This window comes from Aeromicrobium terrae (assembly GCF_008039565.1).
GTDB lineage: Bacteria > Actinomycetota > Actinomycetes > Propionibacteriales > Nocardioidaceae > Aeromicrobium > Aeromicrobium terrae.
Genome location: NZ_VDUX01000001.1, coordinates 392,022 through 447,330, shown reverse-complemented (window position 1 = coordinate 447,330; position 55,309 = coordinate 392,022). Strand labels below are relative to the sequence as shown.

Genomic DNA, 55,309 nt, shown 5'->3' with positions numbered 1-55,309 from the left:
CGCCTCGTGTGCGATGCCCGTGGTCGGGTTGGCGAAGGCGGCTCGCAGGCCGTCGAGGGTGTTGTGGCCGTACTCGGGCCCGGCACCGATGTTGGCGTCCTGCCCCTCCACGTCGGTGATGACCACGGCGCTGCCCGCGAGCAGGAACGGCAGCACGAGGCCGGTTTCGAACGTGGCGATCGCGCCACCGGGCAGCTTCATCGATCCGGCGATGACGCTGGACGGCTGGTCGGCGGGGTCCGACGAGTCGTAGAACGACTGGTACGCCACCACACGGCGCGAGGCGGCGCCGAGGAGTGGCCGGACCACCGTGGTGACACCGAGGGTGGCCTGTCCTCGCGCGCCGGTCGTGCGGAAGAGCAGCTGCGTGGTGCGGACGGGCAGCGGGATGCCGGCCAGGTGGTACGGCAGGTGCCGGGTCCGCAGGACCGTGCCGGGCTCGATGCTCTCCAGCGGGGCGCTGCCGGTGTACCGGTAGAACGGGTCGGTCGACGGGTCGCCGAGCGTCGAGGCCCCGGCCGGCTGCACCGCTGTCAGGGCCGCAGCGACGCCGATGACGAGCGCCAGGATCCGGTGGACGAGGGAGGTCTTCACGGCGGCTCGCCTTCGATGGTCGGGAGTGACGTCAGTCGGACGCGATCTTGGACCGCAGGATCTTGCCCGTGGCGTTGCGAGGGAAGTCTGGCACGACCACGACCTGTCGGGGCACCTTGTACTTCTCCAGCCGGCCGCGGACGTGGTCGCGCAGGGCCTGCTCCCCCGGGTCGTCGCAGCCCTCGGCGAGCGTGACGTAGGCGCGCAGCACCTGGCCGAACTCCTCGTCCCTGACGCCCAGCACGACGGCCTCGTCGACGTCTGGGTGCTCGGCGATCACCTGCTCGACCTCGAGCGGGAAGACGTTCTCCCCGCCGGAGACCACCATGTCGTCGTCGCGCCCGTCGACGTACAGCCGCCCCTTGGCGTCAAGGTGGCCCATGTCACCGGTGTTGACGTGCCCGTCGACGACTTCCTTGGCCTCCGGGGTGTCCGCGCCGTCCTCGGTGTAGCCCTCGAACATCAGCCCGCCGCGCATGAAGATCGTGCCCCGCTCCCCCACGTCGCAGCGGGACCGGTCGTCCCGCAGGATCCGCACCGAGATGCCGATGCCCGGCCGCCCGAGGGTGGAGGGCTCGTCGAGGAGGTCCTGCGGCGAGGCCATCGAGACGATGCCGGTCTCGGTGGAGCCGTAGAGGTTGACCAGCACCGGTCCGAAGACCTCCATGACCTCCCGAACCGTGCCCGGCGAGATCGGCGACGCGCCGGTGAGGGCCACCCGGATCGACGAGAGGTCGACGTCGGACCGCTCCTTGCGCGCTGCGAGGAGGCGCTGGAACATCACGGGGACGCCGGTGAGCACAGTCGCTCGATGCTCGGCGATGTCGTCGAGGGTCTGGTCGGCGTCGAACCGTCGGTGGCATACCACGGTGCCGTTGACCGCGAGGGTGCTGAGCAGCAGCGCGAAGCCGAGCGCGTGGAAGAACAGCGGCGGGATCACCGCCACGTCGCCCTCACGCAGTCGCAGCACGCCCATGCCCGTCGCCACGCTCTCGGCGACGGCGACCGGGTTCACGCTGCGGGAGACGCCCTTGGCGAGGCCCGTGGTGCCCGAGGTGAGAAGGGTCAGCTTGCCCGTGCGGTGGTTGGCCGGTGCGGGTCGCCCGTCGTGCTCGGCGAGCTCGTCGAGGGTGGTGGCGTTCGTCGCGCCGTCGTGCCACGCGACGACGCGCTGCCCGTCGAAACCGCTGGAGTCGACGATGGCGGCGTACTCCTCGTCGTGCACGAGGACGTCCGGGCGATGGCGTCCGAGGATCCGAGCGAGCTGCGCCTCGGTGACCTCGCTGTTGAGGAGCACCACCTCGGCGCCGAGCCGCGACCCGACGGCCATCGCCTCGAGAAAGCCGCGGTGGTTGCGGCAGAGGATCGCGACGCTGTCCGGCGCGTCGGCGTCCTGCACGAGGGCGCCGGCGACCGCCTCCATCCGGCAGTCGAGCTCGCGGTACGTGACGCTCCCCCGGTCGTCGACCAGCACGGGCCGGCCGGAATGCTTCGCGGCGCCGATGGCGACGGCCGCGGCGGGCGTCAGACCGGTGCGCCAGAGCCCGGAGAGCAGCTTCGCGCCCGTGACCGGCCCGACGGGCCGGAGCAGACCGGATCCGACGGTGGCCGTGGCGGCGTCACGCCAGCGGGCGAGGTCGAGTCGATGCGCCATGAGCGAGATTCTGCCCGAGACCGGCCTGGCCGGCCTGCCTAGGCTGGAGGTGGTCATGAGCGAGAAGAGACGACGCCACCGCGCCGGCGAGGACCAGAAGGCCCGGGACCGGCGGATGGAGCACCAGGCCCGCTGGGTCGACCTGGAGGTCCAGCGGGCGATCGAGCGCGGCGACTTCGACGACCTTCCCGGCGCCGGCAAGCCGATCCCTGACCTCGACACCACGCACGACCCGGACTGGTGGATCAAGCGGCTGATCGACCGCGAGCAGATCACCGGCGTGCTGCCCCCGGCGCTGGCCCTGCGCGGTGAGGACGCCCGGCTCGACGACGTGCTCGACGGTCAGCGCGACGAGCGCCGGGTCCGCGAGATCGTCGAGGACTTCAACGCCCGGGTGGTGGAGGCGCGTCGGCAGCTCCTCGGCGGGCCGCCGGTGATCACTCCGACCCGGGACGTCGATGCCGAGGTGGCGGCGTGGAGGGAGCGCCGGAGCCGCCGGCGGACCTAGACGGTCTGGGGTGATCCGCGGGTGGCGTCGAGCTTGCCGGCGTGGATGAGGGCGTGGCACTTGCGGCATCGGCCGTCGAGGTCGTCGAGGTCGTCGAGGTCGGTGTTGCCACCGTGGGTCCACCAGACCTGGTGATGGTTGTGCGCGATGGGGTGATGACAGCCGGGTGAGGCGCATCTGGCGTTCTGCCGGTGCCGGATCGCCTTGGCCTGCTTCAGTGTGGCGAGCCGTTCGGAACGGCCGACGTCCAACACTTCGGTGTTGCGGCCGATGGTCTTGACCAGGATGGGGGTGATCTCGGCTCCGCAGAGCAGGTGGCTGAGGAGCTGGGGCCCGATCGGACCGAATCCCTCGAGGTGCGCCGGCTTCAGGTCGAGATCCAAGGCCTTCTGGGCGGACTCGTCGGCGATGGCCTTCAGCGTGTCGGCTTCGACGGTGACGAACAGGTGAGGGCGGATGCCGTTGTCGGCGGGGAGTCCGTTCTCCAGGACCGAGCGGCACAGGTCGGTGAAGGCGTCCATCCGTCGTTCGGCGAGGGTGCGGTCGTCGTCGGCGTCTCGCGAGATCGAGAGGCTGTTCATGATCGTCTTGAACAGGACACCGGTCTCGATGTCGAGGAACCCGGTCGGGACGAACCCTTCGCCGCAGCGCTTGAGGCGGATGTCGTGCTTCTCCATGCCGTCGAGCCAGGCCTTGTCGAGGTCGTCACCGTGCAGCACGTCGCGGATGTTGCGGACCTTCTCGAACAGCTCACCGGGTGCGACGGTCTTTGCGACGTCGAGCAGCGGCCCTTCGAGCTGACGAGTCTCGTCGTGGCCGACGTGCTTGAGGGCGAAGGTGAACGCGTTGACGTGCTCGAACGACAGCTCACCGGTACGCGCTGCTTCACCCACGGACGGCAGGTCACGGAACGTTCTCGCGGCGCGGACCAGCTGACGGGTCCGGCCGGCGTCCTGGTGCAGCTCGCGCCGGCCCCAGGTGGCGATGGACGAGGCACCGTCGTCCTCGTGGGCCTCGGTCTCGTCGATCTCGGCCAGCACCACCGACAGCTCGGTGGTCAGGACGTCGATCGCGGCCTTGAGCGCCTTCGCGGTCTCGGTGTCGGGCGTGGTGACTGACCGCAGCGCCTGCGCTGCGTCGCGCAACGTGGTGATGGTGGTCTCGTCCTCCCCGAACATGCTTCCAACCTATCAGAACATGCGTTCGAGACCCATCGTTTTCCACTGATATTCCAGTCAAATGTTGAACTCGAGCTATCGCAAGACACCGACACTTGCCCAGCCCAATCGTCGGGCCGTGGACATCTCGGCCGTCCACACGACAGTGCGCACGTCGCGGCATGAGCGGGCGTTCCTGCTGCGAGATTTGCTCCCGCGAGCACCACCCCGTCGTCGCACGCTGGTGGTCTACGGAGCAAATCTCGGGGCCAGGACTCATCGGCATGAGAGGACGCATCGGGCGGTGGCGATTCGACCGAATACGGGCTCACACGGTTGACCATCCACCGCTCCGCGGTGAACGGTCCGACCGGCCAGGCAGACTGGCCCCATGACGACGATCGCGGCCACCCGCACCGTGCGGCTGGACGTCCCGATCGACGTCGGGCTCACCTGGTCCGCGCTGCGGCACGGCCGAGGCGACCCCACCTACCGTCACGTCGCCGGGAGCATCTGGCGCACGAGCCGCATGGCCACCGGGCCCGTCACCGTGCAGGTCACGCAGGAGGCCGACCGCGTCGTCCGGGCCGAGGCCTGGGGCGCCGGTGCCGATGAGCTGCTGGACGGCCTGCCTGCCGCTCTGGGCACCAAGGACGACGTCACCGGCTTCAGCACGGCCCATCCGGCCATCGCCGACGCGGTCCGCCGGTTCCCGGGCCTGCGGATCCCGCGCACCGGCCGGGTGATGGAGTCGCTGATCCCCGCGGTGCTCGAGCAGCGCGTCGTCGGGCTCGACGCGCAAGCCTCCTGGCGCCGTCTGGTCCAGAAGCACGGCGAGCCGGCACCCGGACCGGCGGCCGAGCAGCTCCGCGTCGTCCCGGACGCCGCCACCTGGGCGGCGCTGCCCGTCTGGGAGTGGCACCGGGCCGGCGTCGACCCCCAGCGGTACCGCACAGCCCAGGCGTGCGCGCGCGTCGGTCCACAGCTCGAGCGCGTCGCGGCTGCCGGCGACCTGGCGGCCACCTATCGGGCGCTGCGGAGCGTGCCGGGGGTCGGTATCTGGACGGCCGCCGAGACCGGCTCAAGAGCGCTAGGCGACGCCGACGCGGTGCCGTTCGGCGACTTCCACCTCGCCCACCTGGTCGGCGTCGGGCTGGTCGGCCGCCGCCTGCACACGGACGACGAGGTCGCCGAGGTGCTCGAGCCGTACCGCCCGCAGCGGTTCCGCGCGGTGCGACTCCTCGCGCTCAGCCCGCTCGTGCGGATGGAGCGTCGAGGCCCGCGCGCACCGCGCGTGAACCATCACCGGATCTGAGGTCAGACTCCCCCGGTCAGGTGCACCGAGCTGATCTCCTGGTCGGCGATCTGCGCGGGCGTGAACGGGAAGCTCACCCACTGCTCCTGGCCGAACATCTCGGTCTGGTCGCGGTACCAGGGCGACGTCGGGTCCATCGACTGGCCGTAGGTCAGGATCGTCGACGCCTGGACGCCGGTGTCCGTGAACGAGACCGCCTGGATGTGCGACGACCCGTACGTGATGTTGTACAGCCGCTGCGGGTTCTCCACCGGAGGCTTCACCAGGACGACGTTCACGTTGCCCGTCTCGGCGCTGCCGCCGTCGACCGGGATCGGGGCGCCCTCCTTGTCGGCCACCTGCTGCGATCCGAGCGGGGCGTCGAGCGGGATGTTCTTCGACTTCAGGTACGCGATGGCGTCCCGCATGGCCCGCGTGACGAGGTATGAGCGTTCCTTGAGCTCGCGCGGCGTGTTCAGCGGGTCCCTGGCGTTGAACTTCACCGCCCAGCGGCTCGGCTTCGTCCGGAGCCAGAACTCCTGGAAGAGCACCGACCCGACGCTGTCGATGTCGTTCTTGCCGTCCCAGGCGGCGAGGATGTCGCAGGCCTCTCCCCCGCGGGCGGCCTTGCAGGTCTTGTCGAGGTCGCCGTTGGCCTTCGTCATCTCGGCGGCCAGGACGCGGTTCTCGTGCTCGAAGCCGCGGAACGTCTCGAACGAGATCTGTCCCTGCTCCAGCGCGTCGGTGACGTACTTGTAGACCATCCGGGTGCGCAGCGACCGCTCGCACTTCTCGCAGCCGATGATGCTGGCGTAGCCTTCCAGCCGCTCGGCCGGGTTGGGCAGCCAGTACGAGTCGTTCGCGTTGGCGACCCAGTCGCGCCGGGTGGCGTCCGGAAGGTTCGACGGGCCGAGGATCCCCGGGCGCTCGGCGTCGGCGTCGTTCTGCCACGCGCACGTCGAGCGGGCCCGGGTGCCGTTGAGCACCGGAAGGCCGGCCAGCAGCTTCGTGACCCGGCCGATCGGCGTGATGCACTTGCGGAGCATCGTCTCCGGGACGTTCGGGACGACGGAGTGGTCGGCGTACAGCGCGTTGCCGTCACGGTCCGCGGCGATCGTGTTCACCCACGGGATGCCGGCGCCCTGGTCCTGCTTCTGGAGCAGCTCCGTCGCGGTGGACGCCTTGCCCATGTTCAGGAACGAGTCGATCGTGCGCAGGTGCTCGCCGTTGGCGTCCCGCATGGCGAAGACGCTGATCGGCGTCCATCCCATCAGGGTGTCCGGCGAGTCCATGACGTAGCCGTCCTCGGTGCGGTAGAGCGACCGCTTGACCGTCGAGAGCGAGCCGTTGGCCTGCTTCACCTGGACGTCGACCGACCGCTTCTCGAGGTCCTTGATGCCGTGGTCGGTCAGGTACTTGGTCGGCAGGCCCGGAATCACCCGGTACTCGTACGGCGTGAACCGGAACGCGGTGGAGACCGTGTGGCTCCACGCGACGTTCTTGTTGAACCCGATGTTGATCACGGGCGAGCCGAGCAGTGCGGCCCCCGCGACGTCGTACTCCCCCGGGATGGTCAGGTGCGCCTGGGCGAACCGGTACCGGCCGTGCCACGGGAAGTGCGGGTTGCCGAGCAGCATGCCGCGGCCGGTGGTGGTGGCGTCGCCGCCCAGCGCGGTGGCGTTGGAGCCGAACCCGGAGTCGGGGTCCTTGCCCAGGTCCGCCTTCAGCTGGTCGGCGGACGGGAGCTTCCGGGGCGCCTTGGAGTACGGCAGCTTCCGGTCCAGCTCCTCTGCGGACATCGTGGTGGTGGCGTCCTCGGTGGTCGCGGTCTGCTTCTTCAGCCCTCCGAGCAGGCCGCCCAACAGCGGGAGGCCGGGGTCGGTGAGGGTCGGGGGTGACGCGTCGGCGATCTCGTCGACGAACGGCCCGACCGAGGCGAGCAGGTTGGCCGCGTAGACGCCGTACCAGAGGTCGAGGTCGGAGAACGACTCGTCGAGGTAGTCGTCGCCCTTGCAGGTCTGGTCGTGGACGCCGTCAGCACCGCCGACGTCCTGCAGGTAGCGCTTCACGCCGGCGGTGTAGCCCTTGACGATCGCGCGCGCCTGGTCGCCGGGCCCACGCACCGGGTCGGCGAGCAGGTCCTCCACGACGTGCCGGTTGTGCAGGTCGGTGAAGAACGTGTCGGTCTGCAGGTTGGTGGCGTCCATCGAGACGTTGTCCTGGTACCGCGCCGTGGGTCCGAAGTACCGCGACCGCTTGCCCTGGCCGGTGATGAGGGTGTCGGCGAGGTTGCAGATCGACGTCTGCGCCGTCGCGTACCCGTGGCCGTAGCCCAGCGACGCCCAGTCGTTGGCCACGATGTGCGGGATGCCGTGCTCGGTGCGCGTGATGGTGACGTCGTACGTGCCGCCTGGCGGCTCGAGCGGCGCTCCGGCCGCCGAGGCGCTGGTGGTGGTGACGGTCGCGGTGGCGAGGGACGCCACGAGGACGGCTGCGACGGACAGGGCGACGTTCCGGCGGATCTGCTGCATGGACGACCTCTCGGCTCGGTGAGGTCAAACTAGCGACGAATCGTTGCGCCGTGGGCCCAGATCGGGAAAAAGTTGGACGGATGTCTCGCTACGCGAACGCGGCGACGTCACCCGCGCCCTCGCGCACCACCTCGGGCACGCCGTCGAGGAAGTCGATCACCGTGGTGGGCTCGGCGGTGACCTCGCCGGACTCGATCACCGCATCCACGGCCTGGTCGAGCTCCTCCTTGACCTCCCAGCCCTGAGTCATGGCCTCCTCGTGGCCGGGCAGGATCAGCGAGCTGGAGAGCAACGGCTCCCCCAGCTCGGCGAGGAGCGCCTGCACGACCGCGTGATCGGGGATCCGGGCGCCCACCGTGCGCTTCTTCGGGTGCAGCAGCCGCCGCGGGACCTCCGGGGTGGCCGGCAGGATGAACGTGTACGGCCCGGGCGTCGCGTGCTTGACCGCACGGAACACCGCGTTGTCGATGTGCACGAACTGGCCCAGCTGGGCGAAGTCGCGGCAGACCAGCGTGAAGTGGTGCTTGTCGTCGAGCCGCCGGATCGCCTTGATGCGCTCGAGCGCGTCCTTGTTGCCGAGCTGAGCGCCCAAGGCGTATCCGGAGTCTGTCGGGTACGCGACGAGTCCGCCGTCACGGATGATCTCGACCGCCTGCGCGACGGTGCGGGGCTGCGGGTTGTCGGGATGGATGTCGAGATAGCGCGCCATGGTCCGACCCTACGATCCGGTTCCCACCGTTCCGAATCGCGTCGCTAGCCGAAGATGCTGTAGCCGCCGGGGCCCACGAGCGCCGCCACGACGAGGAGGACGATGCCCCACAGGATGTCGCCCTGGATGATCCGGATGATGCCGTAGATCGCGATGATGACCGCGATGATGAACAAGATCGTGCCCATGTTCGGAGCCTCTCTTCTCGGATGATCCACCACGCTAGGGCGACTCGTGGCCGGGCGCCTGTCGAGAGCGTCCGGGGCCGGTGTCCACGGTGTGGACGGGAATATCCGGGCTCTCGCGGCTGTCTATCCTCGAGAACGAGGTCGACGGGAAGGAGCGGACCGTGACGGAGACCGCACCTGTCCTGACGTTGGCGGACCAGCGCCGGCGCCAGGTCGAGCACGACGCCGCCCGCGCCGAGCACCACCAGCAGCGCCCCGGGCTGCTCGCCCCGCGCCGCTCTCCCGAGGAGCTGAAGGCGCTGGCCGAGGAGGCTTCCGAGCGCCTGGCCGACGCCACAGCGGACGAGGTTCTCGCCTGGGTCGCCGAGACCTTCGGCTACCGCACCGCGGTGGCCTGCTCCATGGCCGACGCCGTCCTCCCCGACGTCGTCGCCCGCCACCTCCCGTGGGTCGACACGCTGTTCCTCGACACCGGTTACCACTTCGCCGAGACCGTCGGCACCCGCGACGCCGTCGAGTCCACGATGCAGCTGACCGTCGTCGACGTCACCCCGAAACGCACCGTCGCCGAGCAGGACGCCGAGTTCGGCAAGGACCTGTTCTCCCGCGACCCCGGCCTGTGCTGCCAGATGCGCAAGGTCGAGCCGCTCGCCGAGACCCTCGCCGACTACGAGGTCTGGGTCACCGGCGTCCGCCGTGAGGACTCCTGGCTGCGCGCCGGCACTCCCCTCGTGGAGTGGGACGAGAAGAACAGCATGGTCAAGGTCAACCCGCTGGCTGCCTGGACGTTCGACGAGCTGCTGGCGTACGCCGCGGAGCACGACGTGGTCATCAACCCGCTGCTGAACGACGGCTATCCGTCCATCGGCTGCGAGCCCTGCACCCGCCGCGTCGAGCCGGGTGAGGACCCGCGCGCCGGCCGCTGGGCCGGGCTGGACAAGTCCGAGTGCGGCCTGCACGGCTGACCGCTCGGACCTCTTCATGACCACCTCCGGGAGCCTTCCGCTCACCCTTCGCGTGGCCGGACGTCGTGTGGTCGTCGTGGGCGGCGGTCACGTCGCGGCCCGCCGTGCCCGGGCACTCCTCGACGCCGGCGCCGACCTCACGGTCGTCTCCCCCACCGTCACCGCCGCCCTCGCCGAGCTGGCCGAGCGCGGCAGCATCCGCTGGGAGCAGCGCGGCTACGCCGAGGGCGACCTCGACGGCGCCTGGCTCGTGCAGACGGCCACGGCCGACGCCGAGACCGACGACCGCGTGGCCGCCGACGCCGAGGCGCGGCAGATCTGGTGCCTCAAGGGCGGCGACCCCGACCGGGCGACGGCCTGGGCGCCCGCCGTGGCCCGCGTCGACGACGTGCTGATCGCGGTCAGCGGGGGCGGCGACGCCGGGCGCGCGACGTCGCTCCGGGACGGCGTGGCCGCCGCACTGCAGGCCGGTGAGCTGCCGCTCCGGCATCGCACGCACCATCCTGAGGGCTTCGTCGCCCTCGTCGGCGGCGGACCGGGCGATGCCGGTCTCGTCACGGCGCGCGGCCGACGGCTGCTGGCCGAGGCCGACGTGGTCGTGGTGGACCGCCTCGCCCCCACATCGCTGCTCGAGGAGCTCTCCCCCGACGTCGAGGTGATCGACGTCGGCAAGCGCCCCGACCACCATCCCGTGCCCCAGGACGAGATCAACGCGTTGCTGGTCGAGCACGCCAAGCGCGGGCGGGTCGTGGTCCGCCTGAAGGGCGGCGACCCCTACGTCTTCGGCCGCGGCGGCGAGGAACGCCAGGCCTGCGAGGACGCCGGCGTGCACGTGGAGGTCGTCCCGGGCGTCACGAGCGCGATCTCCGTGCCGGCCGCCGCCGGGATCCCGGTCACGCACCGCGGCGTGGCCCAGGGGTTCAGCGTCGTCACGGGCCACGAGGGCCTGGGCGCGCTCCCCCACGACCGCTCCCACACCCTGGTGCTGCTGATGGGCATCTCCCGGCTCGCCGCGACGGTCCAGGAGCTCGTCGCAGCCGGGCACGACCCTGACGCACCGGCCGCCGTCGTCGAGAGCGGCTGGACCGACGCCCAGCGCGTCACGGTCGGCACGCTCGCGACGATCGCCGGACGGGCCGCCGAGGTGGGTGCTCGCGCCCCCGCCGTCACCGTCGTCGGCGACGTCGTGACGCTCTCGCCGCACTGGACGTCAGCCACGCGTTGAGCGCTCGCTCGCCGCGCCGCATGACGGCGTCGTGGGCGAGGACGAACACCGGGCGCAGCAGGCGCTCCGTGGCGTGCATCCACCGCGGGGTGGCTTCCACGTCCCAGGTGACGTCGATCGTGCTGTGACCGGCGTCCACCGGGGCGAACGCCATGGTGGCAGTTCCGCTGAGGTCGCCGTCGGAGCGCAGCGTCACCCGGTCGCGCGGCGTCTCCACGAGGTCGTGCAGCCGGAACCGCAGGCGGTAGCCCACCGGGCTGCTCGCCGTCACGTGGATCTCGTCGCCCTCGCCGCGCCGTGACCGCAGGCCAGGCCACCACACGAACGGGTCGTCGGAGGCCAGGAGTGCGTCCAGCTCCTCCCAGACCTGGTCACGGCTCGCACGGAGGTGCCATCGCGACGTGAACGAGTATCGCGACGGGCCCGTGTCGCTACCGGGATTCGTGGGGCTCCTGGGATTCAATGGTCATGGCCCCGCGTGGTATGAGTGCGCGGGGCCTTAGTCATGTCCGCCCCGGCTCCGCAGCAGCCACCACAGGCCCACGAACGGCAGCACGAGCGGGACGTAGCCGTAGCCGGAGCCGAAGTCGGACCACACGGTCTGGTCCGGGAACAGCGACTCGTCCGCCAGGGACAGGACCCCGACGGTCAGCACGCCGACCAGCTCGAAACCGATCGTGGCGGTCGCGAGCCGCCGGTGGTCAGTGGCCAGCGCGTAGGTGGCGACCACGTAGACCACGCCGGCGACGGCTGACAGGGCGTACGCGAACGGGGCCTCGTCCGCCTTGGTGATCAGCTGGAAGATCGACCGCGCCGAGGCGGCCACCGCGAACACCGCGTAGACGGCCACCAGCGCGCGGCCGAACCCGTGGGCCGTCGAGGCGCGCTCAGACACGGACCGCGTCCCAGATCTGCTCGACGCGGACGCAGAGGACGGCGGTGGTGAGCATCGCGACGACCACCACGCCGGTGCCCCAGCGACTCTTCTCCGCGATGCCCCAGAGGACCGCGGCCGGCGGGATCACCACGATCGTGACGAGGTACGAGACCAGCAGCACGCCGTCGACGTCGCGATCGGTGCGGCCGAGCGCGACGGACCCGCCGATGAGCAGCCCGAGGAGCGCCACCTCCAGGGCCGCCACCGAGTAGAACAGCGGGTTGCTGAACGGGGCGTCGCGCAGCGTGTGCCACGCCGCGTGGGCGGCGACCGCGACCGCGAGCAGCGCGATCGCGTTGACGACGGTCTCGTTCACCGCTGGGCGCCGAACGCGTTCTCGCCGGTCAGGGCCTGGCCCAGGACCAGCGCGTGCATCTCGACGGTGCCCTCGTACGTGAGCACGGACTCGAGGTTGTTCATGTGCCGGATCACCGGGTACTCCAGCGAGATGCCGTTGGCGCCCAGGATGGTGCGCGCCGTGCGACAGATGTCCAGCGCCTCGCGGACGTTGTTGAGCTTCCCGAAGCTGACCTGCTCCGGCGTGAGCCCCACCGAGTCCTTGCGGCGGCCCAGGTGCAGTGCGAGCAGGAGACCCTTGTGCAGCTCCAGGCACATGTCGGCGAGCTTCGCCTGCGTGAGCTGGAACCCGCCGATCGGCCGCCCGAACTGCTGCCGGGTGCGGGAGTACTCCAGCGCCGTCTCGTACGACGAGCGAGCGGCGCCCAGGGCGCCCCAGACGATGCCGTAGCGCGCCTCGGTGAGGCAGGACAACGGGCCCTTCAGCCCGGTGACGTCGGGCAGCGCGGCGTCGGCCGGCAGGCGCACGCCCTCGAGCACCAGCTCCGACGTCACGGACGCGCGCAGCGACATCTTGTGCTTGATCGTGTTGGCGGTGAAGCCGGGCGTGTCGGTGGGAACCACGAAGCCGCGGATCCCCTCCTCGGTCTGGGCCCACACGACCGCGACGTCGGCGATCGAGCCGTTCGTGATCCACATCTTCGTGCCGTCGAGGATCCAGTCGCCGCCGTCCTTGCGGGCACGGGTGCGCATGCTGCCGGGGTCGGACCCATGGTCGGGCTCTGTCAGGCCGAAGCAGCCGACGGCCTCCCCGGTGCCCATGGGCGGGAGCCACTGCTGCTTCTGCTCCTCCGAGCCGAAACGCCAGATCGCGAACATCGCGAGCGAGCCCTGCACCGAGACCATCGAGCGCACGCCGGAGTCGACCGCCTCGAGCTCGACGCAGGCGAGGCCGTAGTCCACCGAGGACAGCCCGGGAAGGCCGTATCCGTCGAGGTGCATGCCTAGCAGACCCAGCTCGCCGAACGTGCGGATCAGCTCGCGCGGCTTCTCCACCTCGCCGCGCTCGAACCAGCCCGCGACCTGCGGCTGGACCCGGTCGGCGAGCACCGAGCGGACGGTGTCGCGGATGGCGATCTCCTCGGCGCTGAGCAGGTCGTCGAGGGACAACGGATCGAGCCGGTCGAACGCCGGCCGTGCGGTGGAGCTCATGGGGTCCACGGTACCGGCGTCGCCGCGTAGCCTGGTGACCCGAACGGGCTCAGACCCATCCCTCGGGGCATCGGCGACGAACCCCAGGTGAACCCCCGTCCCACAGGAGTCCGCGTGCCCGCAGCGAGCAGGAGCAACCGCCACCTCGGCGTGGCCGCGGAGCCGACGTCGCCACCAGGCGACGACGAGCTCCTCCAGCGGGTCGCCCGCGGCGACGACGCCGCGTTCGGCGCGCTCTACGACTCCCTCGGGAGCTCGGTCTACGGACTCGCCCGTCGCGTCATCCGCGACCCTGCGCGTGCCGAGGAGGTCGCCCAGGAGGTCTTCCTCCAGGTCTGGCAGACGGCCGCACGCTTCGACCCGGCGCGTGGCCGCGCGAAGAGCTGGGTGCTCACCCTCGCCCACCGGCGCGCGGTGGACGCCGTGCGCCGCGACCAGTCGGCCACCAACCGCGAGCGCACCTACGACTGGACCCCCGGCCCCGACCACGACGTCGTCGACGAGACCGTCAGCCTGAGGCTCGAGCACGAGCAGGTCCGCCGCTGCATGGAGGGCCTGACCGAGCTGCAGCACGAGGCGATCACGCTCGCCTACTTCCAGGGCTACACCTACGCGGAGACCGCCGAGGTCCTCGGCGCGAACACGTCCACCATCAAGACCCGGATGCGCGACGGCCTGGTCCGTCTGCGCGACTGCATGGGAGTCGAGTCATGACGACTGACATCCACCACCTGCTGGCTCCGTACGTCCTCGACGCGCTCGAGCCGGACGAGCGCAACGTCTTCGAGGCCCACCTGGCCCAGTGCGAGCTGTGCCGGTCCGAGCTGGGCGGCTTCGCGGAGACCGCCAGCCGCATCGGCGGCGCCCAGGCCGAGACCCCTCCCCCCGAGCTTCGTGACCGGCTGATGGCGATGGCGGCCACCACGCCGCAGGAGCGACCGGTGGTCACCGCGATGGCCCAGCGCAGCCGCCTCCGCCGCGCCCTGCCGCGGATCGCCGTCGCGGCGGCAGCCGTCGTCGCCGCGGTGAGCATCGCCGGGTTCGTCAACGAGCACCAGAAGGCCGACGACCTCCGCGCCGAGCGCGACGAGATGGTCGCGGTGCTGACCTCGTCAGACGCGGCGATGTCCGTCGACGCGTCAACGGGAGGCGCCTCCGTGCGCGTGATCTCGTCCCCGTCGCACGACGCCGCCGTCGTGGTGGGCACCTCGTTGCGCGCCCTGCGGTCGGACCAGGTGTACCAGCTGTGGACCGTCCACGACGGTCGCACCACGTCGGCCGGCGTCATGGGCCGCGGCCCTGGGATGATGCTCGTGGACGGCATCAAGGGTGTCGACGCGCTGGCGGTGACCGTCGAGCCCAAGGGTGGCTCGAAGACTCCCACGTCGGACCCGATCCTGTCGGCGTCGATCTGACCAGCAGAATGTGGGGGTGACCAACCCCGTCGTCCTGATCTCGTCGGCCATGTCGGTCCCGTCGCGGTTCTACCGCGCGGTCACCACGGCGATCGAGGAGCGCGGCTGGGACGCTGTCGCGCTCCCTCGTCGCGGGTTCGAGCGGGACGACGCTCCGGCGTCGCGGTCGAACGACTGGTCGTACGCGGACGAGATCGGCACCATCGCGGACGCTGTGGCGAAGGCGCGGTCCGAGCAGCCGGAGCGTCCAGTGGTGCTCCTGGGCCACAGTCTCGGGGCGCAGATGGGCGCCGGGCACCAGCTCCACCACGACCCCACGGACGCCTTCGTGGTCGTCGGGGCGTCCCTGCCGTACTTCCGCCACTACCCGCAGGGCGGGCTGCCGCTGCTTGCGATGAGCACCGCGATCACCGCCGCGGCTCGCGTCCGCGGATTCGTCCCGAAGCCGCTGTTCGGGGCGCCCGGGGCCGCCACGTTGATGCGCGAGTGGGCGCACATGGTCCGGACGGGACGCCCGCCGTTCGACGTGCCCGAGACCATCACGACGCCGACGCTCGTGATCGACCTCGAGGGCGACACCTACGCCCGCCTGCCGGCCACCCAGCGGTTCGTCGACCAGCTGGTCGACCCGCACGCCCTCACCCGCTGGACCTACGAGCGGAGCGCCGTCCCCGAAGGAGGGACGACGCACCACGTCGGCTGGGCGAAGACACCCGCACCGGTCGTCGACCGCATCGTCGACTGGTGGGGCGCTACTGGCCCGCAGTGACCTCGTAGATCTTGTCCGCCACGAGCCCGTGAGCCTCGCGGTGGACGGTGATCGCGGCGTCGGCGTCGGGGGCCTCGACCAGGCAGAACACCTTGCCGTTCGCCTCGTCGACCCAGTAGCTCCGGTAGTCGACGCCGTACTGGGCCTGGGTCTCCAGGTCGGCCTTGTGTGCGTTGGCCACGTCGGTGGCGGTGGCGCCGTCCGGCAGGCTCTCGTGGACATCCATGAAGAGGGGCATGGCGTTCTCCTTCAGAGGTGACGGGTTCTGTCACACTCAGTCTCATGCCGGGGACACTGGCCGGGAATGACTCTCCGGCCGCCGTACCTGACCGGGAACCCACGGCTCTCGGCCCCCTGCTCGACGACCTCCACCTGGAGGGCGCCATCTTCCTGCGCGGCGAGTACAGCGAGAGCTGGGCCTACGAGTCCCTGCCGTCCAACGGTGTCGCGACGATCCTGGCGCCCGATGCGCCCCAGGTCCTGCTGTTCCACGTCGTCGCGTCTGGCCGGTGCTGGATCGAGACGAACGACAGCGACCGCCACTGGGCGAACGAGGGCGACGTCATCGTCCTGCCCTACAACGACCAGCACCGGATGGGCGGTTCTGCCCCGGCGAGCACGGTCTCCATCAGCACCCTGCTGCAGCCGCCGCCCTGGGACACCATGCCGGTCATCCGGCACGGCGAGGGCGGTCGCACCACGAACGTCGTCTGCGGCTACCTGGCCTGCGACGATCCGCTGTTCAGCCCGCGCATGCGGGTGTTCCCCTCCGTCTTCGTCGTCACTCCCCCGCCAGGGCCTGCCCGGGACTGGGTGCGCGCCAGCATCGACTTCGCCCTCCAGCAGACGGCGCAGGTGGCCGACGACCGGGTCGCGTCACCCACGTCGATCCCCGAGCTGCTGCTGGTCGAGGTGCTGAGGCTGCACCTGGCGAGCACGCCCGGCTCCGACCACGGGTGGGCCCGTGCGCTCCGCGACCCGGTGCTCGCGCCGGCACTGGCAGCGGTCCACGGCTCGCCGGAGAAGAAGTGGGACGTCACCAGCCTGGCCCGCGAGGCTGGCGTCTCGGCGTCCCTGCTCGACGAGCGGTTCCGCGAGGTGCTCGGCCTGGCCCCGATCCGCTACCTGACCGGCTGGCGCATGCACGTCGCCGCCAACCTGCTGCGGACGTCCGACCTCGGCGTCGCCGCCGTGGGCCGACGGGTCGGTTACCAGTCCGAGGAGGCGTTCAGCCGCGCGTTCAAGCGGGCGCACGGCGCGTCGCCGAGCGTGTGGCGCGTCCAGCGCCCGCACTAGCTCAGGCGAACGCCTCCACCGGCGGGCAGGAGCACGCGAGATTGCGGTCGCCGTACGCCTGGTCGATGCGGCCGACCGGCGGCCAGTACTTGTCATCGGTGGACCCGCTCGGGAAGCAGCCCGTGGCGATCGGGTACCCGTGCGACCAGTCGACGAGCTCGCGCGCCGTGTGGGGTGCGTTCGCCATCGGGTTGTCGTCGGCCGGGTGCTCCCCCGCCGCGACGGCGTCGATCTCGGAGCGGATCGCGAGCATCGCGTCGCAGAACCGGTCGAGCTCGCCGAGGTCCTCGGACTCCGTGGGCTCGACCATCAGCGTGCCGGCCACCGGGAAGCTCATCGTCGGCGCGTGGAAGCCGTAGTCGATCAGGCGCTTGGCGACGTCGTCGACGCTCAGCCCAGCCGCCTTGACGCTCGGACGGACGTCGAGGATGCACTCGTGGGCCACGAGCCCGTGGTCGCCGGCGTAGAGCACGGGGAACGCGCTCTCCAGCCGCTTGGCCACGTAGTTGGCCGACAGCACCGCGACGGAGGTGGCCTCGGTCAGCCCGTCGGTGCCCATCATCGCGATGTAGGCGTACGGGATCGGCAGGATGCCGGCCGAGCCGTACGGCGCCGCGCTGATGGCGCCGATGCCCTCGCGCCGGTCGGCCACCGGGTGCAGCGGGTGGCTGGGCAGGAACGGCACCAGGTGCTCGGCCACCGCGACCGGACCGACGCCCGGGCCGCCGCCGCCGTGCGGGATGCAGAACGTCTTGTGCAGGTTCAGGTGCGAGACGTCGCCGCCGAACTGACCCGGCTGGGCGTGGCCGAGCAGGGCGTTCAGGTTGGCGCCGTCGACGTACACCTGGCCGCCGTGCTCGTGGACGATGTCGCAGAGCTCGCGGATGCCGTGCTCGTACACGCCGTGCGTGGACGGGTAGGTCACCATGATCGCCGCGAGGTCGTCGGCGTGCGCCTCGCACTGGCCGCGCAGGTCGTCGAGGTCGACCTCACCGCGCTCCGACGACTTCACGATCACGACGCGCATGCCCGCCATCACGGCCGAGGCGGCGTTGGTGCCGTGCGCAGACCCGGGGATCAGGCAGACGTCGCGGTGGTCGTCGCCGCGGCTGCGGTGATAGCCGCGGATCGCGAGCAGGCCCGCCAGCTCGCCCTGGGAGCCGGCGTTCGGCTGGATGGACACGCCCGCATAGCCGGTGACGGTGGCGAGCCAGGACTCGAGCGTCTCGACCAGCTCGATCATCCCGCCGGCGTCCTCGGCGGGCACGAACGGGTGCAGGTCGGCGAAGCCCGGGTAGCTGATCGGCTCCATCTCCGCGGCCGCGTTCAGCTTCATCGTGCAGGAGCCGAGCGGGATCATCCCGCGGTCGAGCGCGTAGTCGCGGTCGCTGAGCTTGCGCAGGTAGCGCAGCATCTGCGTCTCGCTGCGGTGCTCGTGGAAGACGGGGTGCTGTAGGACCTCGTCTGTTCTCACCAGCGCCTGAGGTAGAGAAGCGGCCCCCGTCGCATCTGACTGCTCCAGTCCAAATGCGGCCAGCACCTGGGCGACGTGGGCATCGGTGGTGGTCTCCGCCGTCGTGATGCCGACGTGGTCGTCGTCGACGTGGCGCAGGTGGATGCCGTCGGCGTGCGCGGCCTTCACCACGTCGGCAGCGCGTCCCGGCACGTGGGCGACGACAGTGTCGAAGAACGTGTCGGAGACCAGCTCCACGCCACCGGCGGTCAGGCCCGCCGCGAGGGCACGGGCCTGCGCGTTGACGTGCTCGGCGATGCGGCGCAGCCCGTCCGGGCCGTGGTAGACGGCATACATCGACGCCGCCACGGCGAGCAGGACCTGCGCGGTGCAGATGTTGGACGTGGCCTTCTCACGGCGGATGTGCTGCTCACGGGTCTGCAGCGCGAGCCGGTAGGCCGGACGCCCCGCGGAGTCGACCGAGACACCGACCAGGCGTCCCGGGAGGTGCCGCTCCAGGCCCTCGCGAACCGCCATGAAGCCCGCGTGCGGGCCGCCGTAGAACATCGGGACGCCGAACCGCTGCGAGGACCCGACGACGACGTCGGCTCCGAGCGAGCCGGGCGACGTCAGGAGGACCAGCGCGAGCGGATCGGCCACGACGACGGCGAGACCGCCCGTCGCGTGCGCAGCCTCGATGGCCGGGGACGGATCGACGATCCGGCCGTCGGCGCGCGGGTAGGCGATGACGATGCCCGCGGCCTCCACGTCGGGCACGCCGTCTGCCAGGTCGGCCGTGACGAGCTCGATGCCCATCGCCTCGGCACGCGTCGCGATCACGGCCTGCGTCTGCGGCAGGAGACCGGCGTCGATGACGACCGGCTGGCCGTCCTTGCCCTTGGTGGCCCGGCGGATCAGCGTGAGCGCCTCACCGGCGGCCGTGCCCTCGTCGAGGAGCGAGGAGTTCGCCGTGGTCAGGCCGGTGAGGTCGGCGACCATCGTCTGGAAGTTCAGCAGCGCCTCGAGCCGGCCCTGGGAGATCTCGGGCTGGTACGGCGTGTACGCGGTGTACCAGCTGGGGTCCTCGAGCACGTTCCGCCGGATGACGGCCGGCGTGATGGTCGGGTGGTAGCCGAGGCCGATCATCGCGACGCCCGGCCGGTTCCGCTCGGCAAGCTCGCGCAGCGTCGACAGCGCCTCCGCCTCGCTCAGCGCGGCCGGCAGCCCGTCCAGGTCCTGACGGATGCCCGCCGGGATGGCGGCTTGCATGAGCGCGTCGAGCGACTCGTACCCGAGCGTCGACAGCATCTGCTGCTGGTCGGCCGGACGCGGCCCGATGTGGCGGCGGACGAACGGATCGGTCTGGCTGCTCATGGCGTCTCCGGAGGGGTCGAGGGCTGCTCCCCTCCCCTTCTGTCACGCCGTCCGGGGGACGTCGCTCCAGAATCGCCTCGCTCGCGTGGTCCGGGTGCCTGAGAGGTTCCGGGGAGGAATTGCCCCTTCGGCGCCGCGTGTGCGGACTCTCCCACGCGCGTTCGACAGCAGGAACAGCCTACCCGACCGTCCTGCGGAACCTGGCCGGGTTCTAGCTGCCGAGACGGGCGCGTCGGCGAGCGGCGAGCTCGTCGTCGGCCGCCGGGATCTCCATGGCGCGCTCGCTGGGCAGCTCGTGGAGCGACCCCTCGATCTCCTTCCAGACACCGCCGATGGCGATGCCGAAGACGCCCTGGCCGCCCTGGAGGAGGTCGACGACCTCGTCCGCCGAGCGGCACTCGTAGACGCTGGCGCCGTCGCTCATCAGCGTGACCTGGGTGAGGTCGTCGGTGCCGCGCGAGCGGAGGTGGTCGATGGCGACGCGGATCTGCTGCAGCGAGACGCCGGCGTCGAGGAGACGCTTGATGATCTTGAGCAGCAGGATGTCCTTGAACGAGTACAGCCGTTGGGTACCCGAGCCGGTGGCCGAGCGCACCGTGGGCTCCACGAGCTTGGTGCGGGCCCAGTAGTCGAGCTGCCGGTAGGTGATGCCTGCGGCGCTGCACGCCGTGGGGCCGCGGAAGCCGGTGTCCTCCGGCATCGGGGCGAGGTCATCGTTGAAGAGAAGGCCCTGGTCCCCCGCGGATGCCGCGGCGGCCGTGGACTCTGGAGCGTCGTCGCGTCGCTCGATCATGGTGTGCCTTCCAGAGGTCGTATGGGGAAGACTACCTCCACGAAACTACATCCGTGGTCATCCGGCAGCAGTCTCAAGGTAAGGGTGAGGGTTTGGCGGGTCAACGACCCAGCGTGCGCCTCGGCGTGTCGCGAAGTCTCAACCTCATGTTGAGGCTTGGAGCTGGGTCGTCGTGGCCGCTCACCAGGCTTCGCAACGGGCGCCTGCGGCGCGACGCGCTCCCGCTTCGCTAGCCTGAGTCGCCCGTTCGCGCGCTGCGCGCGCTCAGGGCGCCTCAAAGTCCTCGGGCTCGACCTCGTCGAGGAACTCGCGGAACTTCTCGATTTCCTCGTCCTCCTCGCGTGTCGAGGTGATGCCGGCGGCGTCCAGGACGTCCTCCGCGCACACGATGCGGGCGCCGGTGCGGAGGGCCAGGGCGATGGAGTCGGACGGCCGGGCCTCGACCTGCGCACCGGACTCGAAGTGCAGGGTGGCGAAGAAGACGCCCTCGTCGAGGTCGTCGATGCTCACCTCGTGCAGCTCGTCGCCCAGCGCGGTGACGAGGCGCTGCATGAGCTCGTGGGTGAGCGGTCGCGGTGTCTGGGTGCCCTGCTGGGCGAACGCGATGGCCGACGCCTCCACGGCGCCGATCCAGATCGGGAGGTAGCGGTTGCCCTCCAGCTCCCGCAGGAGCACCAAGGGCTGGTTGGTGGGCATCTCCACCCTCACCCCGACGACCTCGACCTCACGCATCGGCTCAGCCGCGGAGTCGATTCAGCACCAGGACGGTGTGCAGCCGGACCGAGAGCGCGGCGAGCGCCGCCACCGTCTCGGCCGCGGCGTCCGGGTCCTGGGTGCGGGAGCGCGGCGTGACGACCTGGTCGATCAGTCCGGCCTCGCGGTCGGCCGCCGTGCCGAAGTGCCGCAGGTGCCGAGGCTCCAGGCCGAGCTCGGCGAACTCCGCGACGAGTGACGCGACCTGGAGGTCGGCGCCGTCGTAGTAGGTCTGCGTGGGGCGGCGCGTGATGAGGCCGAACTCCTCCACCGCGTCCAGGACGTCGCCGTCCAGGCCGGACGACTCGAGCAGCTCCTCTCGGCTGAGGCGCAGCTGGCTGCGACCCTCCCGGAACGTCTCCGCGGACGGCAGCCCGTCCTCGGCGAGCCGCAGCTGCGGCACCCGCGACGTGCGGCCGACGGTGGCGTCCGGCACCAGGCCGCGGTCCATCTCGTCGAGGACCTGACGGATGTGGCTCAGCGGCCAGAAGTTGGGGGCGGCCTGCTGGCGCAGGACGAAGCGCAGGCGCTCGACGTCGCCGAACGTGAACTTGCGGTAGCCGGCGGGCGTGCGCTTGGGCTGGATGAGCTCCTGGTCCTCCAGGTAGCGGATCTTGCTGATGGAGAGCGTCGGGAACTCGCCTCTCAGCTCCTCCAGGACCTTGCCGATGCCCAGCTCCGGCAGGGCCTCGGCCTCGGTCACGCCTGGCCCTTCGATGCCCCGGCGAAGTAGATCAACCGGTACTTGCCGATCTGCACCTCGTCGCCGCCGGTGAGGTTGACGTCCGCGTCGATGCGGTCGCGGTTGACGTAGGTGCCGTTGAGGCTGCCGAGGTCGGCGACGACGTACCCGTCGGCCGACCGGCTGAAGGTGGCGTGCCGGCGGGACACGCTGATGTCGTCGAGGAAGATGTCGCTGTCGGGGGGCCGGCCGACGGTCACGACGTCGGTGTCCAGCAGGAACCGCGCGCCCGCGTCGGGGCCGCGCTGCACCAGCAGCATCGCGCTGCCGGCGGGGAGGTTCTCGACCGCGTCGACGTCGCTCGCCGACATCTCCTCGGTGTCCGCATCGATCAACGGGATGTGCGTGGTCTGCTCCGCCGGCGGGCCCGGCCGGGCGGCGTCATCGGGCGATGACATCGGCGATCACTCCTGCGGGGTTCGGCGTGCTGGCGACGTGTCCAACCTAGCATCCGGGAACGTCACCACCGGGCGGAAACGATCACTGCTCGACGAGTGCTCCGTAGGCCTCGGGCGTGAGCAGAGACTCCGTGGGGTCCTCGTCGGCCGGACGGACCTTGAGCAGCCAGCCCTCGCCGTACGGGTCGGAGTTGATGACCTCCGGACCGCTGTCCAGGGAGTCGTTGCGGGCGACGACCTCGCCGCTCAGCGGGGAGAAGACGTCGCTCACCGACTTGGTGGACTCCAGCTCGCCGATGACGGCGCCGGCCTCGAGCTTCTCCCCCACCTGCGGGAGGTCGACGTAGACGATGTCCCCGAGCTGCTCCTGGGCGTAGTCGGTGATCCCGACGGTGGCGACGTCGTCGTCGACCCGCACCCACTCGTGCTCCTCGCTGTAGTACAGGTCCTCTGGGATCACCGCTGCTCCTTGCGCGTTTCGGCCCGGCTCGATGCCGCCGGGTCAGGATGTGGGTTGAGCGTACTCGGGGCTCTTGACGTCGGCCAGAGCCGTGATCGTCAGCTTCTTCTTCTCCGTGACCGTGGCCGTTCCGCCCACGTTCGCGATGCGGTCGATGAGCCCGCCGCGGAACCGTACCGCCTCCGCCATGGTGTCCGGGTCGCCGATGGCCTCGATGACGAACGGTCGCTTGATCTCGCGGCCGCCGACCCGGATGGAGCCCTCGTCGTCGAGGAAGTACGTCTGGGCGACGACCCGGGCGGTGCCGTTGATCACGATGGCCTCGGCGCCCGCGTCGCGGAGCTCCTCGATCGCGTCCAGGAGCTGCCCGGCCGAGACGGCCTTCTCCGGGTCGCGGATGGTGACCACGACTCCGGGGCCGCTCGCGCCGGCGGACCCGGCGAGGATGGCCAGCTGCTCCGCCCGCTTGCGTGCCTGCTGCTCGGCCTCCGCCGAGCGCTGGGTGCTGTTCTGCAGGTCGTTCCGTGTGGCCGTGAGGTCGTCGATCTGGCCGGCGAGGCGCTCGTTGGCGGCGTCGATCGACTTCAGCAGCTCCACCAGCTCCACGCCGCGCACCGAGGAGTAGTCGGTCTCCTCGTCCTGACCGACCTGGACGGTGATCCCGAAGCCGAGCAGGCCGATGAGCACGCCGACGGCCAGGTGCGGCGTGGTCGGCGTGGACCAGCGGCGCAGCCGAGCGAGCGGACCCTTCACGTCAGGCATGGAAGATCCTGCGGCGGATGGCCGCGGCGTTGGCGAAGATACGGATGCCGAGGACGACGATGACTCCCGTGGAGAGCTGTGACCCGACGCCGAGCTGGTCGCCCAGGAAGACCATGGCCGCGGCGATGACCACGTTGGAGATGAAGGAAACGACGAACACCCGGTCGTCGAAGCGCTTCTCGCCGAGGGCGCGGAGGGCGCCGACGACGGCGTCCAGCGCGGCGACGATGGCGATCGGCAGGTACGGCTGGAGCGACAGCGGCACGGTGGGCTGCATCCAGAGCCCCACGCCGACGCCGATCACGAGCCCGATCACCGGGATCATCGGTCCACCTCCAGCGCGGTCGCGTGCTTCAGGTCGAGCCGGCCGGCCGGGACGGCGGGCACGGAGACCTCGGACGATGGTGTCATGGAGAGACGGAGTCCCGAGCTCTTGGCCCGCGCCTCCCAATAGGCGCCGCCCTGGTTCTCGGAGAACCGCTCGGTCAGGGTGTCGGGGTCGCCGAGGGCGATGACGGTGTACGGCGGGCCGATGGAGCGGAAGTTCACGGTGATCGCGTCGCCCGCCGTGCGGATGGACGACAGCGAGCCGAGCCGGTTGCCGTTGACGGCGATCGCCTCGGCGCCGGCGTACCAGAGCCCGTTGACCAGGAGCTGCAGGTCGTTGTCGCTGATCCGGCCGCCCACCACGTCGTCGGGGCTGCCCGAGGCGGTGGCGACGATGCCCGGACCTTCGGCCGGGACGTCGGCGGCGACGAGTCGCAGGTCCTCCGTGCGCGGGTCGACGCGGGCGGCCGACGCCCGGAGCGACTCGACCTCGTCGCGGAGCTCCGAGGCCGTGCTCTGGCGCGACTCCAGCACCTGGCGGCGCGCCTCGATGTCCTGCGCCAGCGTGCGGCGCTCCAGCTCGGTCGCGGGGCGGTCCTCCCGCGTCTGCACCGCCGCCGCGGTCATGATGATCGCGAACAGGACGATGAGCACGGCGACCCAGGCGCCGTCCCACCGCGTCCGCGGCGCGTCGGAGCCCCGGAAGACGTAGTAGTCGTCGTCGAGCGCCGTGTCGGCGATCTGGCCCAGCAGGCTCGTGGCCTCGCGCACCGCCCCGGCCGGGTGAGTCACGGTGTCTCCCCCGCCGTCAGGACGCGGTGACCCGCGGAGTCGTGACCATGAGGCGGCGGACCTGGAACGCGTACAGCACCCCGCCCCACCAGTAGAGCCCGACGCCCCAGATGGCGAACGCCCAGCCGAAGACGTCGGCGAGGTCGGCGATCGTGCCCTCACCGTCGCCGAGCAGGAGCAGAGGGAAGGCGTAGAGCAGGCCGGCGGTGGCGGCCTTGCCGAGGAAGTGGACGGGCAGCGAGCTGTAGCCGCGCGTGCGCAGGAACGGCACGAGGCTGAACAGGAAGACGTCGCGGAGCGGGAGGATGACCGCCAGCCACCACGGGATGATGTCGCGCATCCACAGGCCGATCACGACCGCGAGGATGAACAGGCGGTCCGCGACGGGGTCGAGGATCGCGCCGAGCGTGGACGTCTGGTTGAGCTGGCGGGCGAGCTTGCCGTCCAGGTAGTCGGTGACGCCCGACAGGATCAGCACCAGCAGCGCCAGCTCGTCCTGCTCCGGCCCGAGGACGAGCCACAGGAAGACGGGGACGAGGACGAGTCGAACCACGCTGAGCAGGTTCGGGATCGTCATGATCCTGTCCTCGAGCACCGGGGTTTCCTCTCGCTGGAAATGCTCGGACAAGAGTAGCGACCTCGGCCCCCGGATCAGCCTGGGCGTGCCGGTGCCCGACCCGGTCTTGCTTCCTCGGACGAGACTGACAGACTGGCAGGAGAACTCAACACTTTGCCGAGGAGGATGCGTGGCTGACTACTCACTGCCCGACCTGCCGTACGACTACGGTGCCCTTGATCCCCACATCTCGGGTCAGATCATGGAGCTGCACCACAGCAAGCACCACCAGAACTACGTCAACGGCCTGAACACCGCCCTCGAGAAGCTCGAGGAGGCGCGCGCCTCGGAGTCCTTCGACACGATCAACCTGCTCGAGAAGAACCTCGCGTTCAACCTCGGCGGCCACATCAACCACTCGATCTTCTGGAAGAACCTCTCCCCCGAGGGCGGCGACAAGCCCGACGGCGAGCTCGGCGCGGCGATCGACGAGCACTTCGGCTCGTTCGACGCCTACCGCGCGCAGTTCGAGGCCACCGCGCTCGGCATCCAGGGGTCCGGCTGGGCGATCACCGCGTGGGACACGCTCGGCCAGAAGCTCGTCATCGTGCAGCTCTACGACCAGCAGAGCAACATCCCGGCGACGCTGATCCCGATCTCCCAGCTCGACATGTGGGAGCACGCGTTCTACCTCGACTACCTCAACGTCAAGGGCGACTACGTCAAGGCGTTCTGGAACATCGCCAACTGGGCCGACGCCCAGGAGCGCTTCACCGCGGCCACCGGCGGCGGCCAGGTGCTCTTCTGAGCTGAACCAGCGAGAACGGCGGGAACCTCAGGGTTCCCGCCGTTTTCCATGCTCGGCGAGATCGCGGAGCCGCGCGTTGTAGGCGGCGAGCTCGGCGTCCTCGTCCCGGTCGGCGGCGCGGTCGAGGCGTCGTGCCTCCCGCGCGTCGGACCGGATCCACTGCACGAAGATCGCGCCCATCACGAGGAGCAGCGGGATCTCGCCCATGGCCCAGGAGATGCTGCCGCCGACGTACTGGTCGTGCAGCAGGTCGGTGGCGTACGGGCGGTCGATCGCGCGCCAGTAGTCGCCGGCGATGACGGTGTTGGACGACATCACCGCGATCGAGAAGAACGCGTGGAACGGGATGGTCACGAGCAGCAGGCCGAACCGCACGATGGGCTGCAGCTGCCGCGGCGACGGGTCCACCCCGACCAGGACGTAGAAGTACAGCGCCCCGACGCCGAGGAAGTGCAGCTGCATGGCGGCGTGGCCCCAGTGGCTGTCCATGAGGTCGCCGAAGACCGGGGTGAAGTACAGGCCGAACAGGCTGCCGATGAACAGCGCCGGGCCCACCAGCGGATGGGTGACGAGGCGCACGAACCGGGAGTGCAGGACGGCCGTCAGCATCCCGCGGGGCGACACCTCGCCCGGACGGCGCGGTCCGGGCAGCGTGCGCAGCGCCAGCGTGATCGGGGCGCCGAGGACGAGGAAGATCGGCGCGACCATCGACAGCATCATGTGCGACACCATGTGGGCGCTGAAGAGCACGTGCGAGTACTGCCCGAGCCCGCCGAAGCCGGCCCAGGCGACGACCAGCAGGCCGACGTACCAGGAGACGGTGCGTCCGACCGGCCACGCGTCGCCCCGGCGCCGGAGCACGAGCAGGCCCTTGAGGTAGAGCGCGAAGCCGAGGCCCACGACGGCGAGCGCGACGCCGGTCGGCTCGAAGCCGAGGATGAAGCGGCTGACACTCGGCGCGGCCGGCATCGACCCGCCGATCAGCTCCTCCGCTCGCGTGGGCACGACCTCGCTCGCGGGCGTCGGCGTGCGGCCGAGGGCGACGGCCAGGCCGATGGTGGCGGCCATGACCATGACCTCCGACGCCATCAGCCGCAGGAAGCCGGTCCCCTGCCGGATGATCCGGCGGCGCTGGGCCCAGCCGAACCCGGCCAGGATGCCGAGCGCGACGACCTTGCCGACGACGAGTCGGCCGTACCAGGTGCCGAAGACGTCACCCCAGCCGACGAGCCGCACGGACGCGTTCGCGACCCCGGACGCGGCGACCACTCCGAACGCCCAGAGGGCGAGCGTCGAGTAGCGCTGCACCGCCTCCGGCAGGCGCTTGCTCCCCCGCACGGCGACCCAGCCGAGCGCCACGAGCCCGCCCACCCAGAGCGAGATGCCGACGACGTGGAGGAACAGGCTCGTGGTGGCGAGGTCGTGCGAGTCGGCGCTCGAGGAGTGACCGGTGAGCGAGACCGGCAGCAGGGCGGCCAGCGCGACGCCCAGCCAGAGGGCCAGCGCGCGCAGCCCGAGGGTCCAGCGGCAGGCGACCGCGAGGACGACAGCCACGCCCGCCTGGACCAGCAGGGCGCGGCCCAGGGACGTCTCGAACGCGAGGGAGGACACCAGCCGCGGCGAGAGATCGGTCAGCGGTCGCGCGAAGACGTCGCTGACGGTGAGCACGAAGACGGCCAGCGACGTCGCGGCCCAGCCCCAGGCCCAGCGGCCGGCGACGTGGACCGACGTGATCGAGAGACCTTCTGCCTCGTCGCGCGTGCTGGGCAGCAGGAACACGGGGGCGAGCAGGAAGCCGATGACCGCGACGCCGCACAGCCGGGACAGGAAGGTCGCGGTCGGCAGCGCCCAGCCGACGAACGACCCCGGGTCCGGGATGCCGGGCGGGGACGGCTGCGGGGCACCCTGGCCGATCTCGAGGGCGGCGACCATGACGAGGACGCCGATGCCGAGACCGGTCAGCACGAGGCGCGTCGCGCGGCTCATGAGCTCGTCCTCCGTCGCAGGAGCGGCGCGAGGATCAGCCCGATGGCCACGAGGCCGGCGAGGATCCCGATCACCAGGTGGGACCGGTGGCGGTGCACGAAGGACTTCTCGGCCGGCGCGTCGGCCTGGGTCACCGTGCGTCCGGTGGTGGTCGTGAACGTGACGCTGCCGGAGACCGGGTGGCCGTCGGCCGAGACGACGCGGTACGCGAGTGTGTAGCGGCCGCGCTGGTCGGTGGCCGCGACCGACGCGGTGACCTTCTCGTCGACGGCCCGGACCTGCGACGTCCGCACCGGTGAGCCGTCTGGCGCGGTGACGGCCACGAACGCCGAGCCGACGTTCTCGCTGAACGTCAGCGCCACCGCGCGGGGTGCGGTGGCGACCTTCGAGCCGTCCGCCGGGCTGGTGCGGATCAACGAGGCGTGCGCGCTCGCCGGCGCGGCGGCCAGCAGGACCACCGCTCCGGCGAGCAGGACGACGAGGGATCTACGCACGCTGTCGATTCTGACGCAGCGTCAGCACGAGTCCGACCGCGGCCAGCGCGAGCGCGGCTATCGCCAGCGTCCGCGTCGTCCCGTCCGAGCCGGACTCGGCGTCGTCGGACGCCTGGTCGTCGGTGGCCACCGCCAGGGTGAGCGTCGGGGCCGGGTGCTCCGGCTCGCCGCCGTCGCGACCGACCTGGTCCCACGCGACGATCTCGCCGTCGGAGTAGGTCTGCTCGGCGTCGAAGCGGAGCGTCTTCACGTCGTCCGGGAACGGGCCTCCGGACAGGGCGAACTCGTCGAACTCCCCGGGGGCGATGCCGTCGCCGGTCGCCGTCCAGGTGACCGTCCGGACGGCCTTCGTGAGGGTGGAGTCGCCGACCTTCGTCGGCTTCGCGAGCTTCTCCTCCTTCACGTCGACCGTCCAGCCGGGCTTGGCCTGGGCGTTCACGAACGCGAACGGCGTGTCCTTCGGCAGGGTGATGCGGACCTTGGTGGTGGAGGCGTCCGGCGACTCCGTGGGCACCCGGAAGACGATCTTCCCGAAGCCTCCGGGAGCGGCGTCGGGCGACGAGACGGTGACGTGGGCCGAGGCCGCGGAGGCGACCAGGACCAGGGCGGACGAGAACAGCGCAGCGCACAGCCGCGCAGGGGTACGTGACATGAGGTTCCTTCGAGGACGAGGTGGATGGGTCAGCGAGCGCCGACCGGTGGTCCTCGTTCCTCGGCGTCGTGGACTCGACGTGAACCGGTGGGCGTCCAGGAACCGGTGACCGCCGCGACGTGGTCTGGCACGGAGACCCCGGCCACGATGGGCGACGCGTAGCGCAGCACGAGCCGGTCGGCGACCGTGGACAGGAGGTCCTCGCCGCGGCGCAGGACCCATGCGCTGGCGGCGGTGCCGGTGACGTGGGCGAGCAGCATCGCGAGGTCGCGCCCCGACGCCGGCTCGGTGGTGCCGAGCGTGTGCACGACGACCTGGCCGAGCACCAGGAGGCCGACGAGCTGGGCCGTGGTGAGGCGTCGCGAGGCGAGGGCGGTGGACGCCACCCAGGCACCGATCAGCACCGCGAGCAGCACCTCGGGCCGGGCCCGGCCGCCTGCCGTCAGGTGCGCTCCAGCGGCCAGCGCGGTGACCACGAGGGCCGCCGCGGCCCCTCGGAGCGTCCGGACGGGCCACGTCCGTGGACCGAGCACGCTCTGAGGTTGTGGGCTGGGCACGGCCCGAGGATAGCCTGGCGTCATGGCTACCGTTTCAGGCGACTACATCACTCGGGACGAGCAGTGGGGAGCCCACAACTACCACCCGCTGCCCGTCGTGATCTCCGAGGCGGAGGGCGCCTGGGTCACCGACGTCGACGGCAACCGGTACCTCGACTTCCTCTCGGGGTACTCGGCCCTGAACTTCGGTCACCGGCACCCTGATCTCATCCGCGCGGCGCACGAGCAGCTCGACCGGCTGACCCTCACGTCGCGCGCGTTCCACAACGACCAGTTCGGCCTGTTCTGTGAGGAGCTGGCGACGCTCACCGGCACCGAGATGGTGCTCACGATGAACACGGGCGCGGAGGCCGTAGAGTCGGCGATCAAGGTGGCCCGCAAGTGGGCGTACGAGGTGAAGGGCGTCGAGTTCGACTCCGCCGAGATCATCGTGGCCGCCGGGAACTTCCACGGCCGCACCACCACCATCGTGTCCTTCTCCGACGACCCGGTGGCCCACGACAACTACGGGCCCTTCACGCCCGGCTTCGTGACCGTGCCCTACGGCGACGCCGACGCGGTCCGCGCCGCCATCGGTCCCAACACCGCCGCCGTGCTGATGGAGCCCATCCAGGGCGAGGCCGGCGTCATCGTCCCGCCGGAGGGCTTCTGGGCGTCCGTCCGCGAGGCGTGCGACGAGAACAACGTGCTGATGATCGCCGACGAGATCCAGTCGGGTCTCGCCCGTACCGGCGAGCTGTTCGCGCTCGACCACGAGGGTGTCCGGGCCGACCTCTACACGCTCGGCAAGGCCCTCGGCGGCGGCATCGTGCCCGTGTCCGCCGTGGTCGGCCGCCGCGACGTCCTGGGCGTCCTGAAGCCCGGCCAGCACGGCTCCACGTTCGGCGGCTACCCGGTGGCGTGCGCCGTCGGCCGTGCCGTCGTCGAGCTGCTGGACAAGGGCGACTTCCAGGAGCGGTCGGCCGAGCTCGGCGCGCACCTGCACCAGCGGCTGAACGACCTCACCGGGCTCGGCATCGCCGCTGTCCGCGGGCGTGGCCTCTGGGCGGGCGTCGACATCGACCCCACCAACAAGACCGGGCGCGAGGTCTCCATGGCGCTGCGGGACCAGGGCGTGCTCTGCAAGGAGACGCACGAGCGCACGCTGCGCATCGCTCCCCCGCTGGTGATCACCCGGGAGGAGATCGACCACGCGATCGACGCCCTCGCGGCCGCGCTCAAGGCCTGACGTGGCCGACACGGCTCGCGCCGACGCCTGGGTGTGGGCCGTGCGCCTGTACAAGACGCGGTCCGCGGCCACGGCAGCCTGCCGTGGCGGTCTGGTGCACGTCAACGGCTCCCGCGCCAAGCCTGCGCAGCCCGTCCACGTGGGCGACCGGATCGAGGCGACCACGCCGGGCGGTCAGCGCGTCGTGGTCGTGCAGCGCGTGATCAGCAAGCGGGTCGGGGCGGCCGTCGCCGCCGCGTGCTTCGAGGACCACTCCCCTCCTCCACCGCCCCGCGCCGAGCGGCCCGTGATGCCGCGACGCGACCCCGGAGCCGGCCGTCCGACGAAGCGCGACCGCCGCCGCCTGGACCGGTTCCGCGGACGGTGACCCGTGCGCGCTCCCGCCTCGACCTGAGATAGGGTTGCCGCTGGTACACGGGCTGTGGCGCAGTTTGGTAGCGCACGTGACTGGGGGTCACGGGGTCGCAGGTTCAAATCCTGTCAGCCCGACCGAGTGCGTCAGCGCTTCCGCTTCTCCCGCGGGCGCTGCTGGATGTGGATGGGCGAGCCGACGAAGCCGAACTCCTCGCGCAGGCGCCGCTCCACGAACCTCAGGTAGCCGGCCTCGAGCTTGCCGGACGTGAACAGGATGAACGTCGGCGGTGCGACGGAAGCCTGCGTTCCGAACAGGATCTTGGGCTGCTTGCCACCCCGCACCGGGTGCGGGTGCTCGGACACGAGCCGGCCGAGGAACGAGTTCAACGCACCGGTGCCGATGCGTGTCTCCCACCCGTCCAGCGCGGTGTCGAGGGCACGGACCAGGCGGTCGACGTGCCAGCCGGTCTTGGCGGCCACGTTGACCGTCGGCGCCCACTGGATCTGCACGAGCTCGCGGGCGATCTCCCGGTCGAGGTAGTAGCGGCGCTCCTCGTCCACGAGGTCCCACTTGTTGAACGCGATGACGAGGGCGCGCCCGGACTCGGCCACGCTGCTGATGATGCGGGTGTCCTGCTCGGTGAGCGGCTGGCTCGCGTCGACGATCATCACGGCGACCTCGGCGCGCTCCACCGCGGAGCTCGTGCGCAGGCTGGCGTAGTACTCGTGCCCGGACGCCTCGCGCACCCTGCGACGGATGCCGGCGGTGTCGATGAACCGCCAGGTGCGTCCGCCCAGCTCGACGAGCTCGTCGACCGGGTCGACCGTGGTGCCCGACGCGTCGTCGACGACCGCACGCTCCTCGCCGGCGAGCTTGTTCAGCAGGCTGGACTTGCCGACGTTCGGCTTGCCCACGATCGCCACGCGCCGTGGCCCGCCGACCTCCTCGGACTCCGCGGGGGCGTCCGGCAGGGCCGCGAGCACCGCGTCGAGCAGGTCACCGCTCCCCCGTCCATGCATCGCGGACACGGGGTACGGCTCGCCGAGGCCGAGGTTCCACAACGACGCGGCCTCCAGCTCGGTCCGCTCGTCGTCGACCTTGTTCGCCGCCAGAAGGACCGGCTTCTTGGCGGACCGCAGGATCTTGACCACGGCCTCGTCGGCGTCCGTGATGCCGACCGTCGCGTCGACGACGAACAGCACGACGTCGGCCAGCTGCACCGCCACCTGGGCCTGGGCCGCGATGCGCTCGGCGAGGCCGCGGGCGTCCGGGTCCCACCCGCCGGTGTCGACGACGGTGAAGGCCTTGCCGTTCCACAGCGCGTCATAGGCGATGCGGTCACGCGTGACGCCGGGGACGTCCTCGACGACGGCCTCCCGGCGCCCGATGATCCGGTTGACGAGCGTGGACTTGCCGACGTTGGGGCGTCCGATGACCGCGAGGACGGGCTGGACCGCCTGGGATGCCTCAGACAACGGTCGACCCCTTCGGCAGCGGGCCTGGCGTGCCGCGTCGGGTGACGCTCTTCGCCCAGTCGAGGTGCGCGACCATGTGCTCGCGGATCTGCTCGGTGACGTCCGCGATCATCTCCGTGGTGCGCGGGAACGGCTGCACGGGGAACTGGAGGGGCTCGCCGTAGACGACGTCGATGCGGGCGCCCTTCGGGGGGCGGGACTCGGAGTCGGCGCCGGCCTCCCGCGAGCCGAAGATCGCCACCGGCACGACGGGTGCCCCGGAGACCAGCGCGAGCCAGGCGACGCCGCCCTTGATCTGGTGCAGCTCGCCGTCGCCGCGTCGTCCCTCCGGGTAGATGGCGACGACCTGCCCGGCCTCGAGGGCATCGGCGGCCTTGCGGAGCGCGCCGACGTCCGAGCGACCTCGGTGGACCGGGATCTGGGCCGAGAGGTTGAGCAGGTGCCCGGTGGCGCCGGTGAAGGCGTCGTGCTTGACCAGCGCGTGCGCCGGCCGGGGAGCCTTCAGGAAGATGAGCGGTCCGTCCAGCCAGCCGATGTGGTTCGACGCGAGGATGGCGGGCCCGTGCGCCGGCACATGACCCTCGCCGCGCTGGTGGACGTCGTACTTCCGGTCGAGCCAGCGTGCCCCGAAGCGTCGGACGGTCCGGAGATGACGGTCGGGCAGCCCGCTCATCGCGGTTCCCTCACCTGCTCGACGAGGGCGACGACCTGGTCGACGACCTCCTCGAGCGTGTGGTGCGTGCCGTCGATCTCGACCGCGTCGGGCGCCTTGGCCAGCGGCGAGGACGTGCGGGTGGAGTCGATGTGGTCGCGGCGGGCGAGGGCCTCCTGCGTCGCAGCGGCGTCGGCGCCGCCGAGCTCGGCGGTGCGCCGTGCGGCCCGCGCGGCGGCGTCCGCCACCAGGAACACCTTGACCGTGGCGTCCGGGGCCACCGTGGAGCCGATGTCGCGGCCCTCGACCACGATGCCCTGCTCCGCGGCCGCGATCGTGCTGCGCTGCAGCTGGACCAGCAGCTCGCGGACGTGCGGGACGGCGGCGACCAGGCTGACGCTCCCGGTGACCTCGCTGCTGCGGATCGGCAGCGCCACGTCCGTGCCGTCGGCCTCGATCGTCGGGTCCGACGGGTCGGTGCCGGACACGATCACGACGTCCTCGGCGTCGCGCGCGATGGCGTCGGCGTCGGTGAGGTCGGTGCCGCGCTGGAGCAGCGCCCAGGTCATCGCGCGGTACATCGCCCCGGTGTCGAGGTAGGCCAGGCCGAGTCGCTGGGCGACGCCGCGGGCCGTGCTCGACTTGCCGGACCCGGAGGGCCCGTCGACGGCGATGACGAAGGTGGTCACACGTGCTCCTGGATCAGCGGTAGGCGGGCCAGCCGCGGTCGGTGAGGGCGTCGACGAGGACGTCCGCACCGTCGGCGACGACGGCGATCTCGACGAGACCCACCGGGCGGCCACGCTCGTGGTCGATGCGAAGGTCCTCGACGTTCACCCCTGATTGTCCCGTATCGGCGAAGAGACGCGACAGCTCGCCCGGACGGTCCGCGATCGGCACGAAGACGCTGACGGTGTCGGCGCGCGCCTCACCGTGCTTGCCGGGCAGCCGGCGGGTGCCGGCTCGGCCGGCGTCGAGGACGTCGGCGAGCTGGGGGACGACGACCTCGTCGCCGAGGGCGCCGATGACGCGGTCGAGGGTCTCGCGCAGCGACAGCAGCTGACCGCGCACGGCCGCGGCGTTGTGGCCGAGGATGTCGAGCCACAGGTCGGTGCCGCTGCCGGCGATCCGGGTGACGTCGCGGAGCCCGGGCCCGGCGAGGTCGAGGTGGGCCCGCGGTGCGCCGTTCAGGAGACCGGCGACGAGGCCGGACATCACGTGCGGGACGTGCGAGACCAGGGCGACGGCGTCGTCATGGGCGGCGGCGTCGAGGAAGACCGGGACGGCCCCCACGGTCTCGGCGAGGTGCGTGACGCGCTGGACGGCGTCCGACCGGGAGTCCTGCCCCGGCACGATCACCCAGGAACGACCCTCGAAGAGGCGTGCGGAGCCGGCCGTGGGACCGGAGCCCTCGGTGCCGGCCATCGGGTGGCCGCCGACGAAGCGCTCGCGGCCGTCGGCCCCCTCGAGCGCGGCGAAGATCGGGAGCTTCACGCCGGCGACGTCGGTGACGATGGCGCGCGGGAACTCGGTCAGGGCGGCGCGCACCGTGTCGGGGACGGCCGAGGGCGGTACCGCCACGACGACGAGGACCGGAGCATCGATCGGGTCCGCGGTACCGGCCTGCAGCGCGACGGCGGCCTCGAGGTGCTGCGGATCCGTGTCGCGCAGGTGCACGTCGACGTCGTGCTCACGCAGCGCCAGCGCCGTCGAGGTGCCGATGAGCCCGCACCCGATCACCAGGACCGATGCGGGAGCTGTCATGCCTCCACGCTATCGAAGAGCTCCCCGAGCTCGTCGCGGGTCAGGTCGCGGACGCTGCCCAGCGCCAGGTCGCCCAGACGCAGCGGCCCGAAGGCGGTGCGGGTGAGCTCGATGACCGGGTGGCCGACCGCGTCGAGCAGGCGGCGGACGATGCGGTTGCGGCCGCTGTGCAGGTCGAGCTCGACCATGGAACGGCCTTGCGCGCGGTCGATGATCCGGAAGCGGTCGACCGCGGCCGGACCGTCGTCGAGGTCGACGCCCTCGCGGAGTCGTGTCGCGGTGGACGCCTTCACCCCGCCCTCGACGAGAGCGACGTAGGTCTTCGTGACCTCGAACGACGGGTGGGCCAGGCGGTGCGCCAGCTCGCCGTCGTTGGTGAGCACCAGCAGACCGGAGGTGTCCGTGTCGAGCCGGCCGACGTGGAACAGGCGCTCCGACCGTCCGGTGAGCACCGTGCGGAGATCGGGTCGCCCGCGTTCGTCCGCCATCGACGACACGACGCCGCGCGGCTTGTTCAGCACCAGGTAGACGTGGTCCGAGGCCGGGGGCAGCCGCTTGCCGTCGACATGGATGACGTCGACGGCCGGGTCGACGCGCACGCCCATCTGGGTCACGACCTCGCCGTTCACCGACACGTGGCCCTCCGCCATGAGCTGCTCGCAGCGGCGGCGGCTGCCGATCCCGGCCTGGGCGAGCACCTTCTGCAGACGGATGCCCTGCCCATCTCCGGCCCAGGGCCCCGGACCCCTGCCAGGGTCGTCAGTCGGTCCGCTCACCGGTCTCCTCGGCGTGGTCGACGAGATCGTCGGCCGGCTCCTCGGGGGCCGCGACGACCTCCTCCTCGTCGTCGAGGTCGTCGAGCTCGGGCAGCATCGGGGCGATGTCGGGCAGCTCGGAGAGGTCGGCCATGCCCATCCGCTCGAGGAAGTAGCTGGTCGTGCGGTACAGGATGGCACCGCTCTCGGCGTCGGTGCCGGCCTCCTCGATCAGACCGCGGGTGACGAGCGTGCGGACGACGCCGTCGACGTTCACGCCGCGGATGGCGGACACCCGCGACCGGCTGACCGGCTGGCGGTACGCGACCACGGCCAGGGTCTCGAGCGCTGCCTGGGTGAGCCGCGCTTGCTGTCCCTCGAGCACGAACCGCTCCACCGCCGGGGCGAACTCCTCGCGGGTGAAGTACCGCCAGCCGCCGCCGACGTTGCGCAGCTCGAAGCCCCGCCCCTGCTCGGTGTACTCGTCGGCGAGCGCGGCGAGCGCCTGCTCGACGTCGCGCGGCGGGTGGCCGACGGCCTGAGCCAGGGTCAGGTGGTCCAGGGGCTGGTCGGCGACCATCAGCACGGCCTCCAGCGCCGGCTTCAGCTCGAGCATCTGCAGCTCGAGCTGCGGCACCGGTCCTGGGCTCTCGGCCGTGTCCGGCTCCGCGGCCGTGGTGTCGGGTGCGTCAGGCATCGGCGTCCTCAGGTACGTCGGTCACGGCGGCGAGCGCCGGGGGTGGGGTCTCGTCGGGCACGGACGGTGCGTCGAACTCCTCGCCGACGTCGATGTCGCCCTCGTCGCTGCCGGTCCAGCGCAGGTGCAGGTCGCCCAGCGGGGTGGCCTGTTCGAACCCGATCATGCCTTCGCGGAACAGCTCGAGGACGGCGAGGAACCGGGCGACCGTGGTGACCAGGTCGGCGTCGGCGGTGAGCGCGCGGAACGTCGTGGAGCGCTCGCGGCGCAGCCGGTCGACGACCAGGTGGGCCTGCTCCCGCACGCTCACCTGGGGCGCGTGCAGGTGCGCCAGGGAGAGCACCGGCACGGGCTTCGGCTCCAGGGCGGCCGCCGCGAGCCGGGCGAGGTCGTGCGGGCCGACGGAGACGATGACCTCCGGCAGAAGGTCGGCGAACCGCGGCTCCAGGGTGACCGACCGCGGGTGCCGGTTCTGCTCCGACGCGAGCCGGGCGGAGATGATCGACGCCACCTGCTTGAACGCGCGGTACTGCATCAGGCGGGCGAACAGGAGGTCGCGCGCCTCCAGCAGCGCAAGGTCCTCCTCGTCCTCGACGTCGCCCTGCGGCAGCAGCCGCGCGGTCTTGAGGTCGAGCAGCGTGGACGCGACGAGCAGGAAGTGCGTGGTCTGCTCCAGGTCGCCGCCCAGCTCCTTGATGTAGGAGATGAACTCGTCCGTGACCTTCGAGAGCGCGACCTCGGTGATGTCGAGCTGGTGCTTGGAGATCAGCGACAGCAGCAGGTCGAACGGGCCCTCGAACACTCCGAGGTTCACCGAGAAGCCCGACGGCCCTGCCGGCTCCTCGATCTCCGCGAGACTCATGAGGCGCTGAGCCGGCGGGCGATGTCGCTGTCGGTGCCGTGTGCCTCCAGGTCGGCGAGCGCGATCGCGAGGGCCGCGCGCACCAGGCGGCCACGGTCGACGTTGCGGCCCAGCTCGCCGCGCAGCTTCAGCCGCGCCTGCTCGACCGCGATCAGCTCCTCGGACGTGAGGTAGACGGTCATCTTCTCGTCGTGCTTGACCCGACCGCTCGAGGCCGAGCCCGGCGAGGGCTCCTGCGCGGCAGCGGCGGCGGCCTCGGTGCCCGGAGCCGGGGCGGTGGCGCGGAAGAGCTCGTCCGCACCCGGCAGGTTCACGCGCCGGGGCATCGACTCAGCACCTCTCGGGCCAGCTGGCGGTACGACGACGCGCCCGGGGACGTCGGCGCGAACTCGGTGATGGGCTCCCCCGCCACTGTGGCGTCGGAGAACTTGATCGTGCGGCGGATGACGGTGTGGAAGACGAGGTCGCCCCAGCCCTCGACGAGCGTGGCCAGCACCTCGCGGTCGTGCAGCGTGCGCCCGTCGAACATGGTGCCGAGCAGCCCGATGATCTGCAGACCGAAGTTGGTGCGGTCACGGACCTTCTCGATGGTCTCCTTGAGCAGCGCCACGCCGCGCAGTGCGAAGTACTCGCACTCCAGCGGGATGATGACGCCGTTCGACGCGGTGAGCGCGTTCACGGTGAGCAGGCCGAGCGACGGCTGGCAGTCGATGAGCACGACGTCGTAGTCGTGCAGGATCGGGTGCAGCACGCGCGAGAGCACCTGCTCGCGGCCGACCTCGGTGACCAGGCGCATCTCCGCCGCGGAGAGGTCGATGTTCGCCGGAGCGAGATCGAGGCCCTCGACCTTCGTCGGGCTGATGATGTCCTTGATGCTCAGCTCACGGTCCATCAGGACGTGGTAGATGCTCTGCTCGAGGTCGTGGGCGCTGATGCCGAGACCGACCGTCATGGAGCCCTGCGGGTCGAAGTCGACCAGCAGCACGCGGCGCCCGGCCTCGACCAGCGCGGCACCCAAGTTGATGGTGGTCGTGGTCTTGCCGACGCCACCCTTCTGGTTGCACATCGCGATGACGGTGGCGGGCTGGCCCGGCTTGCGCGGGCCCGGCGCGGGCAGGTCAGGGATCGGACGACCGGTGGGTCCGAGTTCCTGGCTCATGCTGATCCTTCACACCCCTCGACCGGTCGATTTCGCGCCACTCTACCGCTCACCGTGAGGCACGTGGATGAGCCGTCGCATAAATCTCTCGGAGCTTTTCGACGGTCACCAACGTGTACACCTGGGTGGTCGTCACCGACGCGTGACCGAGCAGCTCCTGCACGACGCGGACGTCCGCTCCGCCGTCGAGCAGATGGGTGGCGAACGAGTGCCGCAACGTGTGCGGTGACACCTCCGTGGTGATCCCGGCACGCTGTGCCGCCTTCACCAGGACGACCCAGGCGCTCTGGCGGCTGAGGCGTCCGCCGCGGGCGTTCAGGAACACCGCGGGCGTCGACGCCTTGGCCGAGACGAGCGCCGACCGGCCGGCCGTGAGGTAGTCCTCCACCGCCGCCCGCGCGAAGCTGCCGATCGGCACGATGCGCTGCTTGCCGCCCTTGCCGCGCAGCAGCACGCTCCCGTCGGTCAGGTCGAGGTCGTCGACGTCGAGGCCGACGGCCTCGGAGATCCGTGCCCCGGTGCCGTAGAGCACCTCGAGCAACGCCTGGTCGCGCTTCGCCAGCGTGGTGCCGGGGGCTCCGGCGGCCGCGAGGATGGCCTCCACGTCGGAGAGCGGCAGGGCTTTCGGCAGCCGCGACGCTGGGCGCGGCGGCTTCACGGCCGCGGAGACGTCCGCCTCGACGAGTCGTTCGCGCAGCAGGAACTTGTGGAAGCCGCGGACCGCCACGACGGCGCGGGCGGCACTCGCGGCGCCCAGCGGCGGGTGGTCGGCGTCGCCGGTGCGCAGGGCGCCCAGGAAGGACAGCACGTCTGTCTCGGCGATGGCGCCCGGAGCGTCGATGCCCCGCCCGGCGAGATGGGTCGCGTAGCGGCGCAGGTCGCGCCGGTAGCTGTTCAGCGTGTTGTCGGCCAGGCCGCGCTCCACGCCCAGGTGACTCAGGTAGTCGAGGACGGCGCGGTCAAGGTCGCTCATGGTCAGGCTCGGGACCGTCGGACCTGCTCCGCCAGGACGGACGCAGCCGTCTTCGCGTCGGCGATGCGGCCGTCGAGGACCGCGGCGACGGCGTCGTCGAGCGGCATCCACCACTGGTGCATGTCCGCCTCCTCGGCCTCGCGCTCGGTGCGCTCGTCGTCCGGGACGGGGGTCAGGTCGGTGGCGCGGTAGATGGTCCATGCCTCGCTGGAGTAGCCGGGCGTCGAGTACATCGTGAGCTGCACCTCCCACGTGTCCGCGCGGACGTCGGCCTCCTCGGCCAGCTCACGCGCCGCGGCGTCGACTGGCTCCTCGCCCTCGACGTCGAGCGTGCCGGCCGGCAGCTCGAGCAGGCGGCGGCCGACCGGGTGCCGGTACTGGTCGACCACGAGGATCCGGCCCTCGTCGTCCACGGCCAGCACAGCCACCGCGCCGCGCGGCCGGACCACCGCTCTCGGGTGCTCTCCCCCGTCAGGGCTGACGATCGTGTCGAGCGTGAGCCGCAGGAAGCCGCTGGCGAACTTCTCCTCCGACGACGTCACCGGCCAGGACATCTCCGAGTCGGCCAGGGACGCGTCGGCCAGTGACCCCGGCAGGCTCGGATGGCTCGTCACGATGCTGGATCAGCCGCCCGTGGCCCGGCACCCCCGCCGGGGCCGCTGGGTGCCTCGTCCACCGGGAGCCGCAGCTCGCGCTGGCGCTGCAGGGCCGCTGCGACGAGGCCGGCGAACAGCGGGTGCGGTCGCGTGGGCCGCGACCGGAGCTCTGGGTGCGCCTGGGTGGCGACGTAGTACGGGTGCACGTCGCGCGGCAGCTCCACGAACTCGACGAGCGTGGAGTCCGGGGACGTGCCGCTGAACACCATGCCGGCGGCCTCCAGCTGCTCGCGGTAGCCGTTGTTGACCTCGTAGCGGTGCCGGTGCCGCTCCTCGACCTTGTCGAGGCCGTACACGCCCGCCACGATGCTGCCGGGCTTCAGGGCCGCGGGGTACAGGCCGAGCCGCATGGTGCCGCCCAGGTCGCCGGCGCCCTCCACGAACGCCTCCTGCTCGGCCATCGTCGCGATGACCGGGGCGGGCGTCTGCGGGTCGAACTCCGACGAGCTCGCGCCGCCGATGCCGGCCACGACGCGGGCGTACTCGATCACCATGCACTGCAGGCCGAGGCACAGGCCGAGGACGGGGATCTGCCGCGTGCGCGCGTACGTGAGGGCGCCGATCTTGCCCTCGATGCCGCGGATGCCGAACCCGCCGGGCACGCAGATGCCGTCGACGTCACCCAGGTGCTGGGCCGCTCCCGCCTCGGTGGCGCACTCGTCGGACGGCACCCAGCGCAGCGAGATGCGGGCGTCGTGGGCGAAGCCGCCGGCCCGCAGCGCCTCGGCGACGGACAGGTATGCGTCAGGCAGGTCGACGTACTTGCCGACCAGCGCGATGGTGACCTCCTCGGCCGGCTCGTGCACGCGGCGGAGCAGCTCGTCCCACTGCGTCCAGTCGACGTCGCGGAACGGCAGGTCCAGACGGCGCACGACGTAGGCGTCGAGGCCCTCGCTGTGCAGCACCTTCGGGATGTCGTAGATCGACGGCGCGTCGCTGGCCGTGACGACGGCCTCCTCCTCGACGTCGCACATCAGCGAGATCTTGCGCTTCACGCTGGTGGGGATCGGACGGTCGGAGCGGCACACGATGGCGTCGGGCTGGATGCCGATCGACCGCAGCGCCGCGACCGAGTGCTGCGTGGGCTTGGTCTTCAGCTCGCCCGACGGGCCGATGTACGGGACGAGTGAGACGTGCAGGAAGAACACGTGGTCGCGGCCGATCTCGTGCCGCACCTGACGAGCGGACTCCAGGAACGGCTGGCTCTCGATGTCGCCGACGGTGCCGCCGATCTCGTGGATGACGACGTCGACGTCCGGGCCGCCCATGCCGAGCATGCGGTCCTTGATCTCGTTCGTGATGTGCGGGATGACCTGCACGGTGTCGCCGAGGTAGTCGCCGCGGCGCTCCCGGGCGATGACCTCGGAGTACACCTGGCCGGTGGTGACGTTGGCGCGGCCGACGAGGTCCTCGTCGAGGAAGCGCTCGTAGTGGCCGATGTCGAGGTCGGTCTCCGCGCCGTCGTCGGTGACGAACACCTCGCCGTGCTGGAACGGGTTCATGGTGCCCGGATCGACGTTGAGGTACGGGTCGAGCTTCTGCATCGTGACGCGCAGCCCGCGCGACTTCAGAAGCCGTCCGAGGCTGGAGGCGGTGAGCCCCTTGCCGAGCGAGGATGCGACCCCGCCGGTGACGAAGACGTGCTTGGTGACTCTGCTGCTGCCGGGGCTACCTGCCACCATGACTCCCGTGGGTCGAGGCCGACGGACTGATGTCCTTCACGGGACTCCAGCCTATCAATGATCTGGTCACCCGCCCTCGGCAACACTCCGACGAAGAGCGGTTCAGCGCGGGACGGCGCCGTCGGCGCTGCGCGAGGTGCCCCAGGCGCCGCTCTGGCCGGCGGCCTCACGGGCCAGGGCGAGCGCGACCACGACCCGGCCGGCGGCGGTGTCGGTGACGTCGACCGACGAGACCTGGGCGGACGCGTCGTTGTCACGGAGAGCCGCCACGCTGCCGCCGTCACGGCTCGAGGACGACGGCCCGGCGAGGACGGCACCCTTGCCCGACGCGTCCACGGCCTTGACCAACTGAGCCACGACCTGGCCGGTCTCCCCCACCTTCGACGGTGACGCGACCACGACGGCCAGGTCGGCGACGGTCTTCGGCTTCGCGGCGTAGGTGACCAGGTCGCCCTCGGTGAACGCCGAGCTGATCGTGGTGGCCACCGAGTCGATCGGCCGGCCGGGCGTGCCGAGCACGGACCGCCCGAGCGCCGCTCCGATGCGTCCGTAGCTGTCACCGGCGCTCGTGACGCCCTTGACCCCCTCGCCGGCCTGCTGGGCCACGCCCTCGGCGAACTGCCGGTTGCTGGGGTCGATGAGCTTCGCGGTGAGCTGCACCTCGCCCGTGACGGTGGCCCCGGCCTTCTCCAGGTCGGCGCGGATGTCCTTGGTCTCCTCGGCGCGGGCACCCGGCAAGGTCAGGACGACGACGCTGTGACCCTTCAGCTTGTCCTTCAGCAACGCGCCGGAGGTGAGTCCCGCGTAGCCGGTCTCGAACCGTGCCAGTCCCGGGTCGGCCGCGGTGTCGCTCCCGTTGTCGTCCGTCAGGCCCGACGTCGCGTCGTCGAGCGGACCCGAGCCGAGCGCGATGCCGGCCGCCAGCGCGAGGAGGATCGCGGCGATCGAGACGAGGTGGTAGCGGAAGTTGATCACGGAAGAAGTCCTTCGATCCAGTTCTGGGCGTCGTCGAACCAGTCCTGGCCGACGGGTGTGACACCGACGGCGACGGCCACGGCGACGACACCGGCGAGCAGGATGAGCAGCACCGGCCACACCGGCATCGACTCCGCGGCGAAGTGCCCGACGGCCTTGGCGTCGACCAGCTTCGACCCGGCGCGCAGCCGGGTGAGGAACGTGCTCGCGACGTCGGCCGGTCCGCGTTCCAACATCTGCACGAGGTTCTTGGCGGCACCCACCTCGATGATCACCGGGGCGTCGTTGGCCTCCGCGAGCAGGATGGCGAGATCGCTGGGCGCTCCGGTGGCCACGAACCGCACCGGGTCGACCTTGAAGCGCTCGAACCGTTCCGCGCCGCCGGTGCCCTGGTCGGTGGTCGACGTGACCACGACCGTGGCGCCGGAGCGGACGGCGCGGTCGGACAGGTCGTCCAGCGAGCCGAGGACGACGTGCGGCTGGAGCTTGGCGTCCAGGAGGGCGTCGGCACCGTCGGCCGCGCCGATCAGCACCGGGTCGTGGTCGCGGATCCAGCCCCGCAGGCGCCGGAGGTCCGTGCGCCACTCGTGCTGCTGGCTCACCACCACCACGGGGCGGCGACGCAGCCGCGGTGAGAGGTACGGCACGCGAGCGCCCTCGAGCAGCAGGTCGCGCTCACGGTGCAGGTGGTTGGTGGCGTTGGCCATCAGGGACTCGAGCTGGGTGGCCAGACCCTGCTCGGCTGCTCCCAGGCTGGCCGTCACCGACGCGTCGTCCTGCGACACGCCCTGGGCGACGAGCACGTCGCCCTTGAAGACGCGGTTGCCGTCGATCCGGATGGTGTCGCCGTTCTTGAGCCGGGTCCAGATGCCCTGGCCGACCTGGTCCACCAGCGTGATGCCGGCGTCCGCCAGCACCCGCGGGCCGAGGTTCGGGAACGCCCCGGTGCTCGAGGCCGCGGCGTTCACGACGGCGCGGACCTTCCGCTCCACCAGGGCCTGCGCCTGGCTCCGGTCCATGTCGGCGAGCTCGACGACGGCGATGTCGCCCTCACGCAGTCGGGTGGCGGCGTCGTCGCCAGGGCGGGCGAACCGCGCCACGCCGGTGAATCCGGGGGCTTGGTCCGCTGACGTGGGTCGACGGGTCCAGGAAGGCATCGCCGTCCATGCTGCCACGCGACTTCGTCGATTCCAGGGAGGTCGGCACGCGCGTCATGCCCCGTGTGCGAGGGTGAATCCGTGCTCGTGGCCGTCGTCGTGCTCTCGCTGCTGCTGGTGGCCGTCACCGGCCTGCTGGTGGTCACGCGGCGTCGTCTGGCGAAGGCCGAGCACGAGGTGCAGCGGCTCACCGAGGTGGCCCGTCGACAGGGCCGCAGCCAGCCGCGCCGGGAGCGTCGGGCGCAGCGGGTGAAGGCCGTGGTGGAGACGGCCGTGGAGACCGCTGCCCTGGTCCGCGACCACGGCGTCTCCGGGCTGCTGATGTCCTCGATGGAGGACTTCTCCCGGTGGACGCAGGAGGACCGGACCGAGATCGCCAAGCTCGCCGGGCCTGACGGCGCCGTCACGATCATGTTCTCCGACATCGAGGACTCGACCCACCTCAACGAGACGCTGGGCGACAAGCAGTGGGTCAAGGTGCTGAGCGCCCACGACAAGGTCGTCCACGACCGCGTCTCTGCGTTCGGCGGGCACATCGTGAAGTCGCAGGGCGACGGGTTCATGATGGCGTTCCGCGAGCCGGCCGACGCCGTGCGGGCCGGCATCTCGATCCAGGACGCCATCGAGGAGAGCAACGATCGTCGGCTCCGGCGCACCCCGATCCGGGTGCGGGTCGGCATCCACTGCGGCACGGCCATCGAGCGCGACGGCGACCTGTTCGGCCGCAACGTGGCGATGGCGGCCCGGGTCGCGTCGCAGGCCCGCGGCGGCGAGATCCTGGTCAGCGACGACATCCGCGTCGCGCTCAAGGACGTCGAGGACGTCGTCCTGGTGGACGGGCGCGACACCGAGCTGAAGGGTCTGCCCGGCGTGCACCGCCTCTGGGAGGTCGCGGTTCTCTAGCCGCGGGCGAGCTCGAGCAGCTCGCGGGCGTGCGCCTGCGCCGTGGCGGAGTCCTCCTGACCCGCGAGCATGCGGGCCAGCTCGTCGACCCGGTCCGACTCGTCGAGCCGGACGACCGAGCTGCTGGTGACGATGCCGTCGTCGTCCTTGGTGACCCGGAAGTGGTGGTCGGCGAACGCCGCGACCTGCGGCAGGTGGGTGACGGCGAGGACCTGGGCGTGCTCGGCGAGCCGAGAGAGCCGCCGGCCGACCTCCACCGCCGCCTTGCCGCCGATGCCGGCGTCCACCTCGTCGAACACGAGCGTGGGGACCGTGGTGCGGTCGGCGAGCACGACCTCGAGAGCCAGCATCAGACGGGACAGCTCTCCCCCGCTGGCGCCCTTCGCGAGCGGACGCTCCGGCGAGCCGGCGTTGGCCGAGAACAGCAGCTCGACGTCGTCGGTGCCGTGAGCGGTGAGCGCGGCACCGTCAGCACTGTCGACCCGCACCACGAGGTGGGCCGACGGCATCGACAGCTGGGCCAGCTCGGTGTCCACCAGCCCGCTGAGCCGCTCCCCCGCCTCGGCGCGCAGCTCGCTGAGTCGGGCGGCCATCCGCCGGACCTCCGGCTCGAGCCGGTCGCGCTCGGCCTCCAGCCCGGCCACGGTGTCGTCGTCGGAGTCGAGCTCGGTGAGACGCGCCGCGGCCTTCTCCTGCCACGTCAGGACGTCGGCAAGCGTGGGGCCGTACTTGCGCTGCAGGGTGGTGAGGGCCGCGATGCGCTCCTGCACGACGGCCAGCCGGGCCGGGTCGACCTCGACTCCGTCGGCGTACGCGCTGAGCTCTCCGGCGACGTCGTCGACCACGATGCTGACCTCGCGCACGCGCGCGGCGAGCGCGTCGAGGTCAGGGTCGTGGCCGGCGGCCTCGTCGAGCGCGGCGGACGCGGCGGCGACGAGGTCACGCGCGGACCCGGCGTCGTCGTCGCTCGCCAGGGCCTCGTGGGCACCGAGAGCGGCCCGGACGAGCGCCTCGACGTGCCCGAGCCGCCCGGCCTCGACCTTGAGGTCCTCGTCCTCGTCGGTCACCGGCTCCACGGCGGCGATCTCGTCGAGACCGTGCCGGAGCAGGTCGAGCTCGCGGGCCCGTTCCTGTGCGTGGGTGCGGAGCTCGTCGAGCCGACGCTCGATCGCCCGCAGGCGGGTGTAGGCCGGGACGTACTCGGCCAGGGCGTCCTTGACCGGCTCTCCGGCGAACCGGTCGAGCGCCTCGCGCTGGGCGGCCGCGCGAAGCAACCGGTGCTGGTCGGACTGGCCGTGCACCGCGACGAGCTCGTCGGTGACCTCGGCGAGCAGACCGGCCGGCACGGTGGCGCCGCCGGCGAAGGCTCGCGACCGGCCCTGTGCCGACAGCGAGCGCGCGAGGACGACGACCCCGTCGTCGAGCTGACCGCCGGCGTCGACGACCGTCTCCTCGACGCTCGACCCCTCGGGCACGGCGATCTCGGCCTCGACGCGGGCGCGGTCGGTGCCGGTGCGCACGAGTCCGAGATCCGCGCGGTCGCCGCGCAGGAGCCCGAGCGCCGTGACGACCATGGTCTTGCCGGCACCCGTCTCACCGGTGATGACGGTGAACCCGGGTCCGAGTTCGAGCTCGGCGGAGTCGATGACGCCCAGGGACGACAGGGTGAGGTGCTGCCACATCAGGCTGTGCCATCCTGCCGCCCAGGGCCCGGCATCCCTGCCGATGTTCCGTTCCGTCGCTCCGCCGAGCCGCGCCAGCCCGTGACCGGCAGGTCGAACTTGCGCACCAGGCGATCGGCGAAGGGCGCGGTGTGGAGCCGGGCGAGACGGACGGTCTCGGCACCGCGGACGACCTCGACCCGAGCGCCGACCGGCAGGTCCGCGGCACGACGACCGTCGCACCACACGACGCCGGTCGAGACCTCCCCCACGACCTCGATCGCGAGGGTCGAGTCCGGTGAGACGACCATCGGCCGGGCGAACAGGGCGTGCGCGCTGATCGGCACCATGAGCAGCGCGGCGACCTCCGGCCACACGACCGGACCGCCCGCGCTGAAGTTGTAGGCCGTCGATCCCGTGGGCGTGGCGCAGACGACGCCGTCGCAGCCCCACCGGGACACCGGGCGGCCGTCGATCTCGACGACCAGCTCCAGCATCCGCTCGCGCGCCGCCTTCTCGACCGACGCCTCGTTCAGCGCCCAGTTGGTGGCGACGACCTCTCCCCCGACCTTGACGGACACGTCGACGGTGAGTCGCTCCTCGACGGTGTAGGTCCGGTCGACGACGCCCTGGACCACGGCGTGCACGTCCTCGGCGTCCGCCTCGGCCAGGAAGCCGACGTGGCCCAGGTTGACGCCGAGCACCGGCGTGCCCGTGCCGCGGCACATCTCCGCCCCGCGCAGGATGGTGCCGTCGCCACCGAAGACGACGGCCAGCTCGCAGTCGCGCGCGGCCCCGGCCTCCGCCGCGACCACCTCCGGGTCCTCCAGACCAGCCTGCGCCAGCGCGTCGGCGTCCGAGTCGAGGACGCGGACACCCATGCCGGCGGAGCGGACGTCGGTGGCGAACGCGGCGGCGACCTTCGCCGCCTCTTCGCGCGCGGCGTGGATGATGATCAGCACGGTCCTCATCGCGGGGCCTCCAGCGGTCCGGCCGCGACGACCTCGCGGGCCGCCTGGTCGCTCGGGGCGTCGGCGTCCGTGCGGAGCCAGCAGAAGTACTCGACGTTGCCGGCGGGACCGGGCAGTGGACTGGGCGCCAGGGCGCGCGTACCCCAGCCGTGCTCCTGGGCGGAGAGGCAGACGCGGTGCACGGCGTCGGCGTGGAGAGCCGGGTCCCGGACGACGCCGTTCTTGCCGAGGTTCGCGCGGCCCACCTCGAACTGCGGCTTGATCATCAGCACGATGTCGCCCTCCTGCTTGCACACGCGGGTGAGTGCCGGCATCACCACGGTAAGGGAGATGAACGACAGATCCGAGACGACGAGGTCGACCTCACCGCCGATGTCGCCGGGCTCGAGCGTGCGCACGTTTGTGCGGTCGAACACGTGGACGCGATCGTCGGACTGCAGCGCCCAGACCAGCTGGCCGTACCCGACGTCGACCGCGCAGACCTCGCGGGCCCCGCGGCGGAGCAGGACGTCGGTGAAGCCACCGGTGGAGGCACCGGCGTCCAGGCAGCGTCGGCCGCTGACGTCGAGGCCCTGCGGCTCGAACACCTCGAGTGCTCCGAGCAGCTTGTAGGCGCCGCGCGACGCCCACGCGGGATCGTCGGTGGCGCGGACGACGATCGGCTGGTCCGTGCCGACCTGCGTCGCCGCCTTCGTGGCGACCCTACCGCCGACCATGACGGCACCGCCCTGGATGAGGGTGCCGGCGTGCTCGCGCGACCGGGCGAGGTCACGCCGGACCAGCTCGGCGTCGAGCCTGACCCGACGCGTCACGTCGATTCCGGAGAGTTCCCGGCCTCGGCCAGCGCCTCCCGCAGGGCACGGTGGACCGCGTCGAACGCCTCCGGATGGTGCTCGACGTCCAGCTCGTCCAGTCCGTCGAGTCGGCGGAGCGCCTCCTCGAGGCCCGGATGGCCGGCTGCTGCCTCCCGGGCGCGCGCCAGCACGTCGTCGACGGTGTCGACGACGTCGGCCTCGGCGGCGTCGGTGACGGGCTGCGGCTCCGGTTCGGTCATGTCTCCAGTGTCCCATCCAGGCGCGGTGCAGACCCGGAACGGTCGCGCCACGCCCACGCGAGCGCCACCACGGCGCGCAGGGCCTCCAGCGACGCCGGCTCGCCGGACCTCAACGCGACCGTGCCGTCGTCGACGTGCGCCCGGGCGTCGCCACAGGTGGCCGCGTCGTCTCCGACCTCGACGGGCGGATGGGGCTCGAGCAGTCCCGACACGTCGTGTGCCACGTAGGTGGGCCGGTGGCCCGGCTCGAGCTCGAGCAGTCCGGCGAGCGTCCCCACCCCCGTCAGCACCGCCAGGCTGTCGATCCCGGCGTTCACGGCGCCGTCGATGTCGGTGTCGAACCGGTCGCCGACCATCAGTGGACGCTGGGCCCCGACCCGCTCGACCGTCTCGTCGAAGAGGGCTCGCTCGGGCTTGCCCGCGACCGTGGGCCGCTGCCCCGTGGCGTTGCTCACCGCCTGGATCAGCGACCCGTTGCCGGGAGCGATGCCGCGGTCGGTCGGGATCGTGAGGTCCGCGTTGCTCGCGAACCACGGCACTCCACGTTCGATCGCGTAGGACGCCTCGGCGAGCACTCGCCAGGCGAGATCGGGGTGGAAGCCCTGGACCACGGCGGCCGGCTGGTCGTCCGCCGACTGCACGCAGCGCAGACCGCGCCGCTCCAGCGGCTCGCGCAGGCCCTCGCCACCGACCAGCAGCACCGCCGCGCCCTCGGGCACGGCGTCCGCCACCAGGTGGGCGACGGCCTCGGCAGCGGTCACGACGTCGGTGTCCTCGGCGGTCAGGCCCAGGTCGCGCAGGTGCTGAGCGACCTCCCGGGCCGTCCGGGACGCGTTGTTGGTCAGGTAGGCGATCCGCAGACCGTCCCCGCGTGCGCCCTCGATGGCCTCGACGGCTCCCGGCACGGCGTCGGCGCCGACGTAGACGACGCCGTCGAGGTCGAGCAGCGCCGCGTCGTGCACCTGGGTGAGCGGCTGGTCGGACGACGCGAGGCTCATGCGGCGAGGCTAGTCCCGTGCCGCACGCTCGCAGGTGTCGAGGTCGACGCTGACCCAGCTCATCGGGCCGGCCGCGCCTCGGGAGAACCGTCGACGCAGCTCACCGCTCACGGTCACCTCGTCGCCCGCCTCGAGCGAGCGTGCTTTCTTGCGGAGCTTCGCGTTCCAGGCGGAGCACTCGATCGTGTCGACCCGCTGCTTCGAGCGACGCCGGGCGTTGGCGCTCCGCGGGACGATCAGCCGGAACGAGACGACCTCGTCGCCGCTGGGCAGCATCCGCGCGAGCGGGTCGGCAGAGACGCGGCCGCGCAGCTGGACGAGGTTGATGGTGTCGGAGGTGAGGGAATCAGTCTGCATCCTCCGACCATCGCGGAGGCCGTCCGGTGCCACGAGGGCCGCGACCGGCGGTGTGGACACGCCGTCGCGGCGCCGCGGCTGTGGACGATCAGGTGAGCTCGGCGAGCCGTTCCTCGGCATCCGTCATCTTGTTGCCGTCGACGGCCACCACGCGGTGGAACCACTCCACGGCCTCCTCGGTGCGGCCGCCGGCGAGCAGGGTGTCGGCGTACGCGTAGCGCAGTCGTGCGACCCAGTCGGCACGTGACTTGCTGTGCAGCGGCTCGGTCTCCAGCAGACGCAGTGCGGCGTCGACCTGGCCGAGGTCGCGCCGAGCGCCGGCCACCACGATCGACAGCTCGATCTGGCCGGCCTCGTCGAGGTGGGAGCGGGTCTCCGGGGTGTCGTACGCGAGCGCCTTCTCCGGGCGACCGAGCGCACGCTCGCAGTCGGCCATCATCGGGGCGTAGTACTGCTGTCCGTTCATCCGGCGGGCGGCACGGAACTCCGACAGCGCCTCGGCGAACTTGCCGGCCGCGTAGGCGGTCTCACCGCAGGCCTCACGGATGAGCCCGTTGCGCGAGGCGCGCGCCCGGGCCGCGAGGGCGTGCAGGTAGGCGGTCTCGGGGTCCTCGTGCATGAGGAGACCGGCCATCACCAGGTGGCGGGCGACGCGCTCCTGCAGCTTCTCCGGCAGGGACTGGAGCGCCTGCCGGGCGTGCTTGTCGAGGTCCTTCGCGCCGACGTCGTCCGGGATCGGCGGGCCGTCGTAGATCTTCTGGTCCGCGGTCCGCTCGACGGGCTCGTCGCGGCGGTAGTCACGTCGAGAACCACCCGAGCGCTGGCCGGCACCTCGTCCGCCACCGCGCTGACCTGCAGGTCTACCGCGCCCGCCGGCACCACGGCCGTCCGGGCGGCCGCCGGAGCCGGCGCCGCGACGGGGCGGCTTGCCGCCGCTCGATCGCGGCTTCCTGGCGTCGTTCATGTACTCACCTTCTGTGAAATGCAGCGAGGCCGCCCCCGAAGGAGCGGCCTCGCGCTAAAGATTGTCCGGCGACGTCCTACTCTCCCACGCAGTCCCCCGCGCAGTACCATCGGCGCTGAGAGGCTTAACTTCCGGGTTCGGAATGTGACCGGGTGTTTCCCTCTCGCCATGGTCGCCGAAACTCTATGGAGATATCAATCGGGTTCCCGACCGTATCTCGGGAACCTCACAGTGGACGCGCAGTATCTGTGTAGAAACAAGCCCTCGGCCTATTAGTACCGGTCAGCTCCATGCATTGCTGCACTTCTACTTCCGGCCTATCAACCCAGTGGTCTGCTGGGGGCCTTACCTGGTAAACCAGTGGGAAACCTCATCTTGAAACGTGCTTCCCGCTTAGATGCTTTCAGCGGTTATCACTTCCGAACGTAGCCAACCAGCCGTGCCCTTGGCAGGACAACTGGCACACCAGAGGTTCGTCCATCCCGGTCCTCTCGTACTAGGGACAGCCTTTCTCAAGTTTCCTACGCGCGCGGCGGATAGGGACCGAACTGTCTCACGACGTTCTAAACCCAGCTCGCGTGCCGCTTTAATGGGCGAACAGCCCAACCCTTGGGACCTGCTACGGCCCCAGGATGCGACGAGCCGACATCGAGGTGCCAAACCATCCCGTCGATATGGACTCTTGGGGAAGATCAGCCTGTTATCCCCGGGGTACCTTTTATCCGTTGAGCGACGCCGCTTCCACATGCCAGCGCCGGGTCACTAGTTCCGACTTTCGTCCCTGCTCGAGCTGTCACTCTCACAGTCAAGCTCCCTTGTGCACTTACACTCGAAACCTGATTGCCAACCAGGCTGAGGGAACCTTTGAGCGCCTCCGTTACATTTTAGGAGGCAACCGCCCCAGTTAAACTACCCACCAGGCACTGTCCCTGATCCGGATAACGGACCTAGGTTAGATATCTAGTACAATCAGAGTGGTATTTCAACGATGACTCCACTCGAACTGGCGTCCGAGCTTCAAAGTCTCCCACCTATCCTACACAAATTGAACCAAACACCAATACCAAGCTGTAGTAAAGGTCCCGGGGTCTTTCCGTCCTGCCGCGCGTAACGAGCATCTTTACTCGTAGTGCAATTTCGCCGAGTTCATGGTTGAGACAGCGCCCAAGTCGTTACTCCATTCGTGCAGGTCGGAACTTACCCGACAAGGAATTTCGCTACCTTAGGATGGTTATAGTTACCACCGCCGTTTACTGGGGCTTAAGTTCTGCGCTTCGCTTGCGCTAACGCGTCCCCTTAACCTTCCAGCACCGGGCAGGAGTCAGTCCGTATACGGCGTCTTTCGACTTAGCACGGACCTGTGTTTTTAGTAAACAGTCGCTTGGGCCTGGTCTCTGCGGCCTTCAACGCTTCGTGGAGCAAGTCCACTCACGAATCCGGCCCCCCTTCTCCCGAAGTTACGGGGGCATTTTGCCGAGTTCCTTAACCATGATTCACTCGATCACCTTAGTATTCTCTACCTGACCACCTGAGTCGGTTTGGGGTACGGGCGGCTCTGAAACATCGCTAGATGCTTTTCTCGACAGCATAGGATCACTCACTTCGACTAAAACGTCTCCCCATCAGTTCTCAGGCATGTGAACGGCGGATTTGCCTACCGTTCGCCCTACGACCTTGGCCGCGGACTACCATCGCCGCGGTTGAGCTACCTTCCTGCGTCACACCATTGCTTGCCTACTACCAGCTTGGGTCGTGCGCTCCGCCGGCCGCTGTCTCCGAAGAGACTGACGGCCGGTTTCGGGCACTTAGCATCACTGGGCTCGGCAGGGTCGCTTCAGCGCCGGTACGGGAATATCAGCCCGTTGTCCATCGACTACGCCTGTCGGCCTCGCCTTAGGTCCCGACTTACCCAGGGAAGATTAGCTTGACCCTGGAACCCTTGGTCATCCGGTGGAAGAGTTTCTCACTCTTCATTCGCTACTCATGCCTGCATTCTCACTCGTGTCGCATCCACGGCTGGGTTACCCCGCCGCTTCGCTCGCGACACGACGCTCCCCTACCGATCCACACGGCTGGACCACGAAGGCCTACCACATGTGTGAATCCCATAGCTTCGGTGGATTGCTTGAGCCCCGCTAAATTGTCGGCGCGGAATTACTTGACCAGTGAGCTATTACGCACTCTTTCAAGGGTGGCTGCTTCTAAGCCAACCTCCTGGTTGTCTCTGCGACTCCACATCCTTTTCCACTTAGCAATCGCTTTGGGACCTTAGCTGATGGTCTGGGCTGTTTCCCTCTCGACTACGGAGCTTATCCCCCGCAGTCTCACTGCTGCGCTCTCACTTGCCGGCATTCGGAGTTTGGCTGAGTTCAGTAAGCTTGTAGGCCCCCTAGCCCATCCAGTGCTCTACCTCCGGCAAGAAACACGCAACGCTGCACCTAAATGCATTTCGGGGAGAACCAGCTATCACGGAGTTTGATTGGCCTTTCACCCCTATCCACAGGTCATCCCCCCAGTTTTTAACCTAGGTGGGTTCGGTCCTCCACGCGGTCTTACCCGCGCTTCAACCTGCCCATGGATAGATCACTCCGCTTCGGGTCTAGATGGTGCAACTCAGTCGCCCTATTCGGACTCGCTTTCGCTACGGCTACGGCTCTCGCCTTAACCTCGCTACACCACGCTAACTCGCAGGCTCATTCTTCAAAAGGCACGCTGTCACCCTTCACAAGGAAGAGCTCCAACGGATTGTATGCACATGGTTTCAGGTACTATTTCACTCCCCTCCCGGGGTACTTTTCACCTTTCCCTCACGGTACTAGTCCGCTATCGGTCATCGAGGAGTATTTAGGCTTAACGGGTGGTCCCGCCAGATTCACACCGAATTTCAGGGGTTCGGTGTTACTCGGGGTGACGCAAAAGAGCCATGAGCTTACGTGTACGGGGGTCTCACCCTCTGTGCCGCGACTTTCCAGTCGGCTTCAACTTCACTCATGGTTTATGACTCTTCGCTCGTTCGGCAGAACGAGCCATGCGGCCCCACAACCCCCCAGTGACAACGCCTGCCGGCTATCACATCACTGAGGTTTAGCCTCTTCCGGTTTCGCTCGCCACTACTACCGGAATCACGGTTGTTTTCTCTTCCTGCGGGTACTGAGATGTTTCACTTCCCCGCGTTCCCTCCAGACGCCCTATGTGTTCAGGCGCAGGTACCTGGACTTTCCTCCAGGTGGGTTTCCCCATTCGGACATCCCCGGATCACAGGTCGGTTGTCACCTTCCCGGGGCTTTTCGCAGACTCCAACGTCCTTCATCGGCTCTCGATGCCAAGGCATCCACCATGTGCACTTAGTAGCTTGTTGTTACTACAAAGATGCTCGCGTCCACTGTGAAGTTCTCAAGGTGCGGTCGGTACCGTCCACGGTTCCTCGCTTGCGCGGCAGCTCGCCGGGCAGTTCGAGGGGTTGACGGTCCGAGGGTCCAACTCTACGAGCTGATCCCTCAGGACCCAACAGTGTGCCTGAGTCGTCGTCGCGTCCGGTCCGAGGTTCCGTTCGCTCCCGAAGGAGCGATGTACTGACGGCCTTCCGCCGGCGACGAGCCAAGTAGTCGACGTCCACTAGTGAGCTGTGCTGCGCAGGACGATCGCCTGCGTTCAGCACGCCTGGACGAGATCCCGAAGGACTCGCCAGATGCTCCTTAGAAAGGAGGTGATCCAGCCGCACCTTCCGGTACGGCTACCTTGTTACGACTTCGTCCCAATCGCCAGCCCCACCTTCGACGGCTCCCTCCACAAGGGTTGGGCCACCGGCTTCGGGTGTTGCCGACTTTCATGACGTGACGGGCGGTGTGTACAAGGCCCGGGAACGTATTCACCGCAGCGTTGCTGATCTGCGATTACTAGCGACTCCGACTTCATGGGGTCGAGTTGCAGACCCCAATCCGAACTGAGACCGGCTTTTTGGGATTCGCTCCACCTTGCGGTTTCGCAGCCCTTTGTACCGGCCATTGTAGCATGCTTGAAGCCCTGGGCATAAGGGGCATGAAGACTTGACGTCATCCCCACCTTCCTCCGAGTTGACCCCGGCAGTCTCCTATGAGTCCCCACCTTTACGTGCTGGCAACATAGGACGAGGGTTGCGCTCGTTGCGGGACTTAACCCAACATCTCACGACACGAGCTGACGACAGCCATGCACCACCTGTATGGAGCCCAAAAGGACCTCACATCTCTGTGAGTTTTCCCCATATGTCAAACCCAGGTAAGGTTCTTCGCGTTGCATCGAATTAATCAGCATGCTCCGCCGCTTGTGCGGGCCCCCGTCAATTCCTTTGAGTTTTAGCCTTGCGGCCGTACT

General features: G+C 70.4%; 58 protein-coding genes, 1 tRNA gene, 3 rRNA genes and 1 riboswitch (2 of these 63 only partly in view). Of the genes, 13 read left to right on the top strand and 49 right to left on the bottom strand.

Annotation, left to right across the window (positions count from 1 at the left end):
- Positions 1–594 carry the 5' portion of a lipase family protein gene (locus tag FHP06_RS02260; RefSeq protein WP_147683353.1) on the bottom strand. 729 nt of this gene lie to the left of the window's left edge, so 594 of the gene's 1,323 nt are visible here — the first part of the coding sequence; the start codon lies at positions 592–594; its stop codon lies off the left edge, out of view.
- A 31-nt stretch (positions 595–625) separates the two neighbouring features.
- A complete protein-coding gene (locus tag FHP06_RS02255) occupies positions 626–2,248 on the bottom strand; it encodes an AMP-binding protein (protein WP_147683352.1) in 1,623 nt (540 codons plus the stop codon).
- Here FHP06_RS02255 and FHP06_RS02250 point away from each other — a divergent pair.
- Positions 2,247–2,756, top strand: a complete 510-nt coding sequence (locus FHP06_RS02250) for a DnaJ family domain-containing protein (protein ID WP_147683350.1) — start codon at positions 2,247–2,249, stop codon at positions 2,754–2,756. The two genes, FHP06_RS02255 and FHP06_RS02250, sit on opposite strands and share 2 nt — an antisense overlap.
- Here FHP06_RS02250 and FHP06_RS02245 read toward each other — a convergent pair.
- Positions 2,753–3,934 carry a DUF222 domain-containing protein gene (locus FHP06_RS02245; RefSeq protein WP_147683348.1) on the bottom strand — a complete coding sequence of 394 codons (1,182 nt, stop codon included), beginning with the start codon at positions 3,932–3,934 and terminating at the stop codon, positions 2,753–2,755. The two genes, FHP06_RS02250 and FHP06_RS02245, sit on opposite strands and share 4 nt — an antisense overlap.
- Before the next feature lie 370 nt (positions 3,935–4,304).
- On the opposite strand from FHP06_RS02245, the gene FHP06_RS02240 reads away from it, so the two are divergent.
- Positions 4,305–5,228, top strand: a complete 924-nt coding sequence (locus tag FHP06_RS02240) for a DNA-3-methyladenine glycosylase family protein (RefSeq protein ID WP_147683347.1) — start codon at positions 4,305–4,307, stop codon at positions 5,226–5,228.
- Between the two features lie 2 nt (positions 5,229–5,230).
- Here FHP06_RS02240 and FHP06_RS02235 read toward each other — a convergent pair whose 3' ends face one another.
- From FHP06_RS02235 to FHP06_RS15840, 3 genes are all read right to left on the bottom strand, one after another.
- Positions 5,231–7,738 carry a penicillin acylase family protein gene (locus tag FHP06_RS02235; protein WP_147683345.1) on the bottom strand — a complete coding sequence of 836 codons (2,508 nt, stop codon included), beginning with the start codon at positions 7,736–7,738 and terminating at the stop codon, positions 5,231–5,233.
- An 88-nt stretch (positions 7,739–7,826) separates the two neighbouring features.
- The gene (locus FHP06_RS02230; RefSeq protein WP_147683343.1) at positions 7,827–8,447 is read right to left on the bottom strand and encodes an L-threonylcarbamoyladenylate synthase; all 621 of its coding nucleotides are present in this window, start codon (positions 8,445–8,447) and stop codon (positions 7,827–7,829) included.
- 44 nt (positions 8,448–8,491) lie between these two features.
- Positions 8,492–8,635 carry a GPGG-motif small membrane protein gene (locus FHP06_RS15840; RefSeq protein WP_187271743.1) on the bottom strand — a complete coding sequence of 48 codons (144 nt, stop codon included), beginning with the start codon at positions 8,633–8,635 and terminating at the stop codon, positions 8,492–8,494.
- A 161-nt stretch (positions 8,636–8,796) separates the two neighbouring features.
- Here FHP06_RS15840 and FHP06_RS02225 point away from each other — a divergent pair, with 161 nt between their 5' ends.
- Both FHP06_RS02225 and cobA read left to right on the top strand, forming a co-directional pair.
- A complete protein-coding gene (locus tag FHP06_RS02225) occupies positions 8,797–9,600 on the top strand; it encodes a phosphoadenylyl-sulfate reductase (protein WP_456236632.1) in 804 nt (267 codons plus the stop codon).
- A 16-nt stretch (positions 9,601–9,616) separates the two neighbouring features.
- Positions 9,617–10,825, top strand: a complete 1,209-nt coding sequence (cobA, locus tag FHP06_RS02220; protein WP_147683341.1) for a uroporphyrinogen-III C-methyltransferase — start codon at positions 9,617–9,619, stop codon at positions 10,823–10,825.
- Here cobA and FHP06_RS02215 read toward each other — a convergent pair.
- From FHP06_RS02215 to FHP06_RS02200, 4 genes are all read right to left on the bottom strand, one after another.
- Complete coding sequence (locus FHP06_RS02215; protein WP_147683339.1) at positions 10,767–11,147, bottom strand: SRPBCC family protein; 381 nt, start codon at positions 11,145–11,147, stop codon at positions 10,767–10,769. The two genes, cobA and FHP06_RS02215, sit on opposite strands and share 59 nt — an antisense overlap.
- Positions 11,148–11,324: 177 nt before the next feature.
- Positions 11,325–11,720 carry a hypothetical protein gene (locus FHP06_RS02210; RefSeq protein ID WP_147683338.1) on the bottom strand — a complete coding sequence of 132 codons (396 nt, stop codon included), beginning with the start codon at positions 11,718–11,720 and terminating at the stop codon, positions 11,325–11,327.
- Positions 11,713–12,078 (bottom strand): hypothetical protein, encoded by a 366-nt coding sequence (locus tag FHP06_RS02205; protein WP_147683336.1) that lies wholly within the window; start codon positions 12,076–12,078, stop codon positions 11,713–11,715. Before FHP06_RS02205 ends, FHP06_RS02210 begins: the two co-directional genes overlap by 8 nt.
- On the bottom strand, positions 12,075–13,271 hold the full coding sequence (locus tag FHP06_RS02200) for an acyl-CoA dehydrogenase family protein (RefSeq protein WP_147683334.1): 1,197 nt from the start codon (positions 13,269–13,271) through the stop codon (positions 12,075–12,077). The genes FHP06_RS02205 and FHP06_RS02200 overlap by 4 nt, the downstream gene beginning before the upstream one ends.
- Positions 13,272–13,385: 114 nt before the next feature.
- On the opposite strand from FHP06_RS02200, the gene sigK reads away from it, so the two are divergent.
- Genes sigK through FHP06_RS02185 form a run of 3 tightly spaced genes read left to right on the top strand, consistent with a single transcriptional unit; the run spans position 13,386 to position 15,455 of the window.
- Positions 13,386–13,985: an ECF RNA polymerase sigma factor SigK gene (gene sigK, locus FHP06_RS02195; RefSeq protein ID WP_230973377.1), complete on the top strand. Its 600-nt coding sequence runs from the start codon at positions 13,386–13,388 to the stop codon at positions 13,983–13,985.
- Entirely contained in the window at positions 13,982–14,686 is a 705-nt protein-coding gene (locus FHP06_RS02190) for an anti-sigma factor (protein ID WP_147683332.1), read from the top strand. The genes sigK and FHP06_RS02190 overlap by 4 nt, the downstream gene beginning before the upstream one ends.
- A gap of 16 nt (positions 14,687–14,702) precedes the next feature.
- Positions 14,703–15,455, top strand: a complete 753-nt coding sequence (locus FHP06_RS02185) for an alpha/beta fold hydrolase (protein WP_147683330.1) — start codon at positions 14,703–14,705, stop codon at positions 15,453–15,455.
- Here the strand turns inward: FHP06_RS02185 and FHP06_RS02180 are convergent.
- Positions 15,439–15,693 carry a DUF4242 domain-containing protein gene (locus FHP06_RS02180; protein WP_147683329.1) on the bottom strand — a complete coding sequence of 85 codons (255 nt, stop codon included), beginning with the start codon at positions 15,691–15,693 and terminating at the stop codon, positions 15,439–15,441. The genes FHP06_RS02185 and FHP06_RS02180 overlap by 17 nt on opposite strands.
- A gap of 44 nt (positions 15,694–15,737) precedes the next feature.
- Between FHP06_RS02180 and FHP06_RS02175 the strand changes: the two genes are divergently transcribed.
- Positions 15,738–16,751, top strand: coding sequence for an AraC family transcriptional regulator (locus FHP06_RS02175; RefSeq protein WP_147683327.1), 1,014 nt, complete (start codon positions 15,738–15,740; stop codon positions 16,749–16,751).
- A 1-nt stretch (position 16,752) separates the two neighbouring features.
- On the opposite strand, the gene gcvP is transcribed toward FHP06_RS02175, so the two are convergent.
- From gcvP to FHP06_RS02125, 10 genes are all read right to left on the bottom strand, one after another.
- Positions 16,753–19,578 (bottom strand): aminomethyl-transferring glycine dehydrogenase, encoded by a 2,826-nt coding sequence (gene gcvP / locus FHP06_RS02170; RefSeq protein WP_147683325.1) that lies wholly within the window; start codon positions 19,576–19,578, stop codon positions 16,753–16,755.
- A gap of 76 nt (positions 19,579–19,654) precedes the next feature.
- Positions 19,655–19,742: riboswitch (glycine riboswitch) on the bottom strand.
- Between the two features lie 47 nt (positions 19,743–19,789).
- Entirely contained in the window at positions 19,790–20,371 is a 582-nt protein-coding gene (locus FHP06_RS02165) for a MerR family transcriptional regulator (RefSeq protein ID WP_147683324.1), read from the bottom strand.
- A 264-nt stretch (positions 20,372–20,635) separates the two neighbouring features.
- On the bottom strand, positions 20,636–21,103 hold the full coding sequence (locus FHP06_RS02160; RefSeq protein WP_147683322.1) for a bifunctional nuclease family protein: 468 nt from the start codon (positions 21,101–21,103) through the stop codon (positions 20,636–20,638).
- Between the two features lie 4 nt (positions 21,104–21,107).
- A complete protein-coding gene (ftsR, locus tag FHP06_RS02155) occupies positions 21,108–21,827 on the bottom strand; it encodes a transcriptional regulator FtsR (RefSeq protein WP_222706320.1) in 720 nt (239 codons plus the stop codon).
- Complete coding sequence (locus FHP06_RS02150; protein WP_147683321.1) at positions 21,824–22,264, bottom strand: FHA domain-containing protein; 441 nt, start codon at positions 22,262–22,264, stop codon at positions 21,824–21,826. The genes ftsR and FHP06_RS02150 overlap by 4 nt, the downstream gene beginning before the upstream one ends.
- Before the next feature lie 82 nt (positions 22,265–22,346).
- Positions 22,347–22,724, bottom strand: a complete 378-nt coding sequence (gene gcvH / locus FHP06_RS02145; RefSeq protein WP_147683319.1) for a glycine cleavage system protein GcvH — start codon at positions 22,722–22,724, stop codon at positions 22,347–22,349.
- 42 nt (positions 22,725–22,766) lie between these two features.
- The gene (locus FHP06_RS02140; protein WP_147683317.1) at positions 22,767–23,486 is read right to left on the bottom strand and encodes a DUF881 domain-containing protein; all 720 of its coding nucleotides are present in this window, start codon (positions 23,484–23,486) and stop codon (positions 22,767–22,769) included.
- On the bottom strand, positions 23,479–23,811 hold the full coding sequence (locus FHP06_RS02135) for a small basic family protein (protein ID WP_147683315.1): 333 nt from the start codon (positions 23,809–23,811) through the stop codon (positions 23,479–23,481). Before FHP06_RS02135 ends, FHP06_RS02140 begins: the two co-directional genes overlap by 8 nt.
- Positions 23,808–24,605, bottom strand: a complete 798-nt coding sequence (locus tag FHP06_RS02130; protein ID WP_147683313.1) for a DUF881 domain-containing protein — start codon at positions 24,603–24,605, stop codon at positions 23,808–23,810. The genes FHP06_RS02135 and FHP06_RS02130 overlap by 4 nt, the downstream gene beginning before the upstream one ends.
- 16 nt (positions 24,606–24,621) lie before the next feature.
- Positions 24,622–25,182 (bottom strand): CDP-alcohol phosphatidyltransferase family protein, encoded by a 561-nt coding sequence (locus FHP06_RS02125; protein WP_147683311.1) that lies wholly within the window; start codon positions 25,180–25,182, stop codon positions 24,622–24,624.
- 169 nt (positions 25,183–25,351) lie between these two features.
- On the opposite strand from FHP06_RS02125, the gene FHP06_RS02120 reads away from it, so the two are divergent.
- A complete protein-coding gene (locus FHP06_RS02120) occupies positions 25,352–25,969 on the top strand; it encodes a superoxide dismutase (RefSeq protein ID WP_187271742.1) in 618 nt (205 codons plus the stop codon).
- A gap of 27 nt (positions 25,970–25,996) precedes the next feature.
- On the opposite strand, the gene FHP06_RS02115 is transcribed toward FHP06_RS02120, so the two are convergent.
- The 4 genes from FHP06_RS02115 to FHP06_RS02100 are packed head-to-tail and all read right to left on the bottom strand — an operon-like array spanning position 25,997 to position 29,658.
- Positions 25,997–27,955, bottom strand: a complete 1,959-nt coding sequence (locus tag FHP06_RS02115) for a cytochrome c oxidase assembly protein (protein ID WP_147683308.1) — start codon at positions 27,953–27,955, stop codon at positions 25,997–25,999.
- The gene (locus FHP06_RS02110; protein WP_187271741.1) at positions 27,952–28,449 is read right to left on the bottom strand and encodes a copper resistance CopC family protein; all 498 of its coding nucleotides are present in this window, start codon (positions 28,447–28,449) and stop codon (positions 27,952–27,954) included. Before FHP06_RS02110 ends, FHP06_RS02115 begins: the two co-directional genes overlap by 4 nt.
- Entirely contained in the window at positions 28,442–29,101 is a 660-nt protein-coding gene (locus FHP06_RS02105; RefSeq protein WP_147683305.1) for a YcnI family copper-binding membrane protein, read from the bottom strand. The genes FHP06_RS02110 and FHP06_RS02105 overlap by 8 nt, the downstream gene beginning before the upstream one ends.
- 29 nt (positions 29,102–29,130) lie before the next feature.
- The gene (locus FHP06_RS02100) at positions 29,131–29,658 is read right to left on the bottom strand and encodes a hypothetical protein (RefSeq protein ID WP_147683303.1); all 528 of its coding nucleotides are present in this window, start codon (positions 29,656–29,658) and stop codon (positions 29,131–29,133) included.
- 22 nt (positions 29,659–29,680) lie between these two features.
- Here FHP06_RS02100 and rocD point away from each other — a divergent pair, with 22 nt between their 5' ends.
- The 3 genes from rocD to FHP06_RS02085 all read left to right on the top strand — a co-directional run bounded on the left by rocD (position 29,681) and on the right by FHP06_RS02085 (position 31,375).
- Positions 29,681–30,886, top strand: a complete 1,206-nt coding sequence (rocD, locus tag FHP06_RS02095; RefSeq protein ID WP_147683301.1) for an ornithine--oxo-acid transaminase — start codon at positions 29,681–29,683, stop codon at positions 30,884–30,886.
- Between the two features lies 1 nt (position 30,887).
- The gene (locus tag FHP06_RS02090) at positions 30,888–31,253 is read left to right on the top strand and encodes an RNA-binding S4 domain-containing protein (protein ID WP_147683299.1); all 366 of its coding nucleotides are present in this window, start codon (positions 30,888–30,890) and stop codon (positions 31,251–31,253) included.
- Between the two features lie 48 nt (positions 31,254–31,301).
- Positions 31,302–31,375: transfer RNA gene (locus tag FHP06_RS02085), tRNA-Pro, on the top strand.
- Between the two features lie 9 nt (positions 31,376–31,384).
- Here FHP06_RS02085 and der read toward each other — a convergent pair.
- The 14 genes from der to steA form a co-directional block, all read right to left on the bottom strand.
- Positions 31,385–32,716, bottom strand: coding sequence for a ribosome biogenesis GTPase Der (der, locus tag FHP06_RS02080; RefSeq protein WP_147683298.1), 1,332 nt, complete (start codon positions 32,714–32,716; stop codon positions 31,385–31,387).
- On the bottom strand, positions 32,709–33,389 hold the full coding sequence (locus tag FHP06_RS02075) for a lysophospholipid acyltransferase family protein (protein ID WP_147683296.1): 681 nt from the start codon (positions 33,387–33,389) through the stop codon (positions 32,709–32,711). The genes der and FHP06_RS02075 overlap by 8 nt, the downstream gene beginning before the upstream one ends.
- Entirely contained in the window at positions 33,386–34,057 is a 672-nt protein-coding gene (gene cmk / locus FHP06_RS02070; protein ID WP_147683294.1) for a (d)CMP kinase, read from the bottom strand. The genes FHP06_RS02075 and cmk overlap by 4 nt, the downstream gene beginning before the upstream one ends.
- Positions 34,058–34,070: 13 nt before the next feature.
- Entirely contained in the window at positions 34,071–35,132 is a 1,062-nt protein-coding gene (locus tag FHP06_RS02065; RefSeq protein WP_147683292.1) for a prephenate dehydrogenase, read from the bottom strand.
- Positions 35,129–35,908 (bottom strand): pseudouridine synthase, encoded by a 780-nt coding sequence (locus FHP06_RS02060; protein ID WP_230973376.1) that lies wholly within the window; start codon positions 35,906–35,908, stop codon positions 35,129–35,131. Before FHP06_RS02060 ends, FHP06_RS02065 begins: the two co-directional genes overlap by 4 nt.
- Positions 35,892–36,584 carry an SMC-Scp complex subunit ScpB gene (gene scpB, locus FHP06_RS02055; protein ID WP_330999587.1) on the bottom strand — a complete coding sequence of 231 codons (693 nt, stop codon included), beginning with the start codon at positions 36,582–36,584 and terminating at the stop codon, positions 35,892–35,894. The genes FHP06_RS02060 and scpB overlap by 17 nt, the downstream gene beginning before the upstream one ends.
- Complete coding sequence (locus FHP06_RS02050; protein WP_147683290.1) at positions 36,577–37,446, bottom strand: segregation and condensation protein A; 870 nt, start codon at positions 37,444–37,446, stop codon at positions 36,577–36,579. Before FHP06_RS02050 ends, scpB begins: the two co-directional genes overlap by 8 nt.
- Positions 37,443–37,772: a hypothetical protein gene (locus FHP06_RS02045; protein ID WP_147683288.1), complete on the bottom strand. Its 330-nt coding sequence runs from the start codon at positions 37,770–37,772 to the stop codon at positions 37,443–37,445. The genes FHP06_RS02050 and FHP06_RS02045 overlap by 4 nt, the downstream gene beginning before the upstream one ends.
- On the bottom strand, positions 37,757–38,605 hold the full coding sequence (locus FHP06_RS02040; protein ID WP_147683287.1) for a ParA family protein: 849 nt from the start codon (positions 38,603–38,605) through the stop codon (positions 37,757–37,759). Before FHP06_RS02040 ends, FHP06_RS02045 begins: the two co-directional genes overlap by 16 nt.
- 49 nt (positions 38,606–38,654) lie before the next feature.
- Positions 38,655–39,578 (bottom strand): site-specific tyrosine recombinase XerD, encoded by a 924-nt coding sequence (gene xerD, locus FHP06_RS02035; RefSeq protein ID WP_147683285.1) that lies wholly within the window; start codon positions 39,576–39,578, stop codon positions 38,655–38,657.
- A gap of 2 nt (positions 39,579–39,580) precedes the next feature.
- Positions 39,581–40,192 (bottom strand): NUDIX domain-containing protein, encoded by a 612-nt coding sequence (locus FHP06_RS02030; protein WP_147683283.1) that lies wholly within the window; start codon positions 40,190–40,192, stop codon positions 39,581–39,583.
- Complete coding sequence (locus tag FHP06_RS02025) at positions 40,189–41,913, bottom strand: CTP synthase (protein WP_230973375.1); 1,725 nt, start codon at positions 41,911–41,913, stop codon at positions 40,189–40,191. The genes FHP06_RS02030 and FHP06_RS02025 overlap by 4 nt, the downstream gene beginning before the upstream one ends.
- A gap of 105 nt (positions 41,914–42,018) precedes the next feature.
- Complete coding sequence (locus FHP06_RS02020; protein ID WP_187271740.1) at positions 42,019–42,891, bottom strand: copper transporter; 873 nt, start codon at positions 42,889–42,891, stop codon at positions 42,019–42,021.
- Positions 42,888–44,048: a putative cytokinetic ring protein SteA gene (steA, locus tag FHP06_RS02015; protein WP_147683278.1), complete on the bottom strand. Its 1,161-nt coding sequence runs from the start codon at positions 44,046–44,048 to the stop codon at positions 42,888–42,890. Before steA ends, FHP06_RS02020 begins: the two co-directional genes overlap by 4 nt.
- Positions 44,049–44,129: 81 nt before the next feature.
- On the opposite strand from steA, the gene FHP06_RS02010 reads away from it, so the two are divergent.
- On the top strand, positions 44,130–44,951 hold the full coding sequence (locus FHP06_RS02010) for an adenylate/guanylate cyclase domain-containing protein (protein WP_147683276.1): 822 nt from the start codon (positions 44,130–44,132) through the stop codon (positions 44,949–44,951).
- Here the strand turns inward: FHP06_RS02010 and recN are convergent.
- From recN to FHP06_RS01960, 10 genes are all read right to left on the bottom strand, one after another.
- The gene (gene recN, locus FHP06_RS02005) at positions 44,948–46,633 is read right to left on the bottom strand and encodes a DNA repair protein RecN (RefSeq protein ID WP_147683274.1); all 1,686 of its coding nucleotides are present in this window, start codon (positions 46,631–46,633) and stop codon (positions 44,948–44,950) included. The two genes, FHP06_RS02010 and recN, sit on opposite strands and share 4 nt — an antisense overlap.
- Entirely contained in the window at positions 46,633–47,583 is a 951-nt protein-coding gene (locus tag FHP06_RS02000) for an NAD kinase (protein WP_147683273.1), read from the bottom strand. The genes recN and FHP06_RS02000 overlap by 1 nt, the downstream gene beginning before the upstream one ends.
- Positions 47,580–48,395: a TlyA family RNA methyltransferase gene (locus FHP06_RS01995; RefSeq protein WP_147683271.1), complete on the bottom strand. Its 816-nt coding sequence runs from the start codon at positions 48,393–48,395 to the stop codon at positions 47,580–47,582. The genes FHP06_RS02000 and FHP06_RS01995 overlap by 4 nt, the downstream gene beginning before the upstream one ends.
- On the bottom strand, positions 48,392–48,637 hold the full coding sequence (locus tag FHP06_RS16155) for a hypothetical protein (protein ID WP_147683269.1): 246 nt from the start codon (positions 48,635–48,637) through the stop codon (positions 48,392–48,394). Before FHP06_RS16155 ends, FHP06_RS01995 begins: the two co-directional genes overlap by 4 nt.
- Positions 48,634–49,635 carry an HAD-IIA family hydrolase gene (locus FHP06_RS01985; RefSeq protein ID WP_147683267.1) on the bottom strand — a complete coding sequence of 334 codons (1,002 nt, stop codon included), beginning with the start codon at positions 49,633–49,635 and terminating at the stop codon, positions 48,634–48,636. The genes FHP06_RS16155 and FHP06_RS01985 overlap by 4 nt, the downstream gene beginning before the upstream one ends.
- Positions 49,636–49,644: 9 nt before the next feature.
- The gene (locus tag FHP06_RS01980) at positions 49,645–49,992 is read right to left on the bottom strand and encodes a single-stranded DNA-binding protein (RefSeq protein ID WP_147683265.1); all 348 of its coding nucleotides are present in this window, start codon (positions 49,990–49,992) and stop codon (positions 49,645–49,647) included.
- An 88-nt stretch (positions 49,993–50,080) separates the two neighbouring features.
- The gene (locus FHP06_RS01975) at positions 50,081–50,956 is read right to left on the bottom strand and encodes a tetratricopeptide repeat protein (RefSeq protein WP_147683263.1); all 876 of its coding nucleotides are present in this window, start codon (positions 50,954–50,956) and stop codon (positions 50,081–50,083) included.
- A 63-nt stretch (positions 50,957–51,019) separates the two neighbouring features.
- Positions 51,020–51,136 (bottom strand): 5S ribosomal RNA (rrf, locus tag FHP06_RS01970).
- A 72-nt stretch (positions 51,137–51,208) separates the two neighbouring features.
- Positions 51,209–54,314: ribosomal RNA gene (locus tag FHP06_RS01965) — 23S ribosomal RNA — on the bottom strand.
- A gap of 341 nt (positions 54,315–54,655) precedes the next feature.
- Positions 54,656–55,309, bottom strand: a 16S ribosomal RNA gene (locus FHP06_RS01960) (it continues 863 nt past the right edge of the window).
- The 16S, 23S and 5S rRNA genes sit together here, the layout of an rRNA operon.

Excerpts from the sequence above, each read along its gene's own strand:
- FHP06_RS02250 (WP_147683350.1), top strand. The coding sequence starts at position 2,247 with ATGAGCGAGATTCTGCCCGAGACCGGCCTGGCCGGCCTGCCTAGGCTG.
- FHP06_RS02255 (WP_147683352.1), bottom strand. The coding sequence starts at position 2,248 with ATGGCGCATCGACTCGACCTCGCCCGCTGGCGTGACGCCGCCACGGCC.
- FHP06_RS02245 (WP_147683348.1), bottom strand. The coding sequence starts at position 3,934 with ATGTTCGGGGAGGACGAGACCACCATCACCACGTTGCGCGACGCAGCG.
- FHP06_RS02240 (WP_147683347.1), top strand. The coding sequence starts at position 4,305 with ATGACGACGATCGCGGCCACCCGCACCGTGCGGCTGGACGTCCCGATC.
- FHP06_RS02235 (WP_147683345.1), bottom strand. The coding sequence starts at position 7,738 with ATGCAGCAGATCCGCCGGAACGTCGCCCTGTCCGTCGCAGCCGTCCTC.
- FHP06_RS02230 (WP_147683343.1), bottom strand. The coding sequence starts at position 8,447 with ATGGCGCGCTATCTCGACATCCATCCCGACAACCCGCAGCCCCGCACC.
- FHP06_RS15840 (WP_187271743.1), bottom strand. The coding sequence starts at position 8,635 with ATGGGCACGATCTTGTTCATCATCGCGGTCATCATCGCGATCTACGGC.
- cobA (WP_147683341.1), top strand. The coding sequence starts at position 9,617 with ATGACCACCTCCGGGAGCCTTCCGCTCACCCTTCGCGTGGCCGGACGT.
- FHP06_RS02200 (WP_147683334.1), bottom strand. The coding sequence starts at position 13,271 with ATGAGCTCCACCGCACGGCCGGCGTTCGACCGGCTCGATCCGTTGTCC.
- FHP06_RS02190 (WP_147683332.1), top strand. The coding sequence starts at position 13,982 with ATGACGACTGACATCCACCACCTGCTGGCTCCGTACGTCCTCGACGCG.
- FHP06_RS02180 (WP_147683329.1), bottom strand. The coding sequence starts at position 15,693 with ATGCCCCTCTTCATGGATGTCCACGAGAGCCTGCCGGACGGCGCCACC.
- FHP06_RS02175 (WP_147683327.1), top strand. The coding sequence starts at position 15,738 with ATGCCGGGGACACTGGCCGGGAATGACTCTCCGGCCGCCGTACCTGAC.
- gcvP (WP_147683325.1), bottom strand. The coding sequence starts at position 19,578 with ATGAGCAGCCAGACCGATCCGTTCGTCCGCCGCCACATCGGGCCGCGT.
- FHP06_RS02165 (WP_147683324.1), bottom strand. The coding sequence starts at position 20,371 with ATGATCGAGCGACGCGACGACGCTCCAGAGTCCACGGCCGCCGCGGCA.
- FHP06_RS02160 (WP_147683322.1), bottom strand. The coding sequence starts at position 21,103 with ATGCGTGAGGTCGAGGTCGTCGGGGTGAGGGTGGAGATGCCCACCAAC.
- FHP06_RS02150 (WP_147683321.1), bottom strand. The coding sequence starts at position 22,264 with ATGTCATCGCCCGATGACGCCGCCCGGCCGGGCCCGCCGGCGGAGCAG.
- FHP06_RS02140 (WP_147683317.1), bottom strand. The coding sequence starts at position 23,486 with ATGCCTGACGTGAAGGGTCCGCTCGCTCGGCTGCGCCGCTGGTCCACG.
- FHP06_RS02135 (WP_147683315.1), bottom strand. The coding sequence starts at position 23,811 with ATGATCCCGGTGATCGGGCTCGTGATCGGCGTCGGCGTGGGGCTCTGG.
- FHP06_RS02125 (WP_147683311.1), bottom strand. The coding sequence starts at position 25,182 with ATGACGATCCCGAACCTGCTCAGCGTGGTTCGACTCGTCCTCGTCCCC.
- FHP06_RS02115 (WP_147683308.1), bottom strand. The coding sequence starts at position 27,955 with ATGAGCCGCGCGACGCGCCTCGTGCTGACCGGTCTCGGCATCGGCGTC.
- FHP06_RS02105 (WP_147683305.1), bottom strand. The coding sequence starts at position 29,101 with ATGTCACGTACCCCTGCGCGGCTGTGCGCTGCGCTGTTCTCGTCCGCC.
- rocD (WP_147683301.1), top strand. The coding sequence starts at position 29,681 with ATGGCTACCGTTTCAGGCGACTACATCACTCGGGACGAGCAGTGGGGA.
- FHP06_RS02075 (WP_147683296.1), bottom strand. The coding sequence starts at position 33,389 with ATGAGCGGGCTGCCCGACCGTCATCTCCGGACCGTCCGACGCTTCGGG.
- FHP06_RS02065 (WP_147683292.1), bottom strand. The coding sequence starts at position 35,132 with ATGACAGCTCCCGCATCGGTCCTGGTGATCGGGTGCGGGCTCATCGGC.
- scpB (WP_330999587.1), bottom strand. The coding sequence starts at position 36,584 with ATGCCTGACGCACCCGACACCACGGCCGCGGAGCCGGACACGGCCGAG.
- FHP06_RS02050 (WP_147683290.1), bottom strand. The coding sequence starts at position 37,446 with ATGAGTCTCGCGGAGATCGAGGAGCCGGCAGGGCCGTCGGGCTTCTCG.
- FHP06_RS02045 (WP_147683288.1), bottom strand. The coding sequence starts at position 37,772 with ATGCCCCGGCGCGTGAACCTGCCGGGTGCGGACGAGCTCTTCCGCGCC.
- FHP06_RS02040 (WP_147683287.1), bottom strand. The coding sequence starts at position 38,605 with ATGAGCCAGGAACTCGGACCCACCGGTCGTCCGATCCCTGACCTGCCC.
- xerD (WP_147683285.1), bottom strand. The coding sequence starts at position 39,578 with ATGAGCGACCTTGACCGCGCCGTCCTCGACTACCTGAGTCACCTGGGC.
- steA (WP_147683278.1), bottom strand. The coding sequence starts at position 44,048 with ATGCCTTCCTGGACCCGTCGACCCACGTCAGCGGACCAAGCCCCCGGA.
- recN (WP_147683274.1), bottom strand. The coding sequence starts at position 46,633 with ATGTGGCAGCACCTCACCCTGTCGTCCCTGGGCGTCATCGACTCCGCC.
- FHP06_RS02000 (WP_147683273.1), bottom strand. The coding sequence starts at position 47,583 with ATGAGGACCGTGCTGATCATCATCCACGCCGCGCGCGAAGAGGCGGCG.
- FHP06_RS16155 (WP_147683269.1), bottom strand. The coding sequence starts at position 48,637 with ATGACCGAACCGGAGCCGCAGCCCGTCACCGACGCCGCCGAGGCCGAC.
- FHP06_RS01985 (WP_147683267.1), bottom strand. The coding sequence starts at position 49,635 with ATGAGCCTCGCGTCGTCCGACCAGCCGCTCACCCAGGTGCACGACGCG.
- FHP06_RS01980 (WP_147683265.1), bottom strand. The coding sequence starts at position 49,992 with ATGCAGACTGATTCCCTCACCTCCGACACCATCAACCTCGTCCAGCTG.
- FHP06_RS01975 (WP_147683263.1), bottom strand. The coding sequence starts at position 50,956 with ATGAACGACGCCAGGAAGCCGCGATCGAGCGGCGGCAAGCCGCCCCGT.